Genomic DNA, 57671 nt, shown 5'->3' on the forward strand with positions numbered 1-57671 from the left:
GCCCAGAACCAGGCCGTCGGGCAGGCCTGGGCAGGCCAGCGTATCGCCCTGAATATTGTTGGCGATGCGCAAAAAGAGGCGCTGAATCGCGGCGACTGGCTGCTCTCGGTGCGGCCGCCGGAGGCTTCTGAACGGGTGATCGTTGAGTTGCAGTGCCACACGCCGTTGACGCAATGGCAATCTTTGCATATCCATCATGCCGCCAGCCATATTACCGGACGCGTATCGCTGCTGGAGGGGGATCTCGCCGAACTGGTACTCGATACTCCGCTGTGGCTGGCAGATAACGACCGCCTGGTGCTGCGCGATATCTCCGCTCGCGTTACCCTGGCGGGTGCCCGCGTGGTGACGCTAAATCCGCCGCGGCGCGGCAAGCGTAAGCCTGAATATTTACAATGGCTGGCGGCGTTAGCCGCGTCGCAGGGGGATGATGCTCAGGCGCTGGATATTCATCTGCAACGCGATGCCGTCCGTCTTGATGATTTTGCCTGGGCGCGCCAGCTCAGCGATGAAGGCCTGAACGTGTTGATTAACCGCCCGGATTACCTGCAGGCGGGCAACAGTCTGCTCAGCGCCCCGCTGGCGGCGCGCTGGCAGCGCAAGCTGCTTGATGCCCTGGCGCGCTATCACGATCAGCATCGCGATGAGCCGGGTCCGGGCCGCGAGCGTTTGCGACGTATTGCGCTGCCGATGGAGGACGAAGCGCTGGTACTGCTGCTGATTGAGCAGATGCGCGCCAGCGGGACTATCGATAGCCATCACGGATGGTTACATCTGCCGGAACACAAAGCGGGCTTTACCGAAGAACAGCAGAGCATCTGGCTGCGGGTTGCCGACCTGTTTGCCGACGAGCCCTGGTGGGTACGTGACCTGGCGAAAGAGGCGGGCGTTGAAGAGGCGCTGATGCGCGCGGTGCTGCGTCAGGCGGCGCAGCAGGGGATGATTACCGCGATCGTCAAAGATCGTTATTACCGCAACGATCGGATCGTGGCCTTTGCCAGAATGATCCGCGATTTGGATCAGCGGCGCGGTTCAACCTGCGCCGCAGACTTCCGCGACACGCTGAATGTCGGGCGCAAGCTGGCGATTCAGATTCTTGAATATTTCGACCGGATTGGCTTTACCCGCCGACGTGGCAACGACCATATCCTGCGTGATAAGGCACTGTTCCTGTAGCCAGGGAAATCCCGGAGGCGGTGCTTGACCCGCCTGTCCGGGCTACCAGACCGACCCGGTAGCCCGCTCAGCGCAGCGCTACCGGGAAATCTGAATCCGCCAGTGGTTCAGCGACAACCTTCGCGCTTATTCCTCTGCTTCTTTTACCCAAATGCGCATCTCGCCTTCGCCACGGTTGGCCCAGCTAAACCACGGAATAAAGGTCAGGGTCTGCGGCTGGCGGGTTGTCGGCGCACGATCATAATGCCATAGCGCCTGCTGGCCGGCGTCTTCCGCTGTCTGCTTATAACCTGGCGCCTGCAGGATCACCTTGTGGGCAAAAATCCCTTTCCCTTCAAAGGCGCTGAACCCGGCGTTGCGCGGCAGCTGCAGGTTATGCAATTGCTCGCCGTTATCCGCCTGCTCCAGGCAGTACACTAGCGGACCGCGCTGGACAGCGACCTGGCCGGCCTGATGACGCACCAGCGGATTACCGTAAAGGCGGCGCACCGGCATCGGCAGCGTTAACAGAAGCGTGTCGCCTTCCTGCCAGCGATGGCTAATATGCAGATACCCCTTGCGTACATCCTGGGCCACTGGCTTGCCGTTGAGCGTCACCTGCGGGTTATCGCACCAGTCCGGCAGGCGCAGCGCCAGGGTGTGATTGATCGGCGTCGGTGAGTCGACAGCTATCTTCACCTGCTCCTGCCACGGATAGTTACCGCTGATCCGCAGGCGCAGGGTTTCATCACCCACCGGGATCTCCGCGCTGTTACCCACGTACAGGTTGATGTACAGCGCATCCTGATGCGGCGTGTAGATATAGTGCCCCAGCGAGGTCAGTACGCGGGCTATGTTTGGCGGGCAGCAGGCGCAGCCAAACCAGCGTTGACGCACCGGCTTCACGTGGTCATAGATATGGTTGAATTTTAACGATGTCGGGTGCACTTCCAGCGGGTTAACGTAAAAGAAGTGTTTACCATCCAGCGCCATCCCGCCCAGCACGGTGTTATACAGCGCACGCTCCATCACATCGGCATACTGGCTGTCGGCTTCCATCTCCAGCATCCGACGGGCAAACATCATCAGTCCGATAGACGCGCAGCTTTCCGCGTAGACCGTGTCGTTTGGTAGGTCATAGTCGCTGCTGAAGGCTTCGCCGCTGCTCTGCGAACCAATGCCGCCGGTAATATACAGCTGGCGCTGAGCCATATTGTTCCACAGGCGCAGGCAGTCCTGACGTTTGCCCTCGTCCTGACTTAAGCGGGCGAGATGGGCGACGCCGGTCATCAGGTAGACAAAACGTACCGCATGGCCGATGGCGACAGGCTGTTCGGAAATCGGCTGGTGCGCCTGGCTGTAGGGCTTATCCATCACCATCCAGGCCGGGCCGTAGGTATTCCAGTAGGAGGTTTTGCCACGCTTTTCATATTCGATATCGTAAAAGTGCGGCTGCGTGCCGCGCTCTTCAACGAAATAGTTCACCAGCGCCAGATAACGCGGCTCCTGGGTAATGTCGTACAGGCGCATTAACGCCAGCTCGATCTCCGGGTGGCCAGGGTAGCCGTGCAGCTGGTTGTCGCCGGGGCCGAACACGTTGTCGATATGATCGGCAAGACGGCAAACGACCTCCAGAAGGCGGCGTTTGCCGGTGGCCTGGAAGAAGGCGACGCCCGCTTCAATCATGTGGCCCGCGCAGTACAGCTCATGACATTCTGCAAGGTTAGTCCAGCGTTCCGCCGGGGCTTTGACCGTGAAGTAGGTGTTCAGGTAGCCATCTTCGCACTGGGCAGCCGCCACCAGTTCAATCACCTCGTCAGCGGTTTTTTCCAGTTCGGCGTCCGGCTTCTGACATAGCGACCAGGCAACGGCTTCCAGCCATTTAGCCACGTCGCTGTCCTGAAAGACCATGCCGTAAAATTCTCCTTCCTGCTGCCCTGCGGCAATCCGGAAGTTTTCGATTGCATGGCTCGGATCCGCCTCGGCAATACGGTCGTTTAGCGCATCCCATTGATACGGGATCACCACATCGCGCACCAGCTGCTGGTACTGGCCGAGGAACGGGTCGTTGATTTTCAGTTTGTGCAGATCGACTTCCATAACAGACATAACGGACTCCTTAAGACTGGACGTGACGCGTGCGCAGGTCGCTGGCAATGCGCGCCATCATAGGATTATTAAGCTTGCAGGCGCGAATGGTGAAGGCCAGCAGCAGGTGGAACAGGGCCGGCAACAGGGTCTCCATGCTGGAGATGCCGGCCAGCGATGATGCGGTTTGGTTTTCCGCGCCCGGCTGATAGGCCACATAGATAAACACCAGGCTGATAATGCCGGCGCTGGAGGCCCATGCCAGCTTGATGAAGAACAGGTTAAAGGCGAAGTTCATGCCGGAAGAGCGCACGCCGGTTTTCCATTCACCGTAATCGTCGGAGAAGGCCATCAGCGAGAAGTGCAGCGGCAGGGTGAAGCCGAGAATGATGCCGTTACTGAGGATCACCACCAGCCATAAGGTCTGGTAGGCCGGGCCGGTCGGTAAAAACCACATCGCGAAGGCGATCGCGGCTAACACCAGGTTGGTGTAGTAATAGAGTTTGACGGTATCAAAGCGGCGCGACAGCAGGTTGATAATCACCGAGCCGCCAATCGAGGCGAAGGTCACCATGGTGAAGAACAGCGAGGTATAGCCGGTCGAGCCGCCCAACACGTAGGTGATGAAGTACATGTAGCCGCCGCCGCGGATATTAAAGACGTTGATCAGCAGGAACGACATCACCAGCATCAGCAGCAGCTGGTCATTCTGGCGCAGTCCGGCGATATGTTCGCGCAGGGTGAATTTCCCCATCATGTCCAACGAGACGCGTTCGCGAACCCAGAAGAAGCAGCACAGGAACATCACCACCGCAATGGCGCAGAGTACGCCGACGCCATACTGATAGCCCTGTGCGGTGTTGCCCTGACCGAGCGCCTTCACCAGCCACGGCAGCCCAACGGATACCAGGAATCCTGCCACGCCGCACAAGACAAAACGCCACGCCTGACACGAGATCACTTCGCTGTGGCGCGTGGTCATAGTGTTAATCAGCGCGCAGTAGGGCACGTTAATCGCGGTATAGCTCACCGACAGCAGCAGATACGTGCCGAAAGCCCAGGCGATTTTTACGCCCATACCGGCATCCGGCACGGTAAAGGTCAGTACGCCGATAATGCCGATGGGCAACGCTATCCATAGCTGCCACGGGCGAAAGCGTCCCCAGCGGCTTTGGGTGCGGTCGGCCAGCACGCCCATGATCGGGTCGGAGATGGCGTCAAACACGCGCAGCGCCAGGAATAGCGTCCCGACCAGCGCCGGCGTCAGTCCAAACACGTCGGTATAGAAGAAAGTTAAAAAGTTCATGATCAGGCAGGTAATGACCGTCCCGCCCGCATCGCCCAGGCCGTAACCGATTTTTTCACGGAGCGTGAGGGAATCGTCCTGAGTGCGTTGTGCTAAATCACTTGTGGTAATCGGAGCCGAAGTCATAAATAACTCCCGGAGATGATGTGCGGAATAATATCCCGCTGAAGTGCGGGCTTTTATTTGTCATTTGCAAAGTACGTTATTTATTCTGCACTAAATACCTGGGCTAACAAGGGAAGGGAAAAGTATAAAAAGGTGACGATTCCGACTTCATGATAAAAGTGTGATTGCGATCCTGAATCATGCTGTTTTATCGTGAATAATCAAAGGGAAAGAGAATATCTGGTGATGCAAATAGCGGGGATTTTCATATCTATGCTTGAATTATCCATGTCTTTACCGATTAAAGTCCAAAATGGCGGGTTATTTATTTCTCGCGGTATTGGTAGCCATCCGGCACGACAGCTTCGTTCCTGGGAAATTATCTTCGTTGAAAAAGGGACATTAACGATTCGCGAAGATAACGAGGTATTTAGCGTGAATGCCGGGGAAAGTTTGCTGCTGTGGCCAGAGCGCTTGCATGTCGGGGTAGGGCAATTTCCGGCGGATTTAAAATTCTACTGGCTGCATTTCGAAGTGGTAGCAGACGAGGCCGCCTCGCCGCCCGAAGCGCTGCTGGCGGTGCCCCAGCACACGCGGGTGAGTGAGCCGCAATATATTATCTCCCTGTTCAGGCAATTCTTGCATGAACAGGAAAATATTCATCGTAGCGTCGCGCTGGAGCTGATCCTGCTGCTGATTTTGCAGAAGATTGCGGCGGCGGCCAGCGAACAGCCTGCCGATAGTCCCGGCACCGCGCTGGCCTGGAAAGCGCAGCAAATCATCCTCACCCGGTTTCATCTGCCCATTTCTGCCTCCACGCTGGCGAAGGAGCTGCACTGCAACGCGGACTACCTCGGGCGCGTCTATCGCCATGCTTTCAGGCTGACGCTAACCGAAGCGCTGCATCGCCAGCGGGTGAGGGCGGCGGAAAAGCTGCTGATCAGCGATTCGCTGTCATTGACCGACGTGGCGTCGAAATGCGGGTTTAATGATGTGGGCTATTTCCGCAAAATTTTCCGCAAGCACACCGGTCTGACCCCGGCGGCATGGAAGCGTCGCTACTGTAAGGAGCACGTGAATTCGGCGTAGGAACGGCCTCCTCCGGGCGGAGAAGGCGCGGTGGTAGGGTGGTCAGTTTTGCCCGTAATAGGCATTGGCGCCGTGTTTACGCAAATAGTGTTTATCGAGCAGTTCAGACTGCATATCAGGCAGTTGCGGGGCCAGCTGGCGCGAGAACAGCCCCATGTAAGCGCACTCCTCCAGCACCACCGCGTTATGCACGGCATCGGCGGCATCTTTGCCCCAGGCAAACGGGCCGTGTGAGTGGACGAGGACCGCCGGAATTTGCGCCGGATCCAGCCCGCGCTCTTCAAAGGTTTTAATGATCACTTCGCCGGTCTGATATTCGTATTCGCCGTTAATTTCGTCCACTGTCATCAGACGGGTACAGGGAATGGCGCCGTAGAAATAGTCGGCATGGGTGGTGCCCCATGCCGGCAGGTCAATGCCCGCCTGCGACCAGATCGTCGCGTGGCGGGAATGGGTGTGCACGATCCCGCCGATCTGCGGATAGCGGCGATAGAGCGCCAGATGGGTCGGGGTATCGGACGACGGTTTTTTGCTGCCTTCAACGACCTTGCCGCTGGCTAACTCCACCACCACCATATCGTCGGCGGTCATTACCGTATATTCGACACCGGAAGGTTTGATGACCATCAGCGTGCGCGTGTCATCGACCGCGCTGACGTTGCCCCAGGTAAACGTCACCAGCTGGTGGGCCGGCAGCGCCAGGTTGGCAGCCAGGACCTTGGCTTTGAGTTGTTCTAACATGTAAATCCTCCTTCCTGCATCCGCGATTCAATCCAGCGACGTGCCTGGATAATTTCCAGCACCGGTTCGCTGGCTTTCTCCGTCCACATTTCAATCAGAAACGATCCGCGATAGTTCAGTTCGTGCAGGGTTTTGAAAATGCCAACAAAATCGACACAACCTTCGCCAAACGGCACGTCACGAAACTGTCCGGGACTGTGCGCGGTGACCGGCTGGGTATCTTTCAGGTGGATGGCGGCGATGCGATCGATACCCAGTTTGAGTTCGGCGGCCACGTCGTTGCCCCAGGCGCTGAGGTTGCCGACGTCCGGATAAACGGTGAACCATGGGGAAGAGAGCATCTCATCCCACGCTTTCCACTTGCTGATGGAGTTCATAAAGGCGGTATCCATGATCTCCACCGCCAGCATCACCTGCGCAGCTGCGGCCTGTTCCACCGCCCACGCCAGCCCTTCGGCAAAGCGCTGGCGGGTGCCTTCATCGTGCTCCTCGTAGTAGACGTCATAGCCCGCCAGTTGAATGGTGCGGATGCCCAGATCGCGCGCCAGACGGATGGCTTTGGTCATGATCTCCCGCGCCCGCTGGCGGATGGACTCATCGCGGCTGCCAAAGGGGAAGCGGCGGTGGGCGGAGAGGCACATCGACGGAATGGCTACTCCGGTCTCCAGCATGGCGGTCACCAGCGAGGCGCGCTGAGCGGGGCTCCAGTCGAGGCGTGACAGGCGTTCGTCAGTCTCATCTACCGACATTTCGACAAAATCAAACCCGCAGCTTTTTGCCAGCACCAGCCGCTCCGGCCAGCTGAGATCTTTGGCCAGCGCTTTCTCATAGATACCTAACGGATGATTACGCATGCTGTTCTCCCCAGATGGCGTCAATCTGTGCGTGGAATTCGGCGGCAACCTGTGCCGGGTGGGCGGCGCCTGATAATGCACGTCCGGCAATAAACGCTTTAACGTTAATATCACGGAACAGCGCCAGGTCAGCGGGGGTGATCCCGCCGGTAATCGACAGTTCGAGGCCAATATCCGACAGCGCCTTCATGCGCGTCAGATCGGCGTCACCCCACTGTTGCCCGCTGGCCTGGGCGTCGCGTCCGCGGTGGTAGATCGCCTGACGAACCCCGGTGCGATACCAGCCACGGGCATCCTCCAGCGTCCAGTTGCCGAACAGCTCCATCTGAATTTCTCCGCCGCAGGCCTGCGCCACGGCGTGGCCTTTCTCTACCGTGGCGAGCGGGGCGGCGCAGATGATAGTCATCCAGTTGGCGCCGGCGTTAAACGCCTGCTGTGCGAGGGTTTCGCCGGCATCGGCCACCTTCCAGTCGGCGACGATAATTTTGTCCGGACACTGGGCGCGCAGGGCGGTCACCGCGCGCAGCCCTTCGGTAAGGCACAGGATCGTGCCGGCTTCGACGATATCGACGTGGTCCTGTAACAGGGCGACATCGTGCTGTGCCGCCTGAAGATGGGTATGGTCGAGCGCCAGTTGCAGTAATGGACGGCTCATAGTGCGTGCTCCTTAATGCGGGCGTGATAGCCCTGCAGTGCCTGAATCAAATGTTGGTATTGCTGGTATTTGTGCTGGTAACGCGCGTACGCGGCCATGTCGGGCTGCAGCGTGCGTACCGGATGTTGTAAATCGTGCTGGGCGTCCTGGAAGGTGCGGTAGACGCCGGTCCCGACGCGTGCGGCAAGCGCCGCGCCGAAGCACCCGGTCTCCTCGACCTGCGGCAATTCGATGCACAGACCGCTGACGTCGGCCAGCATCTGCATCCAGACGTCAGAGTGCGCCGGGCCGCCGGTGACGCGCAGGGCGTGAACATCGGTAAAGCGTTCACGCATGCGGTTCAGGTGGGTCATATGGCTGAAGACCACTCCTTCGTAGACCGCCTGCAGCAGATGGGCGCGGGTGTGCAGCGCCTGCAGGCCGTAAAACCCGCAGGTCATCTCCAGCCCGGCGTTGCTGCCATAGAGAAACGGCAGGAAAAAGAGCTGGCCGTCGGCTTTCGGCAGCCCGGCGACGGCCCGGTTGATCTCATCGAAAGAGAGGTCGCCCCATTGGGCCGTGAACCATTCAAGATTGCCGGAAGAGGTTGGGCTGGCTTCATGAACGATGTACTGCCCGTCATTGACGTAGCGACCGTAGACGTAAGGGTGGGCCTCGTGATTGCGCAGGCCGTGGGTTATTCCACTGGTCACCGCCCAGGTCCCCATTACCGCATTGAGGGTAAACTCATCTTCGATACCCGCGCAGAGTGCGGTGGAAACCACATCAAACAGACCGCCGACGACGGGAGTTCCCGCCGCCAGACCGGTGATAGCGGCTGCCTGAGCGGTGATTTCCCCGCATATTTCTGCTGAACCGACGATGGGCGGTAAGGCGTTATCGATTTCACTGATGCCCAGCCAGCGGGTCAGCTGTGGGTCGTACTGGCCGGTTGCCATGTTGTAGAGGTTGGACTCGGAGATGTTGCTCTCCTCGCAGCCTTTAACGCCGGTTAAGCACCAGCGCAGGTAGTCGTGGCCCATCATGACGCTGCCGATTTGCGCGTAACGCTGAGGTTCATGCTCTTTTACCCAGCGCAGCAGCGAGGCCGGATGCCCGGTCCACAACGTCTGGCGGGTGACCGGATACAGCTGCTCAGGGATGCCGTCCTGCTGCCAGCGCTGGACGATATCCAGCGCCCGGCGATCGGAGGAGAGCATGGCATTGCCCAGTGGCCGATCCTGTTTATCCAGGAGAAACAGCCCCTTGCCCTGCGCCGAAATACCGATCCCGGTAATCTGTTCGCCCACGACGCCGGTGCGTTGTAGTAGCCCGGCAATGGTCGCCACGCACTGTTGCCAGAGCTGGTGCATGTCGCGTTCGGCATAGCCCGGCAGGGGCGACGCCGTCTGCAGCGATTGCCGATGAATGCCATGCTCATGACCTTTGGCGTCATATAAACCGGCTTTCAGATAGGTACCACCGCAGTCGATACCGAGCCAGAAGGTCTTTTTCTCACTCATCTTTGCATTCTCTTTGTTGCCGGGAGGCGCAGACCCCCCGGCAGGGGTTACGCCGCGTGTTTACGTGGGCTCATCGTCTTTACCGGGGCTGCGCCGGTATCGCATTTCGACGGCAGCAGAAGGGCCATCAGCGCAGCCAGCGCCAGGGAGATCGCCAGGCAGTAAACGCCGGCGTCTTTGCTGTAAAGGGTGATCAGTACGCCCACCGCGTAGGGACCGCAGAAGCCACCGAGGTTGCCGAGGGCGTTGATGACGCCACGGGCGCCGCCGGCCATTTCAGCGCTGAACAAGCGGGCCGGAATGGTCCAGAACACCCCCGCCGCGGACTGCAGGAAGAAGCCACAACCCACCAGCGCGGCATAGGCCAGCCAGACGTTGTTTTTCAACGCCACCGACAGGAACATGCACAGGGCAAAGCCAACCAGCGGCAGGCAGACGAACAGTTTGCGTTTTCCGGTACGGTCAGAGAGGGAAGAGAACAGGAACATCCCGGCAATCGCCCCGACGTACGGCAGGATAGCGAGCATCCCAACCTGCCCCATGCTGCTGTGCGTCAGCTCTTTGAGAATGGTGGGGAGCCACAGGGTGTAGCCGTAAATACCGGTCTGATAGAAGAAATTCAGGGCGATCAGTTGCCACATGGTTCTGTCGGCCAGTACAGCGCTGAGAGACGCATTTTTGACGGTGGTTCCGGCGATGGCGCGTTGTTCGGCGGCGAGGGTATCGACCAGGTAGCGCTTTTCGGCTTCAGAAATCCACCGGGCTTCCTGCGGACGGTCGTAGACGGTATAGGCCCACAGGGCTAATACCACCACTGAGAGCAAGCCTTCAATAATGAACAGCCAGCGCCAGTCGAGGATGGTAATGATCCATCCGGAGAGCGGGGCGGTAATAATGCCGGCAATCGGGACAAACATAATCACAATCGCGTTGGCGCGGCCACGTTCAGCATCCGGGAACCAGTTGCTGATCATCGTCAGCACCACGGGCAGCATGCCCCCTTCGGCGACACCCAGTAAGAAACGCAGGACCAGCAGCTGATACTGGTTGGTGATTAACCCGGTCAGGACCGAAATGACCGCCCAGGCGACCAGCGACCAACCAATAAACTTCTTGCCGCTGCCGTGGACCGCGATTTTCCCGCCCGGCACCTGTAAAAACAGATAGCCGATAAAGAATATCCCGCCCGCAAGCCCTGCCATGGTGGCGGAAATACCGAGTTCGGCATCCATCCCGCCGGGCATAGCAAAGGCAATGTTGACCCGGTCCATATAGGAAATAATACACGCGATAAGAATAGGGGGAATAATTCTTAACCAGCGTTGGCGCGGAATATCCGTGGTTGTAGCGTAAGAGGAAGTGTTCATATTAATCTCGTGTTTAAAGTAACTGACGTTGCGATTAAATTGACGCTTTATATTTATTGTTGGGCTATGTTTAACGCGTTAATGCCATCGCGTAATATGGCTATGCGATGATTCGCATCAGCATTCTCATCAATTTCCAGTAACTTAATACCGGCAAACTGTAATTTTGCTGAATCAGCCACATTAAATAATTCTTTGGCGTGCGCCGCCGTTAACAGGCTGTGCGGGCAGAACGGGGCGAACGGTGTGTGCAGGTCAGTCCATTCGCCATACGGCCCTTCGGTCGCGGTGCCAGAGAACATCAGCGCCCCCAGTTTTCCTGCGGCATGTACCGCCTGAGCGTGCGTCAGCGGCAGGGCGGCGTTACGCCCTTCAATCGCCGACCGCGCCCAGTTGATACAGATATCAATGCGGTAACCTGCCAGGACCTCCAGCACGTTTTCCAGCGGCAAAAAGCCTTTGCGTGGCGCCGGCTGGTTCATGGCATCACAATGTTCCAGTACGAGTGAGCATGACCAGTCCCAGGCCGCAATCTCTTTGATTGAGCGGGCGAAAGCATCGGTTGCCTGCTCTACGTTCGCATTGCCTGCAAGCGGCGCCGCCTGCAGTTCCAGGGCGATCACCTTGCCAGCAAAACGTTTGTTTAGCGCATTGATTTTGTTGTGTAAATGACGATGGAATTCGATGCATGCCAGGCGCTGTTCTTCATCGCTGGAGGCCAGGCCGAAAGCCGTGTTGCCGCCGCCACGGCGACGCATGGTTTCCGGGATGGCAGTCACCACCATCTGCCACTCCTGCGGCGTATGCTGGAGCAACCACTCATCGCCATAGGGGTGAAAATTCTCATGGCATGGCTGCTCGAGCCCACGGATGTGGGGCGTGTCCGCGAGTAAGCGCCAGAATTCCGTCTCTTCTTGTTCGCTCTTTTGGTGAAATGAGGGCGCACAAGGATATGCGCCGATGATATAACCGGCGTCATTTCTTTCCATTTTTCACTCCTTTTATTTATCGTCGTGCGACAAATAAATTACGGATTAATCTAAAGCGGAAATAGCAACTTTAACCACTATTTTCCTGATTGCCGTTGCCCGGTGTTTATTACAGGCTGGTCGGTGAACATCCTGCGGGAAAAATATGGCGTAGTTCCCCGGCCTCATTTCTATTAACGATTCATTTTCGCTGTGGTGATAGAAAATAATATCCCGCTGCTCAAGTAATTCTTCACTGACGACATTATTGCCGGTATCGATAGCAACACCGATCTGCTCTTCACCGGAATATAAAAACTGGATATCCAGGTAGCGGCGGTGTACTTCCGGGCGCAATTCATCGTGCGGGCGGGTGGTCAGGTCGAGGATCTGCGCGAAGATCGTGCGCCCCTCGATTTCGACCACCCCGGTCTCCAGCTTGCTGAAGTCCGTGGTGCGCAAAAAATCCAGTGCTTTTTCAATCGCCGCCGGGTACCGGCAGGCGTTGGGTTGGGAAATATGTCCATAAATCATGATGATATTCCTTACAGCGCTTTGATTTTTGCCCACACGCTGTCATCAACGGTGATGCCGTTGCGGCGGTTCTCTTCCAGCAGACGGGAAAACTCATGACCGGGCAGACGGACCGGCACGTTTTCGTCGGCACGTTCGGCGCTGGTGATGTAATCCATGATGCGTTGCAGCTTGGCGTCGCGAGTGGCTCCGTCGATCAGCTTGTCCACTTCGATAGCGATAAAGACTTGCGAAATGTTGAATTCGTCACTGTTGTCTTCAGTTACTGCAGCAACGGAAGCGCCATCGGAGAGCAGGGTGGCGATCATGTCCAGCACAATGGAGAGGCCTGAACCTTTCCAGTAGCCCATCGGCAGAATACGGCGGTTTTTCTCGATGGGTGCCGGGTCTTTGGTCAGGTTGCCTTCGTCATCGAAGCCGCCGTCAACCGGCAGCTGGCGGCCCGCCAGACGGTTCACTTCCAGCATGCCGTAGGAGAACATCGACATTGACATGTCCACCATGGTGATCGGCGTCGACGGAATAGCGACGATCAGTGGGTTCGTCCCGATGCGGCACTCTTTGGCGCCCCACGGCGGCATCACGGCAATGGAGTTGGTCCAGCAGATACCGATGTAGCCTTTTTCCGCCGCCTGCCAGCCGTAGCTGCCGCCGCGCATCCAGTGGTTGGCGTTGCGTACCGCAACCAGACCAATACCGTGGTCAGAAGCCAGTTCAATAGCCCGATCCATCATTTTTTTCGCCGTCAGGTTACCGATTGAACGCTGGGCATCCCACTGCTCAATTGCCCCCAATGAAGCGGTACGTTTTGGCAGGGCCTCCGGGATGATATCGCCGTTTTCCAGCTGCTGAATAAAGCGCGGGAAACGGTTTACGCCGTGTGAATAGACCCCTGACTCGGTGGTGCGAGCGAACATTTCTGCACAGGCATCGGCAGTTTCAGCCGCCACGCCGCGTGCCAGCAGGACACGGGTAAACTCATTTTTAAGGTCAGAAAAACTCAATAACATACGTTTTCTCCATTACATCTTATGTTTCACATAGTGGAATGTGATTCCACTAAATAGTGTCGGGTTGCAAAAACACGCCGGCAGGACCGGTGCGTGTCGGTGTGATTCTGGTTTATCCCTGAAGGCGGGACGGGGTGAAGGTCACCCGGTACAGCGATGTCGTCGCCGTAATAAAAAGCGCATTCCCGTCGGGGCCACCAAAGGTGCAGTTAGAGACGCGCTCGGGGACCGCAATGGTGTCCAGTAATTCGCCTGCGGCGGAGAAAATCAAAATCCCCGTTTCGCAGCTGCAGTAAATATTCCCGTCCTGGTCGACGCAAAATCCGTCCGGAATACCCGGTTTGACCTGGGTTACAACGTGGGAAAATAGCGCGTTATCGCCTTCAAGACGGTAAGCACGAATTTCCCGGCGACCCTGGCTCGGAAAATCAATAACCGACATATCTGCCACGTATAGCCATTTATCATCTGGCGAAAAGGCCAGCCCGTTGGGGCGCTGGGTATCGCTGATGGCAATAGCGACCTGGTGACGCGCTTCATCAAAGCGATAGACGTAGCAGCCAATGACCTGACTTGCGGCGCGATAGCCCTCTTCGTCACCGACGATGCCGTAGGGCGGATCGGTAAACCAAATCGACCCGTCCTGGCGCACCGCGATATCGTTGGGGGAGTTAAAACGCAGCCCATCGACTTTATCCACCAGCAGGGTGTGATTGCCTGCGGCGTCGGTACGGCTGATCCCGCGCCGACCGTGCTCGCAGGTTAACAAGCGCCCTTGTAAGTCCCGCGCGTTGCCGTTGGCAAAGTGGGATTCGGCACGAAACACGCTGACGCCATTTTGCGCATCCCAACGGAACATTCTGTTGCCTTTCACATCGCTGAAAATCAGGCACTGCTGGTCTGCCAGCCACACCGGGCCTTCCGCCCAGATCGCCGGTGAGCACAGGCGTTCAATACTTCCCGTGACGGCTAACATTTCACTTCACGCCCCAGATGGCTTTGTAGCGATCGCGATAATGGTTGTCCGGGTCGAATTCGTTGTTCTGGCCGCCGTCGGCGGCGATGTTCTCTTTGGTTACCAGATGCGCCGGGGTGACATAACCAGACGGCGCTTTGCCCGCGAAGGCGCGGTTAAATTCATCCAGCAGCTGCCAGCCGTGCAGTTTCAACGGTTCTGGTACGGTTGCGATCTGCGCTTTGCCTTCACGTACGCGCTGGTAGGCGGTGACGGAACCGTCGCCAGCGGAGATGTTGTACGGTGGTTTATCTCCGCTGCCTTTGCCCGCGGTTTGCAGGGCAGGGGCCATAAAGTCGAAGTACAGGTCGTTAATCGCCAGCGAGTATTCGAATTTATCGCCATATTTTTGGATCAGGCTGTAGGTCATGCCCGGCATGCGGTTGGAGGTATCGGCCAGCGGGGTATCGATAAACTCCACCACCTGGCAACCGCTGCATTGCTCAATCACCTTCTTCATCGCGTTGGCTTTATCCAGCGCGATTTGGTACAGCGAGTCGGTGAAAATCAGCACTTTGGCGGTGCCGTTGGATTTCGCCACCGCATACAGCGCCGCCATGCGCGAAACGTCATTCGAGTCGGAGGTCACGTTGTAGAAAATGTTGTAAGCCGGAACCGGGCCAGGCGCGGGAACCGCGTGCCATGCGGTCAGCACGATGCCCTCTTTCACGGCTTTTTTCAGCGGAATTTTGGCGACGTTCGGGTTCCAGCCGCCAATGACGATACCGTCCGGTTTACGGGCGATCGCCTGGTTTAGCGCCGCCAGTTGATCTTTCACCGAACCTGCACCATCCAGTACATCCAGCTGCCAGCCTGCGGCTTTCACCGCTTCCTCCAGTCCCTCTTTAACGCCCAGCACGCCGCCGTTTTTCATGTCCGAGGCGATGAAAATGATCTTCTTATTCGGCTGCAGCGCCGGACCTTGGGTTGGGCCGTCCCATGTGGTGACTGGTGCGGTCGCTTTGGCAATCGCCGTTTTCGCTTGCTGAACAAAGGCATCGTCGGCGAGGCTGAAACCACTTGCCATCATCAACCCGGCAGCCAGACAGCATTGAACTATTTTTTTATTCATTTTCAGTTCCTTACGCGAGAGTCATTGGGTAACGGAGGAGCCCGATGCTGGCGATTGTGCCCGCTGCACCAGTTTTTTATTTAATGCCCGACGGCGTTGGGCGTAGCCTGCCAGGGTAATCGACAGCAGCAGCGTCGCGCCGTTAAACAGTGGTTCGACCCAAAACGCGCCGCCGAACTGCTGGATACCCGCAATACCTATCGCCAGCACCGCAATACCGACCACCGTGCCCCAGACGTTCACCCGGCCAGGACGAATGGTAGTGCTGCCAAGGAAGGCACCCACCAGAGCCGGGAGCAGATAATCCATCCCGACGCTGGCCTGGCCCACACCCTGCTCGGCGGCGATGATCACCCCGGTAAAGCCGGTTAAGGTGCTGGAAGTCATAAATGCCCCGATGATGTAACGATTAACGGAAATGCCGTTGAGCGCTGCGGCGACGGGGTTGCCGCCCACCGCATACATGCAGCGACCAATCGGGGTATGTTCGGTGATGATCCACAACACCACGGCGGCAAAAAGGACGTAGAAGGCCACCACCGGAATGCCGAACAGGTCGGAGTGATGCAGGGCGATAAAGGCGTCCGGTAAGTCCCCGACGATCTGCCGACCGCCAGAGTGCCAGAGCGCGATGGCGTACAGCACCGTACCGGAACCCAGGGTCGCAACAAAGCTGTCGATATCCGCCAGCGCCACCAGAATACCGTTCAGCAAACCGTAGAGCGCAGAGAGCACCAGCACGATCGCCACAGCGACGGGCCAGGAGAAACCATATTCAACCTGCAAAGTAATGGCGAGGATGTGCCAGAGCACGATGCCGAAGCCGACGTTCAGGTCGATTTTGCCAACAATCATCGGGATGGTTGCTGCTAGCGCCAGCAGGGCGATTTTCGATTTGCTATCGAGAATGGCCTGCAGCGTCAACAGGGAAGCAAACGAAGGCGTTGTCAGTGAAAAAACGATAACCAGCACCACGCAGATCGCGGGTAAACCGTAACGCGTGGTCAATTGTCCAAGCCAGGTAGCCGCACCGTGTTCATGAAGTGATACGCGTGATTCCAGGGCCGTCGATTTCATTGATGTTTTAGCCATAACGCACTCCGACTTAATGTATGGTGCCGCTGCCTGATGCCAGCTCAAGCAATCTGGCAAAGGTGACATCCTGGTTGAGAAGTTCGCCGACGATCTGCCCGCGGTTAAACACCAATGCCCGGTTACAGATGTGCGCTACCTCTTCCAGGTCGTTGGAGATGACCAGAATGGCAACGCCGTTTTGCAGCGCCTGATTGAGTAAATCGTAAATTTCTGCGCGTGCGCCTACATCAACGCCAGCAGAAGGATCTTCCAGGATGAGCAGCGGGGCATTGAGCGAGAGCCAGCGTGCCATGACTACTTTTTGCTGGTTGCCGCCCGACAGCGCACTGATTTCAATATTTATCTGCGCAGGGCGCACGTCGAACTGGCGGATTTTCTCCCGGCTCAGCGGCGCTTCGCTTTTTTCGTTATAGCGGGAAAACAGCGCATGGCCGTGTTTACAAGGGTTCATAAACAGGTTTTCACGCACCATCATGCCCGGAATCAGGCTTTCATGAAGACGGTCGCCGGCGACAAAAGAGATGCCTGCGGACATCGCTTCCCCTGGTGTTGTCGCCGTAAACGGCACGCCACTTAACGTGATTTGTCCACTCTCCTGCGGCCTGCAGGCAAACAGTAAACGTCCAATCTCTTCCTGACCGGCACCCCGCAGACCGGCGAGTGCCACCATCTCACCGGCACGCAGCTCAAAGGAGACCGGCCCGGTATCGCCCACTTTGACGTTGTCCATTTTCAACAGCACCGGCGCGCTGGCATCGGGTAAGGCCTGACGCCGATCGCCGCCGAGGCTTTCGCCCACAATCAGCTCGACCAGACCACGCAAGCTATAGCGAGCGATATCGCCGCCCCCGGCGTAGCAGCCGTCGCGCATCGCGCAAACGGTATCCGCCATCTCCATCACCTCATCCAGGCGGTGGGTGATGTAAATCATGCCAACCTGCTTCTCGCGCAGGATGTTCATCACGCGGAACAGGTGGCGGACATCGTCGGCAGGCAGTGAGGCTGTCGGTTCATCGAGCACCAGCACCGAGGCGTCAACTGCCACCGCGCGGGCAATCGCCAGCAGGGATTTTTCGGTGCGGGAAAGATCAAACACGCGGTCATCCGGGTCGAGCTGAATGCCGATATCTTCCAGCGCTTTTTGCGCCTGGCGTTTGGTGGCCGCCCAGTCAATCAGGCCGAAGCGACGGGGGAAACCCATCACCAGCGCCATGTTTTCGGCGACGGTCATCCACTCTACCAGGCCTAAGTCCTGATGAATAAAGGCGATAGGCTGTTCGTTACCCTGACGTAACGCGGCGGCGGAATCCACCGGCTGACCGCGAAACAGGATCTCGCCACCATCGCGGGAATAGACGCCCGCCAGCACCTTAATCAGCGTCGATTTACCGGCACCGTTTTCTCCCAGCAGTGCCACAACCTGGCCCGGATAAATATCCAGACTGACGTTATTGACCGCCACATTTCCACCAAAGCGCTTGATAATGTGGCGCATGGATAACAACGGAGACAACACTGCTGCTTCTGCCATTTAAGGTGACCTCCCGCCGTGTGGGAAAGAACGTTTTGCACGCTATAAATTTCACTATGCGAAATCTGATTTCAAATATATCGATCATGATTTCACAAAGCAATCGAAGAGGTTGTTTTTGAAATTCAATAAAATCAGTCAATTACAAAATTTCTGTTCAGATCGTGAAGTGAAACACACTTTGCGCTACCATCAGTGCGGGTCGAAAAGGGGAGCTGACGCGATGGACACAAAAGAGAGAGAAATGACGCAAGACAAAGAAAGGCCTGCGGGAAGCCAGAGCCTGTTCCGCGGGTTGATGCTGATTGAAATCCTCAGTAACTATCCGAACGGTTGCCCGCTGGCGCACCTTTCGGAGCTGGCGGGCCTGAACAAAAGCACCGTCCATCGCCTGTTGCAGGGGCTACAATCCTGCGGCTATGTGACGCCCGCACCCGCAGCCGGTAGCTATCGGCTGACCACCAAGTTCATTGCGGTGGGGCAAAAAGCGCTCTCCTCGCTGAATATCATCCACGTTGCCGCGCCGCATCTCGAGACGTTGAACCTGGTTACCGGCGAAACGGTGAACTTCTCCAGTCGGGAAGATGACCACGCCATTCTGATTTACAAGCTGGAACCCACCACCGGGATGCTGCGCACGCGGGCCTATATCGGCCAGCATATGCCGCTGTACTGCTCGGCGATGGGCAAGATCTACATGGCCTTTGGGCACCCTGACTATGTCGAGAACTACTGGGAAACTCACCAGGATATTATTCAGCCACTGACCCGGAATACCATCACCGGGCTGCCCGCAATGCATGATGAGCTGGCGCAGATCCGCGAGCGCAATATGGCGATGGACCGGGAAGAGAACGAACTAGGCGTCTCCTGTCTGGCGGTCCCGGTGTTTGATATCCATCGTCGGGTGCCTTATGCAATTTCTATCTCCCTGTCGACCTCGCGCCTGAAGCAGGTGGGCGAAAAGAACTTGCTGAAACCGCTGCGCGATACCGCAGAGGCGATTTCACGTGAGCTGGGTTTTGCCGTACGGGAAAGCTAAGGCAGATCCAAATTCCGCTGACGTAACGGAAAAAAACCGCTGACTCCATTCAGGATCAAGGCGCGCAGGAGGATATTTCTGGCACGCTGCCGTTTTATCCCCAATGGAGCAGTGGATGAACCGTTTTATCATCGCGGATGCCCAGAAGTGTATTGGCTGCCGTACCTGTGAAGTGGCCTGCGTGGTCTCCCATCAGCACGACCAAAGTTGTTCGACGGTTTCTGCGACTCAGTTTGCGCCCCGTATCCGGGTGGTGAAAAGCGATGCGCTGTCTACGGCCACCCTGTGCCGGCAATGTGAAGACGCACCCTGCGCCAATGTCTGTCCGGTTGAGGCTATCCAGCGCGACCGTGGGGTCTGGCGCGTCGACCAGCGGCGCTGTATCGGCTGTAAAAGCTGTATGGTGGCCTGCCCGTACGGGGCGATGAGCGTGATGATGACCGGGGAAGGGGTGCAGGCGCTGAAATGCGATTTATGCAGCCACACCGACGAAGGCCCGGCCTGCGTGGCGGCCTGTCCGACCCAAGCGCTGCGCTGCATGGAACCGAGCGAGCTGGAAAGACTTAGCGCCGAGCGTCGCCAGCGCATGGCGCTGGCGATGTAGCGATGATGCTTGCGGCGTGTTCCCCGGAAGCGGCGCTGGCGCGCCTGTCCGGGCTACGGGTTGGCCGATGGCGATGAGCCGGTTACGCGGCGCCCTGTTCACTCCAGGCCCGCTCAATCTCTTCGGCGAGGATTTGCACGCCCGCTTCGATTTTTTGCGGATCCGGCACGTAGTTCATACGCATGCACTGATGCGTGTGCGGCCAGGGTTTATCCAGCCCCGGGAAGAAGTAGTCGCCCGGAACCATCAATACACCGCGTTTTTTCAGCCGCTGGTACAGCAGTTCGGTGGAGATCGGCAGATCTTTAAACCACAGCCAGAGGAAAATCGCCCCTTCAGGTTTATGAATCAGGCAGCGTTCTTCCGGCAGATAGCGACGGATAATGGCGATAGTTTCCTGTACGCGCTGATAGTAGAACGGCTTGATGACCGTTTCCGACAGGCGCAGCAGGTCATGACGTTTGATCATTTCGCACATCATCGCCGGCCCCATTCCGCCCGGCGCAAGGCTGATAATCCCGTTCATGTTGCTGATGGCGGTAATGATTTTCTCATTGGCTATGATGATCCCGCAGCGGCTGCCCGGCAGGCCCAGCTTGGACAGGCTCATACACAGCACAATATTCGGGTTCCAGAGCGGCCTGGCGTCGCTGAAAATAATTCCCGGGAAAGGCACGCCATACGCGTTATCAATCACCAGCGGGACGCCGTGTTGGTGAGCCAGCGCATCCAGTTTGATCAGCTCTTCGTCGGTAATCACGTTACCGGTCGGGTTGGTCGGGCGAGAGACACAAATCATCCCCGTCTCTTCGGTGACCTGCAGATGCTCGAAATCGACGTGGTATTTAAACTGGCCTTCTGGCAGCAGCTCGATATTCGGGCGGGTGGCGACAAACAGATCCTCTTCGAGGCCCGAGTCGGCGTAGCCGATATATTCCGGCGTCAGCGGGAACAGGACTTTGCGGGTAGTGCCATCCGCACGGCACCCGGCAAAGAGGTTAAATAAGTAGAAAAACGCACTCTGACTGCCATTTGTTAGCGCAATATTCTGTGGTTCGATCTCCCAGCCCAGCTCTTCACGCAGCATCTGCGCCAGCACGGTCAGCAGCTCGCTTTTTCCCTGCGGACCGTCGTAATTACAAAGCGCATCAAGGGCTTTGCCGTTGGCGAGCATGTCAGCCAGCAGGTTCTGGAAGTATTCGTTCATTTCCGGGATCTGCGCGGGATTACCGCCGCCCAGCATGATTGCGCCCGGCGTGCGCAGGCCGTCATTGAGGTCTTCCATCAAGCGGGTGATGCCTGAATGACGGGTGAATTTGTCGCCGAAAAGTGAAAATGTCATTGCGGATAATCTATCGGTCTTCCTGGAAAGTGGATAACCATAACGCCAGCCTCGACGCGGTGCAAATCGGCAGGAAAGTCGAAGATTTCATTTTTATGCTGGATTATCGATGGGGATTAGTTTTTTATTCTGCAAAGGCTCCCCAAAGAGATCGGGGAGCCATCAGAAGCGGGGCTATCGTTGGCCTGCCCATACCACCATGACTTTGTCATCGGCGTTTTCACGGACGAAACCGTAACCTTGCGGCATAGAGAGCGTGGTTTGTTTACCCATCCCGATTGCCGGGTGGCGGGCGCGGAACTGGCCGAGTTTCTGCCAGTGGGTGACGCTGAGCGCGGCTTTACCCTCGACGTCCTGCCAGTTCATATCCGAACGTGTCCCCTGCAACGGATCTGAGCCGGTAGGTCCGAATGGCCGCGCGGACTCATCGCCATAGAAGAGCTGTACCGCGCCTGGTGCGAGCAGCAGCAGTTCTGCCGCAGTGCTGCCGCCTTCGCGGAACAGGCGCGTGTCGTGGGAGGAGAGGTAGCTCAGAACGTTAAACGTCTGCAGTTTATCCGCCATCTGCTGCCAGGTCAGGTCAATACTGGAGAGACAGCCTGACGCTTTCGCCGCCTGATCCTGGTAGTCGAAGTTAATCATCGCATCAAAACCGTGGCGGTAGTAATCGCTCTGCATTACCCCATGACCCCAGGCTTCACCGGTCATCCAGAAAGGCGCGTTATCCAGCGCTTTATCCGGATTGGCCTTTTTCCATTCCGCCAGCGCCGCAGTGGCCTGGGTTTTCAACTGCTGCCAGGCAGCCTGCTCGACGTGTTTGGCGGTATCGACGCGGAAGCCGTCAATGCCGTAATCACGTACCCACTGACTCAACCAGTGGGTCAGATAATCGCGCGGCGTATAGCCTGGAATCACTTTTGCCGCCGTATCAGGCTTTTGTTGATAGAAATTCGGCAGCCCGGAAGGGGCGGTTGATTCGGTTTTCAGATCCGGCAGAAAAGCCAGGGACATGGTCAGATCGTCAAAGCCTGGGTTGTCGTAGTCGCCGATATCGGTACGAATCCATTTTTTCCCCCACCATTTTTCCCAGCCGGCTTTATCGCTGAAGTTGATGTAGTCGTTGAAGCTGTGCCAGGTCTGTCCCGGGCCGGGTTTCCAGTTGGTCCAGTGTTCCCCGAGCGTTTTTTTCAGTTCGTCGCCCTGCAGATACAGCGAGCCGAATTTGAACGTCTGCATATCGGCGAGGGTGGCGTAGCCGGTGTGGTTCATCACCACATCGAACAGGATGCGAATACCGCGCTTGTGCGCCTCATCGACAAGGCGACGCAAATCCTCCTCAGTACCCATATTGGCATCCAGCTTTGTCCAGTCCTGGGCGTAGTAGCCGTGGTAGGCGTAATGCGGGAAATCGCCCTTGGTTCCGCCGCCGACCCAGCCGTGAATTTGTTCCAGCGGCGAGCTTATCCACAGTGCGTTAACGCCCAACGCTTTCAGGTAGTCGAGTTTGCTGGTCAGCCCTTGCAGGTCGCCGCCGTGGAAGGTGCCGATTTCCTGCATACCGTCTTTGTGGCGTCCATAGCTGTTGTCGTTGGCCGGGTTACCGTTGACGAAACGGTCGGTCAGCACGAAATAGACGGTGGCGTTATGCCAGTTGAAAGGCGCGTCGGCGGTGGTTTCCGCACTTTCAAGCAGCAATAAACCATTGCTGTTGGGGGCCGGCTGCAGCGTAATTTTCCCGGCGCTGACCGTGGCGACATTGCCGCTGTAGAAATCACGGACTTTGCTGCCCTCGGCAAAGGTCTTGCTGACATCCAGCGTCAGCGGCTTACCATCCCATTTTGGACACTGACGCAGCTGCGGCGCGGAAGCTGTCGCCGCCTCTTTTTCCTCCAGAGAAAGCATCAGCGTCGGCGTACCGGAGCGAGTATCGACTTCAAGCGTGTAGCGACCTTCGCGGAAGACCCGCCACTGTGCAGGGGTGCCGCGGCAGGGTTCCATGGAGAGCATCTGGTTGAGTTTGATGGCGCCGACGGGCTGCCAGCACTGTTGGTCAAAATTAATTTGTAGCGGACGTGTACCCTTCGCCACCTCGTTTTGACTGATAAACCTGCCGGTGCCCTCTTCGGTAAAGGCCGGAAAATCGGCGGTGGTCCAGGCGGCGAAGGCCATTCCTGGCAACAAGAGCGACGCTAGCGCAGCGAGTTTCATTCTGGAGTCCTGTGAGCGGTTTTTTGTTCAGTTTGCCCGGCAAAGCGGGTAATGAACTCATCCCATCTGCGCTTTTGCAGGGATGACAAAAAGGGGTGAGTGACAGCGGTCAAAAAACAGGCAAAAAATGAGACGGCGCTAGCATTTTTGCCCCCTGATGACGGCGCGGAAACCGATTTCAGATGACAGCTTTTAGGAATTGGACTATTTCTGTTAGTGCTCTCACTGGGTATTTTTGATACTATTCGCGACTCAATTAACGTTTTTTTGCGTAAAACAAGGTGTTGGAATGATTAAATCCGACCAGGAGACCTAATGATATCGATTCCCATGCGACGATATGGGGCTGCGATACTCATGTTACTTACCTGCATATTTTCAGGTAGTGTGTTGGCAACAACCCACACAGCAACAACGAGTCATAAAGCCTCACAAGTAAAGAAAAGTAGTCAAGTTAAGGTAAGCAGTAAACAAGAGTATTCTCGCAATAGTGTAAAGAGTAGTTCACTTCCTGATTTGCGAAAATACCCTTCCGGAACCCCAAGGAAAAAAGCGTTTCTCCGGACAGTAATGCCTTATATTACTAAACAGAATCAGGTGATTACCGCCGATCGTAACTGGCTTGTTGCCAAGCAATACGACTCGCGCTGGTCACCGACAGAGCGCACGCGTCTGAAGGATATTACGGCACGCTATAAGGTGAAATGGTCTGGTAATACGCGCCATATTCCCTGGAACACGCTGATGGAACGCGTTGACATCATTCCGAACAGTATGGTGGCGACCATGGCGGCGGCGGAAAGCGGCTGGGGGACGTCCAAACTGGCGCGGATGAACAACAATCTGTTTGGTATGAAATGCGGCGGCGGAAACTGCCGCGGTGCGATGAAAGGCTACTCCCAGTTTGATTCCGTGGAGGAGTCTGTACAGGCTTATGTGACGAACCTGAACACGCATCCGGCATACAAGTCCTTCCGTAAATCCCGCGCGCAGCTGCGTAAAACGGATCAGGAAGTGACGGCCAGCACCATGATTCATAAGCTGAAGGGCTATTCGACGAAAGGGTCGAGCTACAACAACTATCTCTTCGCGATGTATCAGGACAACCAGCGGCTGATCGCTGCCCATATGTAATAGCGAATGCCCGGAGCGTAAGCCCCGGGCATTTTCTTTTCATCTCACCGGCCCTACATCATCACTTCACTGTGCCGATCCCGGTACTCCTTCGGCGTCACGTCGTACTCTTTCTTAAATACCGAATAGAAATATTGCAGCGACGGATAGCCGCACATTTGCGAAATTTCATTAATCGATAGCGTGGTGGAGACCAGCAGGCTGCGGGCCTTTTCGAGTTTCTCTCTGTGAATGATGGAGTGAATGGTGTCGCCGACCTCCTCCTTGAAGCGCTTCTCGAGGTTAGAGCGGGAGATACCGACGGCATCCAGCACCTGCTCGACCTTGATGCCTTTGCAGGCGTTATTGCGGATGTAGTGCATCGCCTGAATCACCGACGGGTCGGTGAGCGAACGATAGTCCGTAGAGCGTCGTTCAACGACGCGCATCGGTGGCACCAGCCGGCGCTGCAGCGGCAGCGGCTCTTTATCCAGCAGTCGATGCAGCAGCTTGGCCGCCTGGTAACCCATCTGCCGGGTTCCCTGCGCGACGGAGGAGAGCGCCACGCGCGACAGGTAGCGGGTCAGCTCTTCATTATCAATACCGATGACGCACAGCTTTTCCGGCACCGGAATATGCAGCAGCTCGCAGGCCTGAAGCACGTGGCGAGCGCGGGCATCGGTCACGGCGATGATTCCGGTTTGCGGGGGGAGCGTTTGCAGCCAGTCCGCGAGACGGTTCTGCGCGTGTTGCCAGTTTTCCGGCGCGGTCTCCAGCCCCTGGTAAACCACGCCGCGATATTTCTCCTTCGCGACCAGCTGGCAAAACGCGTGTTCGCGCTCGACAGCCCAGCGTTTTCCGCTGGAAGTGGGCAGCCCGTAAAAGGCGAAGCGCTGGACGCCCTTTTCTTTCAGATGCAGGAAGGCGCTTTCGACCAGCGCGGCGTTATCCGTCGCAATATAGTGCACCGGGGGATAGCATTCGGGGCGATGGTAGGAGCCGCCGACGCCGACAATCGGGACCTCGACGTCGGCCAGCAGTCTTTCGATTTCCGGGTCGTCATAATCAGCAATCACGCCGTCGCCCAGCCACTCCCTGATATTCTCGATACGCGCCCGAAAATCCTCTTCGATGAAGATATCCCATTCCTGTTGCGATGCCTGTAAATATTCTCCTACCCCCTCGACCACCTGTCGGTCGTAGGCTTTGTTGGCATTGAATAGCAGCGTAATACGGTGGCGCTTTGCAAACATAGTCTCTTTTCCTGGTCTCTCTTTCTGGCCATACAATACCGGCCAATGCCCGAATCATGACAAGCGTCTTATGCGTAAATCTGGTGGTAGCGCATAGAATTCGGGCATTCTTCCATTAAGCGGGCTTACGTTCTGCGCTTTGTCGCCGAATCCATCCATACCGCCAGCAGTAAAATGGCACCTTTGACGATGTACTGCCAGAAGGTGGCGACGTCCATCATGCTCATACCATTATCCAGCGCCGACATGATAAATGCCCCCATGACGGCGCCGGCGACGCTGCCTACCCCGCCGGCGAGGCTGGTGCCGCCGATAACGCAGGCGGCGATAGCATCCAGCTCGGCGATGTTACCGGCTGAAGGCGAACCGGCACCGAGACGCGAACTGAGGATCAGACCGGCGATGGCCACCATCAGACCATTGATGGCGAAAACGGCCAGCTTGGTTCGTTCAACGCTAATCCCCGACAGGCGTGCCGCTTCCAGGTTACCGCCAATGGCATAAATTCGCCGGCCAAAGGCCGTTCGGGTGGCCATAAACATCCCCGCCAGCAGCAGAGCTGCCAGGATGAGAACCGGCGTCGGGACGCCGCGATAATCGTTTAATAGCCAGATGGCGCCGAGCACGATAACCGCGGTAATGCTCTGGCGTGCCACCGTCGAGGTTGGCGCTGATGTGGTTAATCCCAGGGATTGACGACGCAGGCGACCGCGCCATTGCCAGACAATAAAGGCCGCCATACCAATGACGCCGATACCGAAACCCAGGCCGTCAGGCAGATAGCTTTGTCCAATTTGCGACATGGCCGGGCTGGTGGGGGAGACGGTGGTGCCGTTGGTTATCCCGATCAGAATACCGCGGAACGCCAGCATTCCGGCGAGGGTGACGATAAACGACGGGACTTTACGGTAGGCGACCCACCAGCCGTTCCAGGCGCCGAGTACCAGCCCCATCACCAGGGTGACCGCAATGGTCAGCGGCAGCGGCCAGCCGAGCCAGACGTCAAAAATTGCCGCCGCGCCGCCGAGCAACCCCATCATCGAGCCCACGGAAAGATCGATTTCGGCGGAAATAATGACGAACACCATCCCGACCGCCAGGATGCCGGTGATCGCCGTCTGCCGCAGCAGGTTAGAAATGTTTCGCGCGCTTAAATAGGCGCCTTCGGTGGCCCAGGTGAAGAACAGCATAATCACCACAATCGCGGCGATCATCACAAAAACCTGAAGGTTCAGCCCTTTGAATCCAGACAGACCGGCAGGGGCGGGCGGGATGATTTTTATCTCAGACGACGTGTTTTTCGACATGGTGTTCGCTCCTCAACGCGGCTTCCATCACCTGCTCCTGGGTCAGATGATGATTGACTAAATTGGCTTTCAGCTTGCCTTCATGCATGACCAGCACCCGATCGCTTAACCCGAGAACTTCCGGCAGCTCTGATGAGATGACGATGACGGCGATCCCCTGCTGCACCAGCTGATTAATCAATTTGTAGATTTCGTATTTCGCACCGATATCGATACCGCGAGTGGGTTCATCGAGAATCAGGATGCGCGGATTCAGCAACAGGCAGCGGGCCAGAATCGCTTTCTGTTGATTGCCGCCGCTCAGGCGGCCAATGGCCAGCTCTGGCGATGACGTTTTGATTTTCAGCCGCTGGATAGATTGCTGGATACAGTGCTGCTCCCCGGCGTCATCCAGGCTGCTCAGCGGGCCGGTAAACTGACTTAACGCCGCCAGAGTGATGTTCTTACCTACCGCCATCACCGGCACGATCCCGTCTTTCTTACGGTCCTCAGGGACCATGGCAATACCGTGGGCGATAGCCTGCTGGCAGTGGTGGATAGCCACCGGTTGACCGTCAATAAACACTTTCCCTTCCCAGCGTCCCGGCCAGACGCCAAACAGGCACTGTACGGCCTCGGTACGCCCGGCGCCGACCAGTCCGGCAATGCCGAGGATTTCACCGCGACGCAGTGAAAAAGAGATATCGTTGACCCGCTTAATGTGCCGGTTGACCGGGTGCCAGGCGGTCAAATGCTCGACGCGTAGAATTTCGTCGCCGCAGGCGTGCGGCTCGTTCGGGTAGAGGGCGGTGAGTTCGCGGCCAACCATCATGGTTATCACATCATCTTCATTCATGCCGCTGGCGTCGCGGGTGCCGATATGCTGGCCGTCGCGAATGACGCAGATGGTGTCTGAGATGGCTTTCACCTCATTCAACTTGTGGGAAATATAAATACAGGCGATGCCGTGGGCCTGCAGATCGCGAATGATATCCAGCAGAATGGCCGTTTCCTGCTCGGTTAATGAGGCGGTGGGTTCATCAAGTATTAATAAACGCACCTGCTTATTGAGCGCTTTGGCAATTTCAACCAGCTGTTGCTGCCCCAGCCCGAGATCGCCGACGCGGGTATCGGGTGAAATCGTTAAATTCACCTGCGCCAGCAGCTTCTGGCAGCGCAGGGTCATGGTTTCATAATCAAGGAGACCATAGCGGGAGATTTCCGCGCCAAGAAAAATATTCTCCAGAACGCTCAGGTGCTTAACCAGCGCGAGCTCCTGGTGAATAATGGCGATACCTTTGCGTTCGGTGTCGCGAATATGATTGGGCTTAAGCGTTTCACCGGCGAAAATAATTTCACCGTCATAGCTGCCGTGCGGATAAATTCCGCACAGGACTTTCATGAGCGTGGATTTACCAGAACCGTTTTCGCCGCAAAGTGAGACAACTTCTCCGGCGTTAAGCCGCAGGCTGATATTGTCTACCGCCTTCACGGTCCCGAAGGTTTTGGTGATATTTTTCATTTCTAGTAACCAGGACATAGATGCTCCGCATAAGCGATATCCGGCTGGACGAGAATGACGCCCCGGCGAGGGGCGTCAGGAATTATAATTCGCTCTTTTTGTGGAAACCGTCTTTGATGACCGTCTGTTCAATATTGTCTTTATTCACTTCGATCGGGGTGAGCAGGCGGGACGGGACATCTTTAAGTCCGTTATTCAACGAGGTATCAGCATGCGGCGCTTTATCATTGCCGAGCTCGACAGCAATTTCAGCGGCGGTGGTGGCAAGGGTGGTAATCGGTTTATAGACGGTCATGGTCTGCGTGCCGGAAATAATGCGCTTCACGCCAGCAAGGTCGGCATCCTGGCCGGAAATGGCGACTTTCCCCGCCAGACCCTGCGCGCTTAATGCCTGAATCGCGCCGCCGGCGGTAGCATCGTTGGAAGCGACAACCGCATCGATTTTGTTATTGTTAGCGGTGAGGGCGTTCTCCATAATTTTTAATGCATTTTCCGGCAGCCAGCCGTCAACCCACTGGTCGCCAACGATCTTAATTTTACCTTCGTCAATATAAGGCTTGAGGACTTTCATTTGTCCGGCACGGAACAGCTTGGCGTTATTATCCACCGGAGAACCACCCATCAGAAAGTAATTTCCCTGAGGGGTTTTATCCACCAGGCTTTGGGCCTGCATTTCGCCCACTTTTTCATTATCAAAGGAAATGTAGAAATCAATATCTGCGTTGTTTATCATACGGTCGTAGGCCAGAACTTTAATACCTTCCTGTTTCGCTTCTTTAATCACATTGCTTAAGACCTGACCGTTGTAGGGAATAATAACCAGAACATCAACGCCGCGGTTTATCATATTTTCAATTTGCGACATTTGTGTTTCTTCATTACCATTGGCGGACTGAACAAATACTTTCGCGCCTAATGATTCGGCTTTGTTGACAAATATATCGCGGTCTTTCTGCCAGCGCTCAAGGCGGAGATCGTCAATGGCCATACCAATCTTAACTTCTTTCGCAATCCCCGCCATACTGGTCAGCAGGAGCGAAGCACAGAGCGTGAGGCAAAGGTTCTTTATCTTCATAATAATCAGCCTTTTTTGTAAAGTGCAGGATAAGACGAACGGGGTAAAGAAACGGCCTGATACGTAGTAGATTCTTAACAGTGAACGGAGGACTGGCAATTATCTGTGCTTATTTTGGGATTACGAAATTTAGTTTGTTTTCTGATTTATGACCGCGATCTGGTTTTTAAAAATAAATAAAACAGCTATATCGTTGATATGTCATTGAAAGGATGGTGGAGAGGGCGTTGATAATATTCAGTTGTGCGATCTGGCGCACGTTTGTGGATTCTCTCAATCGCGGTGTGAAATAACGTAATTGAGGAAAGTAAAACATGAATTCTATATTGGCTTATGACTTGTTACCCGCCGCATTCCCTGAATATGGAGTTCATTATGCAAACCTATTTCGATCAACTCGATCGCGTTCGTTATGAAGGCCCAAAAACCACCAACCCGCTCGCGTTCCGTCACTATAACCCGGACGAGATGGTGCTGGGCAAGCGCATGGAAGAGCATCTGCGGTTTGCCGCCTGCTACTGGCATACCTTCTGCTGGAACGGGGCAGATATGTTTGGCGTGGGCTCCTTCAATCGTCCGTGGCAGCAGCCGGGCGAGGCGCTGGAAATGGCGAAACGTAAAGCCGACGTCGCCTTTGAGTTTTTCCATAAGCTTAATGTGCCGTACTACTGCTTCCATGATGTGGATGTCTCTCCGGAAGGGGCGTCGTTGAAGGAGTATCTGGACAATTTTGCCCGGATGGTCGATGTCCTGGCGGCGAAGCAAGAACAGAGCGGCGTGAAGCTGCTGTGGGGGACGGCAAACTGCTTTACCAACCCGCGTTACGGCGCTGGAGCGGCAACCAACCCGGATCCAGAGGTTTTCAGCTGGGCGGCGACTCAGGTGGTGACCGCCATGAATGCCACACACAAACTGGGCGGGGAAAACTATGTTCTGTGGGGCGGCCGCGAAGGCTACGAAACCCTGCTCAATACCGATCTGCGCCAGGAGCGCGAGCAAATTGGTCGCTTTATGCAGCTGGTGGTGGAACACAAACATAAAATCGGCTTCCAGGGCACGCTGCTGATTGAGCCAAAACCGCAGGAACCGACCAAACATCAGTACGATTATGATGCCTCTACCGTCTACGGTTTCCTCAAGCAGTTTGGCCTCGAAAAAGAGATCAAACTGAATATCGAAGCGAACCATGCGACCCTGGCCGGACACTCCTTCCACCATGAGATTGCGACCGCTATTGCGCTGGGTCTGTTCGGCTCCGTGGATGCCAACCGCGGCGATCCGCAGCTGGGCTGGGATACCGATCAGTTCCCGAACAGCGTGGAAGAGAATGCCCTGGTGATGTATGAAATTCTTAAAGCCGGTGGCTTTACCACCGGCGGCCTGAATTTTGATGCCAAAGTTCGTCGTCAGAGCACCGATAAATACGATCTGTTCTATGGTCATATTGGGGCGATGGATACGATGGCGCTGTCTCTGAAAGTGGCGGCCCGTATGATCGAAGAGGGCGAGCTGGATAAGCGGGTCGCGAAACGCTATGCCGGCTGGAATGGCGACCTGGGTCAGCAAATCCTGAAAGGGCAGATGACGCTGACGGAGATTGCGCAGTACGCGGCGCAGCATAATCTGGCTCCCCAGCATCAGAGCGGCCATCAGGAGCAGCTGGAAAACCTGGTTAACCATTATCTCTTTGATAAGTAATAAGGATACCCGGCGTTGCCGGGTATGAGTGAGAGCACGCTTTCTTGCGCCACGGTTAGCCGTGGCGCACTGTTAAGGAGAGACCGTATGTACATCGGGATTGATTTGGGCACCTCGGGCGTCAAGGCCATTTTGCTCAATGAGCAAGGTGAGGTGCTGGCTTCGCACACTGCGCCCCTCACCGTATCGCGCCCACACCCGCTATGGTCCGAGCAAGACCCGGAGCACTGGTGGCAGGCGACGGACCGCGCAATGAAAGCGTTGGGTGAACAGCACGCTCTGCGCGATGTAAAAGCGGTAGGGATCGCCGGGCAGATGCACGGCGCAACGCTGCTGGATAAACATCAGCGGGTGCTGCGCCCGGCTATTTTGTGGAATGACGGCCGCAGCGGCGACGAGTGTGTCCAGCTGGAAAAAGCGGTAAGCCGCTCGCGGCAAATTGCCGGTAACCTGATGATGCCGGGGTTTACGGCGCCAAAATTACTTTGGGTGCAGCACCATGAACCCGATATCTTCCGCCAGGTCGATAAGGTGCTGTTGCCGAAAGATTATCTCCGCCTGCGCATGACCGGTGAGTTTGCCAGCGATATGTCGGACGCCGCCGGGACGATGTGGCTGGATGTGGCCAAACGCGACTGGAGCGATGAGCTGCTCGCCGCCTGCGGCCTGAGCCGCGATAATATGCCGGCGTTATTTGAAGGCTGTGAAGTGACGGGAACACTGCGCCCCGCTATCGCCCAGGCGTGGAATATGCCGCAGGCGCTGGTGGTCGCTGGCGGCGGCGATAATGCTGCCGGTGCGGTAGGCGTCGGCATGGCGGATGCCGGACAGGCGATGTTGTCCCTGGGAACCTCCGGGGTCTATTTTGCCGTCAGCAATGGTTTTCTCAGCAAACCTGAAAGCGCCGTACACAGCTTTTGCCACGCCCTGCCGGGACGCTGGCATTTGATGTCGGTGATGTTGAGCGCCGCTTCCTGCCTCGACTGGGCGGCAAAACTGACCGGTCTCGGTACGGTGCCTGCGCTGCTGGCGGCGGCGGAATCGGCGAGTGAAAATGCCGATCCCATCTGGTTTTTGCCCTATCTTTCCGGCGAGCGCACGCCGCATAACAACCCTCATGCTAAAGGCGTGTTTTTTGGCCTGACGCATCAGCACGGCCCGGCAGAACTGGCGCGTGCGGTACTGGAAGGGGTGGGTTACGCATTAGCAGATGGGATGGATGTGGTGCATGCCTGCGGCGTGACCCCGCAGAGCATCACTCTGATTGGCGGCGGCGCCCGCAGCGCCTGGTGGCGGCAGATGCTGGCTGATATCAGCGGCCAGCAGCTGGATTACCGTACCGGCGGCGACGTTGGACCTGCGCTTGGGGCCGCCCGGTTAGCGCAGCTGGCGCAGCACAAAGAGGCGGCTTTTTCAGATCTGCTGCCGCAGCTGCCGCTGGAACAGGCTCATCGACCGGATGCCGGGCGTGTTGCTCGCTATGCGCCGCGCCGCGAAACGTTCCGGCAGATTTATCAGCAGCTGCTGCCTCTGATGTCGTCATAAACGTCCGCCCCGGATGGGGCGGGTTAACGTTTACGCCGCGCTAGCTGACCAGGCGTCGGCTATCCAGGCGCTGTACCAGCATCGACAGCAGCAGGCTGCCCCCCAACGCTGCGCCGAAAATCCAGAAGATATCCAGCAGCGGCCAGCGCGTCAGCTCCAGCCCGCTGGCGCGTAACGCATGAATAATCAGGGCATGAAATCCGTAGATCCCCAGCGAATGGCGCGCAATCAGCGCCAGGGCAGGAAGCGGACGTGTATTAAGGGTATTCTTCACCAGCGTGAGCAGGGTTATCGCGCAGACAAAAACCGCCGGCCCGCAATACAAGTACCAGGTATCGCCGAAGTCGCCGCGCCACTTCAGCTCATGCAGTGTCCCGCGGGAAATGACCCACACCGCGGTAGCGAAAAGCGCGGCGCACAGCAGCGTGAGCCACTTTTTATCGGTATCTATCATGCCGATCGCCCGCCCCAGCACGCCATACAGAACATAGTAAAACGTATCGCCGTTGATATAGAGATTGAGCGGTAGCCATTCGATGCCGCCAGCCTTAACCGACACCATGTTGGGGTTTGCCAGAAGACCAATTACCAGCATCAGAATCAGCAGCATCTTGCCGCTGACCTGCTTAACCTGCAGCAACGGTGAGAGCAGGTAAATGACGATAATCGCGAAGAAAAACCACAGATGGTAGAACACCGGCTTTTGCAGCAAATGCTTCAGCGACAGCACCACGTTGATATGGGTGAACAGCGTGATGTAGAGCAGGGACAGGGCGCTGTAAAACACCACGCACAGTACGATCCGCAGAAAATGTCGCGGTTGGGCGCTGCGCTCACCGAAAAACAGATAGCCGGAGATCATGAAAAACAGCGGAACGCTGACGCGGGAAGCCGAATTAAGCAGGTTGGCGATGTCCCAGTTCAGCAAGCTGATGGCATGAGGGTGAGTGATATACCAGGTTGTGCTGTGAATCATCACCACCATCAGGCATGCGATGCCGCGCAAACTTGTTATCCAGTTTATTTTTTCCTGCATCGGTACCTCAGTTGCTCCTTCTTAAAGAGGGTCTGACTCCTCCAGGCCGGCCACGTCGCAATGGAAAATTCCGAGTTTGCCGCGACGCTCTTGTAGAGATGCGGAGAGATTCGCACAATGCCCCGGTAATTTCACGTAACCTGCACGATAACAATTTGCTAACAAGGCGGTTGAGGAAAATAGTGATGAAATATTTCTTTTCTGGACTGTTATTGCTCCTGCTGGCGGGCTGCAGCCAACAGCCGCCTCAGCCGGTGCAGAAAGCGCAACGTGCGCGGATTACGCCGCAAATTACCCTGAACATGGAGCAACTTTGCAAGGATCAGGCGGCAAAACGCTACAGCACGGGGCCCCGCATGGTCGACGTTAGCCGCTTCGAGCAGTTCCAGGGGAGCTACGAGCTATCGGGGCTGACATCGCAGAATGAGCACTTTATCTGTTCTTTCGATCCAGACGGGCAGTTTTTACATCTTTCTATGCGCTAAATCGGCCCCTGATGCCGCGTGATGGCGTTAATTTCCGCAATTTTATTTAAACAGCGCCGTTTCGTACTGTATATCTCGCAGCCAGCGGGTATACTGATCCCTTCCTTTAAATCCACACGTATCCAGCACGAAATAATATGCAAAAGTTTGATACCAGGACCTTCCAGGGCCTGATCCTGACCTTACAGGATTACTGGGCTCGTCAGGGCTGCACCATTGTTCAACCACTGGACATGGAAGTTGGCGCCGGCACCTCTCATCCAATGACCTGTCTGCGTGCGCTGGGGCCAGAGCCGATGGCGACTGCCTATGTGCAGCCTTCCCGTCGCCCGACCGACGGCCGCTACGGCGAAAACCCGAACCGCTTACAGCACTACTATCAGTTCCAGGTGGTCATTAAGCCCTCGCCGGACAACATTCAGGAGCTGTACCTCGGGTCTTTGAAAGAGCTGGGTATGGATCCGACCATTCACGACATCCGCTTCGTGGAAGACAACTGGGAAAACCCGACGCTGGGTGCCTGGGGTCTCGGCTGGGAAGTGTGGCTGAACGGGATGGAAGTGACGCAGTTCACCTACTTCCAGCAGGTCGGTGGCCTGGAGTGTAAGCCGGTGACCGGCGAGATCACCTACGGTCTGGAACGTCTGGCGATGTACATTCAGGGCGTTGACAGCGTTTACGACCTGGTCTGGAGCGACGGTCCGCTGGGTAAAACCACCTACGGCGACGTGTTCCATCAGAACGAAGTGGAGCAGTCCACCTACAACTTTGAATACGCAGACGTCGACTTCCTGTTCTCCTGCTTCGAGCAGTATGAGAAAGAAGCGCAGCAGCTGCTGGCGCTGGAAAACCCGCTGCCGCTGCCTGCCTACGAGCGCATTCTGAAAGCCGCCCACAGCTTCAATCTGCTGGACGCGCGTAAAGCCATCTCCGTCACCGAGCGTCAGCGCTATATTCTGCGCATTCGCACTCTGACCAAAGCCGTGGCAGAAGCGTATTACGCTTCCCGTGAAGCCCTGGGCTTCCCGATGTGCAACAAGAATAAATAAGAGGCGGCCATGTCTGAAAAAACTTTCCTGGTGGAAATCGGCACCGAAGAGCTGCCACCAAAAGCCCTGCGCAGCCTGGCGGAATCTTTTGCTGCGAACTTTACCGCGGAGCTGGATAACGCTGGCCTCGCTCACGGCAACGTCGAGTGGTTCGCTGCTCCTCGCCGTCTGGCGCTGAAAGTCGCTGGCCTGGCGGCGGCTCAGCCCGATCGCGAAGTCGAAAAACGCGGCCCGGCGGTTTCTGCTGCGTTCGACGCGGAAGGCAAACCGAGCAAAGCGGCCGAAGGCTGGGCGCGTGGCTGCGGTATCACCGTTGACCAGGCCGAGCGCATGGTCACCGACAAAGGTGAATGGCTGCTGTATCGTGCGCATGTGAAGGGCGAAAGCGCGGAAGCGCTGCTGCCGAACATGGTGGCGACGTCGCTGGCAAAACTGCCGATCCCGAAACTGATGCGCTGGGGCGCGTCCGACGTGCAGTTCGTGCGTCCGGTTCACACCGTGACCCTGCTGCTGGGCGACAAAGTCGTTCCGGCAACCATTCTGGGCATTGCCTCCGATCGCGTGATTCGCGGCCATCGCTTTATGGGCGAACCGGAATTCACCATCGACAATGCCGATCAATACCCGCAAATTCTGGTTGAACGCGGCAAAGTCATTGCTGACTACGAGCAGCGTAAAGCCAAAATTAAAGCCGATGCCGAAGAAGCGGCGCGCAAAATTGGCGGCAACGCCGATCTGAGCGAAAGCCTGCTGGAAGAAGTGGCCTCTCTGGTGGAATGGCCGGTGGTGCTGACCGCGAAATTCGAAGAGAAATTCCTCGCGGTACCGGCAGAAGCGCTGGTTTACACCATGAAAGGCGACCAGAAGTACTTCCCGGTTTATGGCAATGACGGCAAACTGCTGCCGAACTTTATTTTCGTCACCAACATCGAGTCGAAAGATCCGCTGCAGATTATCTCCGGGAACGAAAAAGTGGTTCGTCCGCGTCTGGCGGATGCCGAGTTCTTCTTCAACACCGACCGTAAAAAGCGTCTGGAAGATCATCTGCCGCGTCTGCAAACCGTGCTGTTCCAACAGCAGCTGGGTACGCTGCGCGACAAGACTGACCGCATTCAGGCCCTGGCGGGCTGGATTGCGGGCCAAATTGGCGCAGACGTGAACCACGCCACGCGTGCGGGCCTGCTCTCCAAGTGTGACCTGATGACCAACATGGTGTTCGAGTTTACCGACACCCAGGGCATCATGGGCATGCACTACGCGCGTCACGATGGTGAAGCCGAAGATGTGGCGGTGGCGCTGAACGAGCAGTATCAGCCGCGCTTTGCCGGTGATGACCTGCCGTCTAACCCTGTCGCCTGCGCCGTGGCGATCGCCGATAAAATGGATACCCTCGCGGGCATCTTCGGCATCGGCCAGCATCCGAAGGGCGATAAAGACCCGTTTGCGCTGCGTCGTGCCGCGCTCGGCGTGCTGCGTATCATCGTTGAGAAGAACCTGAACCTGGACCTGCAAACGCTGACCGAAGAAGCGGCGCGTCTGTACGGTGATAAGCTGACGAACGCCAACGTAGTCGATGACGTCATTGACTTCATGCTGGGTCGTTTCCGCGCCTGGTACCAGGATGAAGGCTACACGGTCGACACCATCCAGGCGGTACTGGCACGTCGTCCGACTCGTCCGGCTGATTTCGACGCGCGCATGAAAGCGGTGTCTCACTTCCGTACGCTGGAAGAAGCGGCCGCGCTGGCAGCAGCCAACAAGCGCGTGTCCAACATCCTTGCGAAATCCGAAGAGACGCTGAACGACGCCGTCCACGCTTCCGTGCTGAAAGAAGCCGCAGAGATCAAGCTGGCGACCCATCTGGTGGTACTGCGCGACAAACTGCAGCCGTTCTTCGCCGAAGGCCGTTATCAGGAAGCGCTGATCGAACTGGCTTCCCTGCGTGAACCGGTAGATGAGTTCTTCGAAAACGTGATGGTCAATGCGGAAGACAAAGAGGTCCGTATCAACCGTCTGACGCTGCTGTCGAAACTGCGTGACCTGTTCCTGCAGGTGGCGGATATTTCCCTGCTGCAATAATCGCCTGTTTTGCATAACAAAAAACCTGCCCTGGGGCAGGTTTTTTTATGCCGGTAAGCGACTCTCTCGCCCACCCGGACGCCTTTCGGCGGCCAGATTTACTGCAAATTCCCCGCGGTCAGACTCTCTTTATCAAAAGCGTGGCTGACGTTAATACGGTTCTGATGCACTGAGGTATCCATGTTGGACCCGGCTTCCGGCTGCGCGGGGCGATGCTCTGCGGCGATGGCACCGGATGACAATGAAGCGGCCAGAAACAGGGCAGCGATCGCGCTGAGATTTTTCATTTTATCTTCCTTTTCATCGTGCTGTCGTTGTCGCCTGTCTGGTTAACCTTCGGCGGCCCGGCAGAGCAGATTGCGTTATTTGGTCAGTTCTGCGGTCATGTGCACGCGGTTATTGAACTGGGCGCTGGTAATTTTATAAGAGGCACCTTGTTCTGCGGCCTGGGCGGCAATTTTTGCTTCAGCGCGATCCAGCGTGGAGGCGGTGGAGCTGACGCTCTGTGCGAAAGCACCGAAAGACATCAGAGAAAGAGCAGAAACTGCAACGAAAGTTTTGATGGATTTCATGGTCGTATTCCTTAAGTGATTTTGTTTGATATAGAGCGTTGTTGCTCTGATGTGATAAATAATAGAACGATTATCGATCGATTAAAATTGGAACAATTTGCGCATCTCATTCAAAAAAATAGAATGAAAAGTAAGCGTGTAAAACGGGGTGATTTCGAGGTCGTTTGACGTTCCTGCTGCGGGAGAACCGCTCAGCCCGAACGCGTTTGCTGAAAAATTCATCTTGAAATGAAGGGGCGAGTATGGCTATCCTGTGCCCCGACGAACCCCTCGTCTCACAGAGAGCACACTGAAAATGGATAAACACACCTGCTGAATTCGGTCCTTGCTGGCGCACTGCGTCTGTAGGGGAAGTATGAATTTCATTCAGGAGTGCTTATGGCCCATTGTGCCCAATCCCCCTCTTTTATTTTGCATCAGGTCACCTGTCAGTTTGCGACGGGAGAAACGCTTTTTGGCCCGTTGAATGTCTCGCTGGAAAATTCCCTCTGTGGCCTGGTCGGGCGTAATGGCGTCGGGAAAACCCGCCTTCTGCGCCTGCTGGCCGGTATCGATACGCCTTCTGGCGGACATATTGAACGGCCCGTTTCTCTGGCCTGTGTTGCTCAGCAGCACACGATAACCCCGCAGACCACGTTAGCCGCACTGCTGGGCTACGGACCACACTTTGCTGCCTTGCAGCGCCTCGGGCGCGGTGAGGCCCTGGCTGACGATGTCGATTGCCTCGAAGGTTTCTGGGATCTCCCGGATCGCCTGAGTGCAGGTTTCCGCCAGGCCGGTTTAGCGGATTTCGATCCTGACCGACCCGCATCATCATTGAGCGGCGGGGAGCGGGTGAAAGCTCTGCTGTGCGGCGCCTTTCTCTCCGCGGCCGATTACCTGCTGCTGGATGAGCCAACCAATCACCTGGACAGGCAGGGGCGCGACTGGCTGTATTACCAGCTTGAATGCTGGCCTGGCGGGGCGTTGATAGCCAGTCACGATCGCGCGCTGTTGGCCCGCATGTCGCGCATACTCGAACTGACGCCCGGTGCGTTGCGAAGCTACGGCGGTAACTATGCCGATTATCAACTGCAGCGCGATGCGGAGCAGCAGGCGGCGCGCGCGGCGCTAGACCATGCCGCCACCGAGCGTCGTCGCACGCGCGCGCGGATGCAAAAAGAACACGATGCCAGCCAGAGGCGTTCTGCTCAGACGCTGCGCGTGGTGGATACGTTGAATATCGCCTCTTTTGAACGGGTAAAATATAAAGGGGCGGCGAAGGAGCGGCCTGGCACACTGCATCGCCAGCACCGGGAGCAAAATAGCGCGCTGAATGCCGCGGTTGTCCAGGCCCGTGAGCGGGTGGAGGAGGACGCCGCGGTGATGTTCACTCTGCCGGGAAGCCAGGTTGCCGCTGGCAAACAGGTGTTGGTCCTGGAAGCTTTGCAGCTGGCATTCTCTGCCATGCCACCACTCGACTGGCGTCTTGACGGGCCGCTGCGCGTGGCGTTACGTGGCCCCAATGGCTGCGGGAAAACCACGCTGCTGAAAACGTTGGTCGGTCTGGAATCACCGCTATCCGGCGAGTGCCGGGTGTCGGTGCAGGCGGCCTGGCTGGATCAGCATCTCACGCAGCTGGACCTGTCGCTGTCGGTAATGGCGCACCTTAATCTTGATGATACACCGCTGGAGGCGGGTGTATTACGCAGCCGCCTTGCCCGGCTGCAGCTGGGCGCGGATAAAATTAATCTGCCGCTGTCGGCTTTAAGCGGCGGCGAACGGCTCAAAGCCGCGCTGGCCTGCGTGCTGTGGCGGCGTGAAGCGGCGCAGCTTCTGCTGCTGGATGAGCCGACAAACCATCTTGATTTGGCTTCCGTTCGGGCTATTGAGTCGGCTTTAGCCACCTTTCCTGGCGCGATGATTGTCGTCTCTCATGATGAGGATTTTTTGCGCGGCCTGCGGCTGACCCACTCTCTGGCGTGGCAGGAGGATGGCTGGCATTTCTCAGCGCTTTAAAGACAAAAAACCGCCCTCTGATGAGCGGCGGTTTTTTATTAGCAGATAAAAAAAATCCCCGCCGCGAGGCAGGGATCTTAAATTCTGAGCTTAATTTAAGCTTACAGGCTGGTTACGTTACCAGCTGCCGGGCCTTTAGCGCCGCTTTCGATGGTGAAGGAAACTTTCTGACCTTCATCCAGAGATTTGTAGCCATCGTTCATGATAGCGGAGAAGTGTACGAATACATCTTTAGAACCGTCATCAGGAGTGATGAAGCCGAAGCCTTTGTCAGCGTTGAACCATTTTACGATACCAGTCATTTTACCGGACATAGCGAAATACCTTTAAATAATAAATGAACCTTTCGGCGATACGGTCTGGACTACAGATTTGAAGCTATAAAGGGAAAGTTCACTACCGGGGTATCTATGATAACCGCTCAAGGACTACTCTATACTAATGCTCTGTGGTCTGTACATCAAACCTGCGAGCATTAACTCATTTTTGCGGTGCGATAGCAAACCTTTTTTCACAGAAATAAAAACGGTCCCGATATAAGGACCGTAACCAGACCTGATTCTTATTATAGAACTTTAGTCAATAAGCTGCCTTGAAAGCTGCGGGTTTGCCTGAATCAGGCGCATTAATTTGAGTTCCGTGGGTGAGGGCTTCACCCGTCTTGACTCCCACTCTTGTACCATCGCCACGCTGACGCCCATGGCATTGGCAAAATCATCAATTTTCAGGCCAGTGCCTTTGCGAAGCTGTTCAAACTCGCTACATGCGGTCTGCTTACGAGGCTGGGCGATCGTTTGCGAAATATCTTTAAAAACAATTTGTTCCAGGCTGCTAAGCAGTTCAAACACGGGATCTTTATATTCCATTGAGAACTCCTTCTGTCACACAGCAAAAGAGATATTTAGTGAAGCCTATTAAGAATAGTCAGAAAAAACGCAAAAAATAGTCACGGGGGTGATTATGTGCAGACAGCCTATCGTCTGAACGGGTATTCGGGGATGAAAACGGCAGATAAGGTGATGATTAATCATCAGACGTGTCGCAAGAGAAAATTTTTGTAAACAGAGAAGAAATCTGCAAGGCCAGCGGTTGCCCGCTGGCCTGAGGGTCAGGCTTTTTGCATATTGTCGGCTTTCGCCTGCGCAGATATCGGCTGGCTCTTGCTGGTCTTATATTTCACCAGCAGCGCGATGGCGGATAAAAACGCCGGAATCGACAGCAAGGTAAAGATGGTCACGAAGGAGAGCTGCGCCTGCATCAGGAAGGCGCCGCTGAAGGCACCAAGGATCCCGCCAAACCGGCCGATGCCCAGCATCCAGGCGACGCCGGTCGCCCGGCCCTGGGTGGGATAAAATCCGGCGGCCAGGGCCGGCATTGATGATTGCGCGCCGTTCATAATGCTGCCGGCAATAAAGACCATCACGCCCATTAGCACCAGACTGTTGGTTGAGAAGCCGACCAGAAAGACGAAAACGCCGGTCAGCAGCCAGCCTACGGCGACCACTTTATTGGGGTTAATCTTGTCCATCAGGGCGCCGAGGATCAGCACCCCGATGCCGCCGCCCAGCGGGAACAGCGCGGTGATAATCGAAGCCTGGCTCATTGACGCGCCGGTTTCGCGAATCAGCAGCGGAAGCCAGCTGGTCAATAAATAGAAAATCAGCAGCCCCAAAAAGTAGGTCATGCACAGCATCAGGGTACCGACGAGATAACGGGGGGAGAAAATAACCGCAAGGGCCGATTTGTCTTTCACCTGGCCGGCTTCGCGCAGCTCGAATTCAACCTGGTCAGGCAGCGGGGCAATACGGCGCAGAATGGCGGCAATGCGCTGCGATGGCTGGCGCTTGACCACCAGATAGCGCGCCGATTCCGGCAGTAAGAACACCAGCGCGACGGCAAGCAGCAGAGGCATCACGCCGCCCAGTATCAGCACGCTTTGCCAGCCGTAATGCGGAATCATCCAGGCCGAGAGGAATCCACCCAGCGAAGATCCCATCGGGAACCCGACGAACATCAGATTGACCAGCAACGCGCGACGGCGTTCCGGCGCATACTCGCTCATCAGCGTTGCCGCGTTTGGCATGGCGGCACCCAGCCCGAGGCCGGTCAGAAAGCGCAACAGCGTCAGTTGATTCAGGCTGGTGGCGAAGGCAGTTAACAGACTAAAGCTACCGAAAACCACAATCGACATAAGCAGCACTTTTTTTCGGCCAATGCGGTCGGCCAAGGGGCCTGCGGTCAGCGCGCCCACCGCCAGACCGACGAGCGCAGCGCTCATCACCGGGCCTAACGCGGATTTTTCCACGCCCCATTCCTGCACGAGGTCAGAGGCAATAAAACCGATGATGGCGGTATCAAACCCGTCCATCGCGACGGTGATAAAACACAGGGCCAGAATCATCCACTGGTACTTCGTAAACGGATGTTCGTTGATAAAAGCCTGAATATCGATGGTTGTTTTATGCATACAGCATTCCTGGCAGCCAGAGCGGGGGACGGAGCCGGGCGATTATCGCCTCCCTCGCTGTCGTTAATGTGATGTGTGCGATAATCGAACGTATCGCCGTTAATCGCTCATTTATCAAATCACTGAACCTGGCTTCAGGCAACGCAGTCGGCCCAGGAAGCGTGCGATTATCGTTCGCTTTCACGGGTTAGGTCCGCAATAATGATTTTATTTATAATGAAATCAATTTGTTGCTGGTCATTTTTCTCGGGCGAGTTATGGCGTTAATTGTGATGGGCTTAACAGACGCCCGCGTTCACCCGTCAAACGCCGCGAACGGTACTTTTCCTGCGTAAGATTGTCAGGAAAGAGTATCCTGCAAGGCCGACCTGGACTATCCTTGTCAGCGTCTGGCACGTGTGTGTCTGTGTGCGCTTTTTTTGGCTGAAAGGAGTAAAAAAATGGCGACAGGAAAGTCCTGCTCTCGCTGGTTTGCGGCTATTGCGGCCTTATTAATGGTGGTTAGCCTGAGTGGGTGTTTTGATAAAGAAGGCGATCAGCGCAAAGCGTTTATCGACTTCCTGCAAAATACGGCAATGCGTAGCGGCGAACGTCTGCCGACGCTGACAGCCGATCAGAAAAAACAGTTCGGTCCTTTTGTTTCCGATTACGCGGTGATTTACGGCTACTCACAGCAGGTAAGTCAGGCGATGGATGCGGGTCTGCGTCCGGTCGTAGACAGCGTGAATGCGATTCGCGTTCCGCAGGATTATGTGACTCAGCGTGAACCGCTGCGCCAGGCAAACGGCGCGCTGGGCGTGCTGAGCCAGCAGCTGGAAAATGCGAAAATGCAGGCCGATGGCGCACATAGCGCGCTGAAGCAGAGTGACGATCTGAAACCGGTCTTTGACCAGGTTTACAATAAAGTCGTGACCGCACCGGCAAACGCGCTGCAGCCGCTGATTCCAGCCGCGCAGGTCTTTACTCAGCAGCTGGTGCAGGTGGGTGATTTTATCGCTCAGCAAAATACTCAGGTGAGCTTCGTGGCAAACGGGATTCAGTTCCCGACCTCGCAGCAGGCCAGCCAGTATAACGCTCTGATTGGCCCGCTGGCTGCTCAGCATCAGGCTTTCAACCAGGCGTGGACGGCGGCAGTTAACGCAACGCGTTAACCGGTTCGTCAACCCGGGTCAGGTATTGACCTCGACCCGGGTGACTTCAGCTTACCTTCACTTCACCTGCGGATTGACGCAGTTCTTCTCGACCTGACCATTCAGCGCATCAATCAAATTATCGACCGCACACGCCGCCATATTGTAGCGGGTCTCATGAGTGGCCGAACCGATATGCGGCAGCGCGACGACGTTCGGTAGCGTGAGCAGCGGCGACTCTTTCGCCAGTGGCTCCTGCTCGAAAACGTCCAGACCGGCCGCGTGGATTTGGCCCTTTTGCAAGGCCGAGATCAGCGCCTTTTCGTCGACAACCGGGCCGCGGCCCGCATTAATAAAGATGGCGGAGGGCTTCATTTTCGCGAATTTTTCCGCGTTGAACAGGTGATGAGTCTCGGCGGTCAGCGGCAGGATCAGACAGACAAAGTCGGCTTCCTGCAGCAGCGTATCCAGATCGCAGTAACGCGCGTTAAAGCGTTCTTCCGCCTGCGGGTGACGGCTGCGGGCGTTATACAGAATCGGCATGCCAAAACCGGCGTGCGCGCGCTGCGCCAGGGCCATCCCGATACGGCCCATGCCCACGATCCCCAGCGTTTTATGGTGCACATCGCTGCCGAACCAGTCCGGGCCGATGCTTTTCGTCCACTCCCCGGCTTTCACCCGGTTGGCGACTTCCACCACCCGACGGGATGTGCTGAGCACCAGCGCCATCACCGTATCGGCTACGGTTTCAGTCAGCACGGTCGGCGTATGCATCAGCAGCACTTTGCGTGCATTCAGCGCCTCTACATCGAAGTTGTCATAGCCGACGGAAATCGTGGAGGTCGCACGAAGCCTGGGCATTTTCTCCAGTAACGCGGCATCAACTTTTTCGCTCGACCCCAGCAGACCTTCCGCCTGGGCAAAGGCTTCCGCGTGCTGCTGGACGGTGTCAGGGCTCAGGTTTTTCACCTGAGTGACGGTAAAGTGTTTTTCCAGACGTTGCTGCAGGTCGTCGGGAAGCGTTTTATAGAGAATAACGGACGGCTTCATGCGGATCTCCGTAAGTTGTAAAAGTCAGGCGTGACGAGCGCCGATGGGGAGCTTTTGATTGTTAGCAGGCTTAACAATTAAAGTAAGCCATACCGAGGCGAAAAGCGCCACTCCCATGAAAATGTATGAGGCTGACGGGCTGCCGGTGGTGCCGTTCAGGTAGCCCACGAACCACGAACCAAAGAATGACCCTAATGCCCCCATGCTGTTGATGAGCGCCATTGCGCCGCCGGCGACGTTACGCGGCAGCATTTCCGGAATAATGGCGAAGAACGGGCCGTAAGGGGCATACATTGCCGCACCGGCAATCACCAGCAGGGTATAAGAGGCCCAGAAATGGTTAGCGCCGACGGCCCAGGAGCCAATAAAAGCCAGTCCGCCAATCAGCAGCAGCGGCCAGACGAACAGTTTACGGTTCTGCATTTTATCGGAAGCCCAGGAGACGACGATCATCGCAATAGTCGCGGCCAGATAAGGCACCGAAGAGAGCCAGCCGACTTCCACCATCCCCATATTGACGCCGCCGCTGCGGATAATGGACGGCAGCCACAGAACAAAACCGTACACGCCGATGCTCCAGGCAAAATATTGCATGCACAGCAGAATGACGTTGCGTGAGCGGAAGGCTTCGCCGTAGTTACGCACGGCTTTAATACCCTGCTGCTCGCTCTCCAGCTGCGCCTGCAGCGCGGCTTTTTCGTTTTCCGACAGCCAGTTCACCTGCGACGGTTTATCTTTGACCAGCACCCACCAGCAGAAAGCCCAGAGGACGGCCGGCACGCCTTCAATAATAAACATTTCACGCCAGCCGAAGGACTGAATCAGGTAGCCGGAGACCACCGACATCCACAGTACCGTGACCGGGTTACCGAGGATTAAGAAGGTGTTGGCGCGTGAACGTTCTGATTTGGTAAACCAGTTACTGATGTAAATCAGCATTGCTGGCATAACGGCCGCTTCAACGACGCCGAGAATAAAACGGATCGCCGCCAGCGCGGGGATATTGTGCACCATCCCGGTCAGCGAGGCGCAGGCGCCCCACAGGATCAGGCAGATGAAAATCAACTTACGTACACTACGGCGTTCAGCATAAATCGCCCCCGGGATCTGGAAGAAGAAATAGCCGAGGAAGAAAAGGGCGCCAAGGAGCGACGAGATGCCTTTGGTAATGCCTAAATCTTCCGTAATGCCCGCTGCCGAAGCAAAGCTAAAGTTTGCGCGGTCGAGATACGCCAGGCTATACGTGATAAACACGATAGGCATGATGTACCACCAGCGTTTCGTTGCATTGGTAGAGCTGTTCATAGGCTTGCCTCTAAAGTTGAGGTTCATGACGCCGCCGCCGTATGTAGGGTACAGAGGAGGCCGTTATTATGACGCGGGTCCGGGCTATTCGCCCAGCGCCTCGCGTGTGGGTAATCCTTCGCTGTCGCCCTGGACCTGAATGGCCAGCGAACCAATTTTATTGCCGCGCCGTATCGCCTGCTGCAGCGTTCTGCCCTCGAGCAGAGCGCTAATCACGCCGACGGCAAAACCATCGCCGGCGCCCACGGTATCCACGACGTTATCGACTTTGATGGCTGCGACTGCGCCCTGTTCGCCCGCGGCGGTTTTGTACCAGGCGCCGTCGCAGCCGGTTTTAATGATCACGGCCTGAACGCCGCGCGTGAGATAGAAATCGGCAATCCCCTCCGGGGTCCGTTGGCCGGTGAGGATCATGCCCTCTTTGATACCCGGCAGAACCCAGTCGGCCTGAAACGCCAGCTGATTAAGTTTTTCCACCATTTCGGCTTCGCTTTTCCACAGCACCGGGCGCAGATTCGGATCGAACGAGATGGTCTTCCCCTGGGCCTTCATCGTGGTGGCCGCCTGCTCCAGCAGGGCGTATGAACTCTCCGACAGCGCAGCGGCCACGCCGCTAAGGTGCAGGTGGCGAGCGCTGGCGAAGTATTCGGCGCGAAAGTCTTCGGGCGACAGATGGCTGGCGGCAGAACCTTTGCGGAAGTATTCCACAATGGGATCGGTTCCATTTTCAACTTTAGATTTCATCTGGAAGCCGGTTGCATAGCGGCTGTCTTCGCTGACGCCGCGCGCATCAATCCCTTCTTTGGCCAGCGAATGAAGCACAAAACGGCCGAAGCTGTCTTTACCCACGCGGCTAACCCAGCCGACTTTCAGCCCCAGACGAGCCAGGCCGGTGGCGACATTCAGCTCTGCGCCGGCTACGCGTTTCATAAAGTGTTCTACTGCGGCCAGATCGCCGGTTTCCGTCGCGACAAACATCGCCATCGCTTCTCCGATGGTGATGACATCTAATGCGTTTTCCATGGCTTACTCCTCGCGTAACAAATTCACATAGCGACGGGTTACGGCCGTCAGATCGTGACCCACCAGCGGAAATTCGATACCGCGCGGGGCATCGGCGGGCAGGTTGTCGAGCAGCGCCAGCCAGCGTGCCGGAGCTTCATCGGGCGGGACGGCGCGAAAGTGCGCATGATGCGGCTCTGCGGCTTTGACATGGATATAGCTGACGGCGGGAGCCAGATGCCGTGCGGCCTCTTCCGGCGAATCGCCGACCCACAGCCAGTTACCCATATCGAAAGTTAAGGTAACCGGCAGCTGATTCACCCGACAGGAGGCTTTAAAGCGCTGCATCGGCGCCAGCTGGCCGCAGTCGGTCTGGTCGTTTTCCACCACCAGCGCCATGCCGCTCTCCTGCAGGATGCGGCGCAGCGATTCGAGTTCGTTGTTATGGATAAAATGGCCGAGCGACAGTTTTAACCACAGGGCGTTGAGGGTCTGCGCTTCGCGCAACAGCGCCGGCAGGCGCGGGTTAAGGGCGCCATCCGCTTCAAACAGGGCTTCCGGCGCAGAGTAGCAGGCCAGCAGGTTGTGGCGCTCGATGGTGGCGGCCAGCGCCGGCAGCTGGTTGAGCTCGTCAGCGCTGAATAACTCACGGCGGATTTCCACGCCGTCGGCGCCGGAGCCGGCGATAAACGGCAGTACGGCGGACTGCCCGCCAAGTTCTTTAATGCAATCATGACCATAGGCGGCGGTCACGACAATAATTTTTCTGGCCATCTGACAAACTCCCGGTAGCGCTGTAGCAAATCACTCTATTACGCTAGATGGTACCGGTTCCAAAGGAAAGGAGAGGATGTCTGATTTATGATCACCATCACGAAGGAGAGTTATCGGGAGGTCGATCCGCGCACGATCAGTTCACCGGAGAAGACCCGCTCGCAGATGGGGTCGTTAGTGCCTTCAATTCGGCGCACCACCTGCTCAACCGCGGCATAGCCAATCTGCCACGTGGGCTGTTTGAGCGTAGTAATCCCCACGCCCGCCAGCTCCGCCCACTCCAGTTCGTCGAAGCCGAGCAGGCCGATGTCGCTGCCCCAAACCAGGTCGATTCGCTTGAGCGCGCGCGCAACCTGTAGCGTCAGGGCGCCGTTGGCGGAAATCAGCGCCTTGCGCATGCCGCGGTGGCGGGAGTGAAACTGGCGCAGCACCGTATCGAGCATAGCGCCGTCGTTAAGCGGAACTTCCGCGTTTTCCGCGACGATGCCGGCGTAGCGCTGGAGGGTGGCGCGAAACGCGCTCAGACGTTCGCGACGGGTGTTCACCGAACCGAGCGGCTCGCTGAGGAACAGCAGGGCTTCAAACCCTTTCTCCACCAGATGTTCTGTGGCGGTCGTCGCGGCCTGGGTGTTGTCCAGACCGACGACATCGCAGGCGAAGTCCGGAATCTTGCGGTCAATGAGCACCATCGGCAGCGCCGACTGCTGCAGGCGATTCAGCCCCTCTTCGCGCATCCCGACGGCGTTGACCACGATCCCCTCAACCTGGTAGCTGCGCAGCAGGTCGAGATAGTGCAGCTCCTGGTCGAGCTCGTTATTGGTATTACACACCAGCAGAGTAAAGCCCTTTTCGCGACAGGCCGCTTCGATGCCGCTGAGGACATTGACCGAGTAGGGGTTGGTGATATCGGCGATGATCAGACCAATCAGCCGGGTACGGCCATGTTTCAGGCCACGGGCCATCAGGCTGGGGCGGTAGTTAAGTTCGGCAATCGCTTTTTCAATGCGCGCCAGCAGGTCGTCGGAAAGCAGGTGCTTTTCGCCATTGAGGTAGCGTGAAATGCTGGTTTTTCCGGTCTTTGCGGCTTTCGCCACATCGCTAATGGTTGCTCGCGCCGCTTTCGCCATGATGGCTTCCTTTGCTGAAATCTGGAGAACACCTTAGCGCGAAAATCTGCTATATCAAGCATTTTGCCCGGCAAGCGGCGCTTACCGGGCGAAGGATGCGGTGGTCGGGGTCGACCGCCGGACTTACTGGAGCGGGCTCAGGGTGATCTCTACGCGACGGTTTTGCGCTTTCCCTTCCGCCGTGGTGTTGCTGGCGATGGGGTTCGCCGGGCCCATGCCGCTGGTGCGAATACGGTTTGCCGCCACGCCCTGGGTGATGAGGGCGCTGGCAACGCTGTCGGCGCGCTGCTGCGACAGGCGCATATTCAGATCCTGACCGCCGGTGCTGTCGGTGTAACCCACGACGTTAACCGCGGTTTTCTCATACTCTTTCAGCACGATGGCCACGCCGGTCAGGGTGTTCGCCCCGGCCGGTTTCAGGTTGGCGCTGCTGCTGTCAAAGGTGACGTTATTTGGCATGTTCAGCACGATGTTATCGCCATTTCGCGTCACGCTGACGCCCGTTCCCTGCATTTTCTCGCGCAGTTTTGCTTCCTGCACATCCATGTAATAACCGATGCCGCCGCCCAGCGCCGCCCCGGCCGCTGCGCCAATCAGCGCGCCTTTGCCGCGATCTTTTTTCGACGAGGAGAGTGCGCCGACGCCCGCGCCGACCAGCGAGCCGATCCCGGCGCCGATGCCGGATTTCCCCGCTTCGCGTTCGCCGGTATACGGATTGGTGGTACAGCCAGAAATCGCCAGGGTGCCGCTAACCACAGCCGCAATCATGAGTACGCGTTTTTTCATGTTATTTCCTTAATCCTTTTTATTCTTTGTCACAGCGCGCGTGACGGTTGATTATGACGCCCAATTACGTAGAAAATTCCCCGGACCGGCTCTCTTTTTGTAAATAACATTGAACGGTCGTGTCACTGACCGTCACAACACCTGCATTCGCTGACCAGGAGCTCGCTTTGCCAACCTCATCTGCAACCAAAACCATCTTAACCGCGGCTCACTGGGGGCCTATGCTGGTTGAAACGGATGGTGAAAATGTCCTCTCTTCCCGCGGTGCGCTGGAGACCTCTTTCGCCAACTCCTTGCAAACCGCGGTGCGCGAGCAGGTACACAGCAAAACCCGCGTCCGCTATCCGATGGTACGTAAAGGTTTCCTTGCTTCGCCGGATAGTCCGCAGGGCGTGCGTGGCCAGGACGAGTTTGTGCGGGTGAGCTGGCAGGAGGCATTGGATCTTATCCACGCACAGCATCGGCGGATTCGGGAAAGCTACGGCCCGGCATCGATTTTTGCCGGCTCCTACGGCTGGCGTTCTAACGGCGTACTCCACAAGGCGGCGACGTTGCTGCAGCGCTACATGAGCCTGGCTGGCGGATATACCGGACATCTGGGGGATTATTCCACCGGCGCGGCACAGGCGATCATGCCCTATGTGGTTGGCGGCAATGAGGTTTATCAGCAGCAGACCAGCTGGCCGATGGTACTGGAACATAGCGATGTGGTGGTACTCTGGAGCGCCAACCCGCTGAATACGCTAAAAATTGCCTGGAACGCTTCCGATGAGCAGGGGATCCCATGGTTCGATCGGTTGCGCAAAAGCGGGAAGCGGGTGATCTGCATCGATCCGATGCGATCGGAAACGGCGGAATTCTTTGGCGAGGCGGGCGAATGGATCGCTCCGCATATGGGTACGGATGTCGCGATGATGCTCGGCATTGCCCATACGCTGGTGGAAAACGGCTGGCAGGATGAGGCGTTTCTCGCCCGCTGTACCAGCGGCTATGACGTTTTTGCCCGCTATCTGACCGGTGAAAGCGATGGCACGCCGAAAACCGCAGAGTGGGCGGCGGAGATTTGCGGCGTCAGCGCGGATAAGCTCCGCGAGCTGGCAGCGCTATTCCATGACAATACCACCATGCTGATGTCTGGTTGGGGGATGCAGCGCCAGCAGTTTGGCGAGCAGAAGCACTGGATGCTGGTGACCCTTGCCGCGATGCTGGGGCAGATTGGTACCCCCGGCGGCGGTTTTGGCCTTTCCTACCACTTCGCCAACGGCGGCAACCCGACCCGCCGGGCGGCGGTGCTGGCTTCGATGCAAGGCTGCGTGGCGGGCGGTACCGAGGCGGTCGAAAAAATACCGGTGGCGCGTATTGTGGAAGCGCTGGAAAACCCCGGCGCGCCGTATCAACACAGCGGAATGGACCGGCATTTTCCGGATATTCGCTTCGTCTGGTGGTGCGGCGGCGCGAACTTTACCCACCATCAGGATACTAACCGCTTGATTCGGGCCTGGCAGAAGCCGGAGCTTATCGTCATTTCGGAGTGCTTCTGGACCGCCGCCGCCCGCCATGCCGATATTGTCCTGCCGGCGACAACCTCGTTTGAACGTCACGATATGACCATGACCGGCGATTACAGTAACCAGCACCTGGTGCCGATGAAGCGCGTGGTAGCGCCGCGCGATGAAGCCCGGGATGATTTTGACGTTTTTGCCGATCTCAGCGAGCGCTGGGAAGAGGGAGGGCGCGCGCGTTTTACCGAAGGGAAAACCGATCTACAGTGGCTGGAGACCTTCTATCAGATTGCCGCGCAACGCGGGGCGAGCCAGCAGGTGACGCTACCGCCATTTGACCAGTTCTGGCAGGCTAACCAGCTGATAGAAATGCCGGAAAATCCGGAAAATGCCCGTTTTGCCCGTTTCGCGGCATTTCGTGCCGATCCGCAGGCCAGTCCGCTGAAAACCGCGAGCGGCAAAATTGAAATTCACTCTCCAACGATTGCCGGCTTTGCCTACCCGGACTGTCCACCGAATCCAATGTGGCTGGAACCGGACGAGTGGCACGGCAATGCTCAGCCCGGCCAGCTGCAGGTGCTGTCCGCTCATCCGGCGCATCGTCTGCACAGCCAGCTGAACCATACGTCGCTGCGAGAAAAGTACGCAGTTGCCGGTCGTGAGCCATTAACCCTTCATCCGCTGGACGCACAGGCGCGCAATATTGCTGACGGCGATGTCGTGCGGGTGTGGAATGCCCGCGGCCAGGTGCTGGCCGGTGCCGTGGTGACGGAAGGTATTCGTCCAGGGGTTATCTGTTTACACGAAGGGGCCTGGCCTGATATCGACCCGCAGGCCGGTATCTGCAAAAACGGCGCGGTGAATGTTCTGACCAAAGATATTCCGACTTCGCGGCTGGGCAACGGCTGCGCCGGGAATACGGCGCTGGCGTGGCTGGAAAAATATGACGGCCCTGCGCTGACGCTTACGGCGTTTGATCCGCCGGCCAATGCATAATCCAGGTCGGCTGTAGCGTATCGTCCTGCCATGCGCAGTCTTCTATCCGGAAGCCTTGCGCATGGTAGAAATTCACCGCCTGAACGTTTTTCTGGTAAACCTCGAGACTGAGCCAGCGGTAATGCTGTTTGACCTCGTCCAGCAGCGCGCTGCCGATGCCGCGGCGAATTGCGTCCGGCGCGACAAACAGCGCACCGATAAAGCGGGACTCCATCACGCTGACAAAACCTTTTATCGTCGCGTTCTCTTCCCACACCCAGGTGCTGGCTGCAGGCAGGTAGACATCGCGTACAACGGCGACACTCTCGTGCCAGTACGTTTCGTTGATAAAGGGATGGGCATGAATCGTGCTTTCCAGCCACAGCGTGAGCAGCGGCCGGGTCTCTTTAGCGTCCCACTTGCGGATCATCATCGCCTCCCGGGTGACAGAAGCAGCTCGTCAGGTGATCGTTGACCAGCCCGCAGGCCTGCATAAAGGAGTAGCAGATGGTGGAACCAACAAACTTAAAACCGCGCTTTTTCAGCGCCTTTGAGAGGGCGTCGGAGGCCGGTGTGGTGGTGGGTATCTCCGCCAGGGTGGCGGCATGGGAGATCTGTGGCTGATTCTCGACGAAAGACCAGACAAAGTCGCTAAACGATTCGCCGCTCTCTTCCATGGTCAGGAAGGCGCGGGCGTTGCCAATAATGGCCTGAATTTTCCCGCGATGGCGAATAATTCCCGCGTCCTGGAGCAGGCGCTCGATATCTGCCTCATTCATGGCGGCGACGCGAACCGGATCGAACTGATGAAAGGCCTGGCGATAATTTTCACGCTTTTTCAACACCGTAATCCACGACAGACCGGCCTGCTGGCCCTCAAGGCAGATCATTTCGAACAGTTTGTGGGCATCTCTTTGCGCAACGCCCCACTCGTTATCATGGTACTGGATGTAAAGCGGGTCCTGGCTTACCCAACCGCAGCGCTGCATGTCACTCTCCCTTTAGCAATAAAACTTACGCGTTCGCCTTGACGGCTGAAAGATAAAGATAATAGTTAATACAGGGATACCACTCTCAAATATACCCGCCATTATTCAGGTTGCATGTGCATTGGCTGCATTCGTTCGCCCAATCACATAATTCAGGGTATTCAGGGAAGCCCGTCCCATAAAAACACAGCAATAATGCCGGTTTGGCTCTTTTCTGGAGTCGCATTAATGATAATAAAGAAATGCAATGGCCTTCGGGGGATTATGCTCCCGGCGTGCGCAGTTGTCTGGGTCTCGTTTATCAGTGGCGCGAATGCCTGGCAACAGGAATATATCGCTATCGATACCAAAAGTAATACCCCTGAACGCTATACGTGGGATAGCGATCACCAACCCCGCTATGAAGATATTCTGGCGGAGCGGATGAATGCGTCCGGCGATCTTCCCGGTATTGCGCTGAATCAGGCGGTGGCGCCGCCGGATAGCGGCCGCGGGATGAGCGTGGGATGGAATTTTACCCTGGCCAACGGCGTCACTTCCGGCCCGGTGGCGAGTTTGCGTAGCGAAGTGATATCGACCGCACCCGCGCGCCGCGCGCCAGACAACCCCTACGTGAATACGCTTGGCTGGCGTATGGATTATCAGGCGCTATGGGGCGTCCATCCGTGGGCGCAGGTGAGCTACAACCAGCCGCTCTCTTCGGATCTGATTGGCCCTAATCGCGGTCAGGATGGCGCCTGGCGCGATGTCACCTTCGGGGCGGATATGGCCCTCAATTCACACCTTGCGGCCTGGGCGGCATTATCGCAGGCGGAGAATACGACAACGGGCGCCAACTATCTCTATGTGATGGGGGTGAGCGCTAACTTTTAGCCTTTATTTAGCATGCGTGAAACGTTCTTGTTACCTAAAAAACACAGTAATGGCGCATTGTTGTAAGATAGTGGTCACTAACTTATTTCTGCTGCGGTCATGCGCCTGCCTTTTTCAATGTCATTCATTCCGGCTCACATGCATTTCATTCCTTGCTGATGGCATTTCATGCCTTTTTTACCCTGGCGTTCAGGTGACTTCGCTATTGTGGCGGCAGTTAATTATTCAGGATATCTGCTATGAACGCTGCAAACAGTCAATATACCCGCTGGCTTACGCTTGCCGGCACGATCGTCACACAATTCGCGCTGGGATCGGTTTATACATGGAGTTTGTTCAACAGTTCCCTTTCCGCAAAACTGGACGAACCGGTAAGCCAGGTGGCTTTCTCCTTCGGTCTGTTAAGCCTCGGTCTGGCGCTATCCTCTTCTGTCGCCGGTAAACTGCAGGAACGCTTTGGCGTCAGACGCGTCACGATGGCATCCGGTGTTCTGCTGGGGCTCGGCTTTTTCCTGACCGCTCACGCCAACAGCCTGATGATGCTCTGGCTCAGCGCAGGCCTGTTGGTGGGCCTGGCGGACGGCGCGGGCTATCTACTGACGCTCTCCAACTGCGTGAAGTGGTTCCCGGAGCGTAAAGGGCTGATTTCCGCCTTTTCCATCGGTTCCTATGGCCTCGGTAGCCTCGGGTTCAAATTTATCGATAGCCACCTGCTGGCCACCGTCGGGCTGGAGAAAACCTTTATTATCTGGGGCGCCATTGTCCTGGTGATGATTGTCTTCGGCGCCACCTTAATGAAAGATGCGCCGAATCATACCGCCGCCTCGCATAATGGCGTGGTGGAGAATGACTTCACGCTGGCCGAGTCGATGCGTAAACCGCAGTACTGGATGCTCGCCGTGATGTTCCTGACGGCCTGCATGAGCGGTCTGTATGTTATTGGCGTCGCGAAAGATATCGCGCAAGGGATGGTGCATCTGGATGTCGCGACGGCGGCGAATGCGGTCACCGTTATCTCTATCGCCAACCTGAGCGGACGTCTGGTTCTGGGGATTCTGTCGGATAAAATTTCCCGTATCCGCGTCATTACTATCGGTCAGGTGGTTTCCCTGGTCGGCATGGCTGCGCTGCTGTTCGCGCCGCTGAACGCCACAACCTTCTTTGCCGCGATTGCCTGCGTCGCCTTTAACTTCGGTGGAACGATTACCGTGTTCCCGTCGCTGGTCAGTGAATTTTTCGGTCTGAATAATCTGGCAAAAAACTACGGCGTCATCTATCTGGGCTTTGGTATCGGCAGCATCTGCGGATCGCTGATTGCCTCGCTGTTCGGTGGGTTCTACGTGACCTTCTGCGTTATCTTTGCCCTGCTGATTCTCTCCCTGGCGCTCTCGACGACGATTCGCCAGCCGAAAGGTGAAGTTTACAGCGAAGCCCACGCCTGATACGCCCTCTTCGCGGCGTCATACCGATATTCCTGAGCTATTTGTGCCTGTCCAACCAAATGTTTTGTAAATGTTTGGTTGGATCACACTCCCACCTGGTACTTTTTCCTTTCTCTGTGGTCTACTTAGCGCGCTTTGTAGAGGTTTCTTATACTCTCCGTCCTTCAAACTGCCTTATTGTTGACTGCGCTCGTTCGCCTCAGTCACTTACTTGAGTAAGCTCCAGAGGATTCACGAGCCCGTCGCCTCAAGGCATCTCGAATGGGTTTGAGTAGTTAATCAACCTGAACGCACCCTATTAACCTGCCCGCTTATATCGCGTAAGTCAGGTGGTTTTATCTCTTCTTTTTCCAGGTTTCATGCATGAATTATATTAGAACGATGACACAGCAGAAAGTCAGCCTTTGGCTGGCGCTGTACATCGGCTGGTTTATGAACGTTGCTGTGCTTTTCCGTCGCCTTGATGGTTATGCGCAGGAATTTACCCTCTGGAAAGGGCTTTCCGGGATTGTGGAACTGGTTGCCACCGTGCTGGTGACGTTTTTCCTGCTACGTGTTCTGTCGCTGCTGGGGCGGCGCGTCTGGCGAATACTCGCCACGCTGGTGGTGATTTTCTCCGCTGCCGCCAGCTATTACATGACCTTCCTGAACGTGGTGATTGGCTACGGCATCATTGCGTCGGTGATGACCACGGATATCGACCTCTCTCAGGAGGTGGTGGGTTGGTATTTGATTCTGTGGCTGGCGCTGGTCAGCGCTCCGCCGCTGCTGCTTATCTGGAGTAACCGCTGCCAGCATACTCTGCTGCGGCAAATTCGGACGCCGGGCCAGCGGGTAAAAAATATCGCCATCGTTGCTCTCGCCGGGTTAATGGTCTGGGGACCGATTCGCCTGCTCGAACTGCGGCAGAAGGATGTTGAGCGTAGCTCTGAAGTCGATATGCCGAGCTACGGCGGGGTGATTGCCAACTCGTATCTGCCATCGAACTGGCTTTCCGCGCTGGGGCTGTACGCCTGGGCGCAGGTGGATGAGTCCTCAGATAACAAGTCGTTGATAAACCCTGCCAAAAAATTCACCTATGTCGAGCCGCAGGGCCTGGATGATACCTACGTGGTGTTCATTATCGGTGAAACCACCCGCTGGGACCATATGGGGATCCTGGGTTATAACCGCAATACCACGCCGAAGCTGGCTCAGGAGAAAAACCTGGTGGCCTTCCGCGGCTACTCCTGCGATACCGCGACCAAACTCTCTCTGCGCTGCATGTTTGTGCGTGAGGGTGGGGCGGAAGACAACCCGCAGCGAACGCTGAAAGAGCAAAACGTCTTTGCTGTCTTGCACCAGCTCGGCTTTACCGGCGACCTGTATGCGATGCAGAGCGAGATGTGGTTCTACAGCAATACCATGGCGAACAGCATTGCCTATCGTGAGCAGATTGGCGCTGAACCGCGTAACCGCGGCAAAAGCGTGGACGACATGCTGCTGGTGGATGAGGTTAAGCGCTCTTTGATGAAGAATGACCATGGTAAACACCTGATTATTCTCCATACCAAAGGTTCGCACTTTAACTATACCCAGCGTTACCCGCGCAGCTTTGCGCAGTGGCAGCCGGAGTGTGTGGGCGTGGACAGCAAATGCTCGAAAGCGGAGCTGATCAACTCTTACGATAATAGCGTGACCTATGTCGATCACTTTATCGTGAGCGTGCTGGACCAGCTGCGTGATAAGAAGGCGATTGTGTTCTATGCCGCCGATCACGGGGAGTCAATCAACGAGCATGAACACCTGCACGGTACGCCACGTAAGATGGCGCCGCCGGAACAGTTCCGTGTGCCGATGATGGTGTGGATGTCGGATAAATATCTGGCCGCGCCGGATCATGCTGCTTCGTTTGCCCGCCTCAAAGAGCAGGCGGCGATGAAAGTCCCGCGTCGTCATGTTGAGCTGTATGACACCATCATGGGTTGTCTGGGCTACACCTCGCCGGACGGTGGAATTAATGAGCATAACAACTGGTGCCGCGTTGCCGATGCGGGGAAAACCGTGGCGAAATAGCGGGAGTGGCGAGTTTCTCGCCGCTTGAGCTATTTTTTCCAAATAAGGCATTGACGGGTGTGAGTCTCAGCAGTAAGATGCGCCCGCATTCGGTGATTGGCGCAGCCTGGTAGCGCACTTCGTTCGGGACGAAGGGGTCGGAGGTTCGAATCCTCTATCACCGACCAAATTTAAAAGCCTGCTCAATGAGCAGGCTTTTT

At 56.6% G+C, this 57671-nt stretch carries 50 protein-coding genes and 1 tRNA gene (1 of these 51 cut by a window edge); 17 read left to right on the forward strand and 34 right to left on the reverse strand.

Translation table 11 applies throughout. The annotated features are described in order from the left end of the window. On the forward strand, window positions 1-1176 hold the 3' portion of the coding sequence (selB, locus tag Q1L34_RS00810) for a selenocysteine-specific translation elongation factor (RefSeq protein WP_097357968.1). It extends 666 nt beyond the left edge of the window; the window shows 1176 of its 1842 coding nt (coding positions 667-1842); its start codon lies off the left edge, out of view; its stop codon occupies window positions 1174-1176. Between the two features lie 126 nt (window positions 1177-1302). On the opposite strand, the gene Q1L34_RS00815 is transcribed toward selB, so the two are convergent. Continuing rightward, complete coding sequence (locus Q1L34_RS00815) at window positions 1303-3264, reverse strand: glycoside hydrolase family 127 protein (RefSeq protein WP_004868869.1); 1962 nt, start codon at window positions 3262-3264, stop codon at window positions 1303-1305. Window positions 3265-3274: 10 nt separating this feature from the next. Continuing rightward, the gene (locus tag Q1L34_RS00820) at window positions 3275-4675 is read right to left on the reverse strand and encodes an MFS transporter (protein WP_004868866.1); all 1401 of its coding nucleotides are present in this window, start codon (window positions 4673-4675) and stop codon (window positions 3275-3277) included. 252 nt (window positions 4676-4927) lie between these two features. Between Q1L34_RS00820 and Q1L34_RS00825 the strand changes: the two genes are divergently transcribed. Next, window positions 4928-5743: a helix-turn-helix domain-containing protein gene (locus Q1L34_RS00825; RefSeq protein ID WP_004868865.1), complete on the forward strand. Its 816-nt coding sequence runs from the start codon at window positions 4928-4930 to the stop codon at window positions 5741-5743. A gap of 42 nt (window positions 5744-5785) precedes the next feature. Here Q1L34_RS00825 and araD read toward each other — a convergent pair whose 3' ends face one another. From araD to Q1L34_RS00885, 12 genes are all read right to left on the reverse strand, one after another. After that, on the reverse strand, window positions 5786-6484 hold the full coding sequence (gene araD, locus Q1L34_RS00830; RefSeq protein WP_104897011.1) for an L-ribulose-5-phosphate 4-epimerase: 699 nt from the start codon (window positions 6482-6484) through the stop codon (window positions 5786-5788). Next, a complete protein-coding gene (locus tag Q1L34_RS00835) occupies window positions 6478-7338 on the reverse strand; it encodes an L-ribulose-5-phosphate 3-epimerase (protein ID WP_004868862.1) in 861 nt (286 codons plus the stop codon). The genes araD and Q1L34_RS00835 overlap by 7 nt, the downstream gene beginning before the upstream one ends. Beyond that, window positions 7331-7993, reverse strand: coding sequence for a 3-keto-L-gulonate-6-phosphate decarboxylase UlaD (gene ulaD / locus Q1L34_RS00840; RefSeq protein ID WP_064356581.1), 663 nt, complete (start codon window positions 7991-7993; stop codon window positions 7331-7333). The genes Q1L34_RS00835 and ulaD overlap by 8 nt, the downstream gene beginning before the upstream one ends. Further along, window positions 7990-9495 (reverse strand): FGGY-family carbohydrate kinase, encoded by a 1506-nt coding sequence (locus tag Q1L34_RS00845; protein ID WP_268651008.1) that lies wholly within the window; start codon window positions 9493-9495, stop codon window positions 7990-7992. The genes ulaD and Q1L34_RS00845 overlap by 4 nt, the downstream gene beginning before the upstream one ends. 47 nt (window positions 9496-9542) lie before the next feature. Then, window positions 9543-10862, reverse strand: a complete 1320-nt coding sequence (locus Q1L34_RS00850; RefSeq protein WP_099844445.1) for an MFS transporter — start codon at window positions 10860-10862, stop codon at window positions 9543-9545. A gap of 53 nt (window positions 10863-10915) precedes the next feature. Further along, window positions 10916-11851 carry a DUF4862 family protein gene (locus Q1L34_RS00855; RefSeq protein WP_044350498.1) on the reverse strand — a complete coding sequence of 312 codons (936 nt, stop codon included), beginning with the start codon at window positions 11849-11851 and terminating at the stop codon, window positions 10916-10918. 45 nt (window positions 11852-11896) lie between these two features. Continuing rightward, a complete protein-coding gene (locus tag Q1L34_RS00860; protein ID WP_004868849.1) occupies window positions 11897-12364 on the reverse strand; it encodes a NanQ anomerase/TabA/YiaL family protein in 468 nt (155 codons plus the stop codon). A gap of 11 nt (window positions 12365-12375) precedes the next feature. Then, window positions 12376-13374 (reverse strand): 3-dehydro-L-gulonate 2-dehydrogenase, encoded by a 999-nt coding sequence (yiaK, locus tag Q1L34_RS00865; RefSeq protein WP_004868847.1) that lies wholly within the window; start codon window positions 13372-13374, stop codon window positions 12376-12378. A 112-nt stretch (window positions 13375-13486) separates the two neighbouring features. Continuing rightward, the gene (locus tag Q1L34_RS00870; RefSeq protein ID WP_004868844.1) at window positions 13487-14350 is read right to left on the reverse strand and encodes an SMP-30/gluconolactonase/LRE family protein; all 864 of its coding nucleotides are present in this window, start codon (window positions 14348-14350) and stop codon (window positions 13487-13489) included. Window position 14351: 1 nt separating this feature from the next. Beyond that, window positions 14352-15419 carry an ABC transporter substrate-binding protein gene (locus Q1L34_RS00875; RefSeq protein ID WP_225612327.1) on the reverse strand — a complete coding sequence of 356 codons (1068 nt, stop codon included), beginning with the start codon at window positions 15417-15419 and terminating at the stop codon, window positions 14352-14354. Between the two features lie 63 nt (window positions 15420-15482). Further along, a complete protein-coding gene (locus Q1L34_RS00880; RefSeq protein ID WP_044023579.1) occupies window positions 15483-16553 on the reverse strand; it encodes an ABC transporter permease in 1071 nt (356 codons plus the stop codon). A gap of 13 nt (window positions 16554-16566) precedes the next feature. Then, window positions 16567-18087 (reverse strand): sugar ABC transporter ATP-binding protein, encoded by a 1521-nt coding sequence (locus tag Q1L34_RS00885; RefSeq protein WP_004868839.1) that lies wholly within the window; start codon window positions 18085-18087, stop codon window positions 16567-16569. 223 nt (window positions 18088-18310) lie between these two features. On the opposite strand from Q1L34_RS00885, the gene yiaJ reads away from it, so the two are divergent. Further along, on the forward strand, window positions 18311-19129 hold the full coding sequence (gene yiaJ / locus Q1L34_RS00890; protein WP_004868836.1) for an IclR family transcriptional regulator YiaJ: 819 nt from the start codon (window positions 18311-18313) through the stop codon (window positions 19127-19129). Window positions 19130-19244: 115 nt separating this feature from the next. Further along, on the forward strand, window positions 19245-19733 hold the full coding sequence (locus Q1L34_RS00895; RefSeq protein WP_004868835.1) for a 4Fe-4S binding protein: 489 nt from the start codon (window positions 19245-19247) through the stop codon (window positions 19731-19733). A gap of 82 nt (window positions 19734-19815) precedes the next feature. Here the strand turns inward: Q1L34_RS00895 and avtA are convergent, their stop codons facing one another. Then, entirely contained in the window at window positions 19816-21075 is a 1260-nt protein-coding gene (gene avtA, locus Q1L34_RS00900; RefSeq protein WP_327204331.1) for a valine--pyruvate transaminase, read from the reverse strand. Window positions 21076-21249: 174 nt separating this feature from the next. Further along, the gene (locus Q1L34_RS00905) at window positions 21250-23283 is read right to left on the reverse strand and encodes an alpha-amylase (RefSeq protein ID WP_004868828.1); all 2034 of its coding nucleotides are present in this window, start codon (window positions 23281-23283) and stop codon (window positions 21250-21252) included. Window positions 23284-23598: 315 nt separating this feature from the next. Here Q1L34_RS00905 and Q1L34_RS00910 point away from each other — a divergent pair, with 315 nt between their 5' ends. After that, a complete protein-coding gene (locus Q1L34_RS00910) occupies window positions 23599-24417 on the forward strand; it encodes a protein bax (protein WP_071824661.1) in 819 nt (272 codons plus the stop codon). Between the two features lie 53 nt (window positions 24418-24470). Here Q1L34_RS00910 and xylR read toward each other — a convergent pair whose 3' ends face one another. From xylR to xylF, 4 genes are all read right to left on the reverse strand, one after another. Beyond that, entirely contained in the window at window positions 24471-25649 is a 1179-nt protein-coding gene (xylR, locus tag Q1L34_RS00915) for a D-xylose utilization transcriptional activator XylR (RefSeq protein ID WP_004868824.1), read from the reverse strand. 125 nt (window positions 25650-25774) lie between these two features. Then, window positions 25775-26956: a xylose ABC transporter permease XylH gene (gene xylH, locus Q1L34_RS00920; RefSeq protein ID WP_004868822.1), complete on the reverse strand. Its 1182-nt coding sequence runs from the start codon at window positions 26954-26956 to the stop codon at window positions 25775-25777. Continuing rightward, the gene (locus tag Q1L34_RS00925) at window positions 26934-28475 is read right to left on the reverse strand and encodes a xylose ABC transporter ATP-binding protein (RefSeq protein WP_004868819.1); all 1542 of its coding nucleotides are present in this window, start codon (window positions 28473-28475) and stop codon (window positions 26934-26936) included. The genes xylH and Q1L34_RS00925 overlap by 23 nt, the downstream gene beginning before the upstream one ends. Before the next feature lie 64 nt (window positions 28476-28539). Continuing rightward, window positions 28540-29532 (reverse strand): D-xylose ABC transporter substrate-binding protein, encoded by a 993-nt coding sequence (xylF, locus tag Q1L34_RS00930; protein WP_004868818.1) that lies wholly within the window; start codon window positions 29530-29532, stop codon window positions 28540-28542. 375 nt (window positions 29533-29907) lie between these two features. On the opposite strand from xylF, the gene xylA reads away from it, so the two are divergent. Together xylA and xylB are read left to right on the forward strand one after the other, a co-directional pair. Further along, the gene (xylA, locus tag Q1L34_RS00935; RefSeq protein WP_004868817.1) at window positions 29908-31230 is read left to right on the forward strand and encodes a xylose isomerase; all 1323 of its coding nucleotides are present in this window, start codon (window positions 29908-29910) and stop codon (window positions 31228-31230) included. Between the two features lie 87 nt (window positions 31231-31317). After that, the gene (gene xylB / locus Q1L34_RS00940) at window positions 31318-32775 is read left to right on the forward strand and encodes a xylulokinase (RefSeq protein ID WP_004868816.1); all 1458 of its coding nucleotides are present in this window, start codon (window positions 31318-31320) and stop codon (window positions 32773-32775) included. 40 nt (window positions 32776-32815) lie between these two features. Here the strand turns inward: xylB and Q1L34_RS00945 are convergent, their stop codons facing one another. Beyond that, window positions 32816-33811, reverse strand: a complete 996-nt coding sequence (locus Q1L34_RS00945) for an acyltransferase (protein WP_015585539.1) — start codon at window positions 33809-33811, stop codon at window positions 32816-32818. A 185-nt stretch (window positions 33812-33996) separates the two neighbouring features. On the opposite strand from Q1L34_RS00945, the gene Q1L34_RS00950 reads away from it, so the two are divergent. The 3 genes from Q1L34_RS00950 (at window position 33997) to glyS (ending at window position 37424) form a co-directional block, all read left to right on the forward strand. Next, the gene (locus tag Q1L34_RS00950) at window positions 33997-34296 is read left to right on the forward strand and encodes a YsaB family lipoprotein (protein ID WP_004868812.1); all 300 of its coding nucleotides are present in this window, start codon (window positions 33997-33999) and stop codon (window positions 34294-34296) included. A 137-nt stretch (window positions 34297-34433) separates the two neighbouring features. Next, window positions 34434-35345 carry a glycine--tRNA ligase subunit alpha gene (gene glyQ, locus Q1L34_RS00955; protein ID WP_004126458.1) on the forward strand — a complete coding sequence of 304 codons (912 nt, stop codon included), beginning with the start codon at window positions 34434-34436 and terminating at the stop codon, window positions 35343-35345. Between the two features lie 9 nt (window positions 35346-35354). Beyond that, window positions 35355-37424, forward strand: a complete 2070-nt coding sequence (glyS, locus tag Q1L34_RS00960; RefSeq protein ID WP_004868810.1) for a glycine--tRNA ligase subunit beta — start codon at window positions 35355-35357, stop codon at window positions 37422-37424. 98 nt (window positions 37425-37522) lie between these two features. Here glyS and Q1L34_RS00965 read toward each other — a convergent pair whose 3' ends face one another. Both Q1L34_RS00965 and Q1L34_RS00970 read right to left on the reverse strand, forming a co-directional pair. After that, window positions 37523-37711 (reverse strand): hypothetical protein, encoded by a 189-nt coding sequence (locus Q1L34_RS00965; protein ID WP_004868809.1) that lies wholly within the window; start codon window positions 37709-37711, stop codon window positions 37523-37525. 75 nt (window positions 37712-37786) lie between these two features. Further along, a complete protein-coding gene (locus tag Q1L34_RS00970; protein ID WP_004868808.1) occupies window positions 37787-37996 on the reverse strand; it encodes a YdgH/BhsA/McbA-like domain containing protein in 210 nt (69 codons plus the stop codon). A 378-nt stretch (window positions 37997-38374) separates the two neighbouring features. Here Q1L34_RS00970 and Q1L34_RS00975 point away from each other — a divergent pair, with 378 nt between their 5' ends. After that, on the forward strand, window positions 38375-39994 hold the full coding sequence (locus tag Q1L34_RS00975) for an ABC-F family ATP-binding cassette domain-containing protein (RefSeq protein ID WP_015585541.1): 1620 nt from the start codon (window positions 38375-38377) through the stop codon (window positions 39992-39994). 101 nt (window positions 39995-40095) lie between these two features. On the opposite strand, the gene cspE is transcribed toward Q1L34_RS00975, so the two are convergent. The 3 genes from cspE to Q1L34_RS00990 form a co-directional block, all read right to left on the reverse strand. After that, the gene (gene cspE, locus Q1L34_RS00980) at window positions 40096-40308 is read right to left on the reverse strand and encodes a transcription antiterminator/RNA stability regulator CspE (RefSeq protein WP_004868803.1); all 213 of its coding nucleotides are present in this window, start codon (window positions 40306-40308) and stop codon (window positions 40096-40098) included. Window positions 40309-40569: 261 nt separating this feature from the next. After that, a complete protein-coding gene (locus Q1L34_RS00985; protein ID WP_004868797.1) occupies window positions 40570-40860 on the reverse strand; it encodes an HTH-type transcriptional regulator in 291 nt (96 codons plus the stop codon). 242 nt (window positions 40861-41102) lie between these two features. Next, on the reverse strand, window positions 41103-42461 hold the full coding sequence (locus tag Q1L34_RS00990; RefSeq protein WP_004868795.1) for an MFS transporter: 1359 nt from the start codon (window positions 42459-42461) through the stop codon (window positions 41103-41105). Between the two features lie 440 nt (window positions 42462-42901). Between Q1L34_RS00990 and Q1L34_RS00995 the strand changes: the two genes are divergently transcribed. After that, the gene (locus tag Q1L34_RS00995; RefSeq protein WP_004868792.1) at window positions 42902-43612 is read left to right on the forward strand and encodes a DUF3053 domain-containing protein; all 711 of its coding nucleotides are present in this window, start codon (window positions 42902-42904) and stop codon (window positions 43610-43612) included. Between the two features lie 57 nt (window positions 43613-43669). Here Q1L34_RS00995 and ghrB read toward each other — a convergent pair whose 3' ends face one another. From ghrB to Q1L34_RS01025, 6 genes are all read right to left on the reverse strand, one after another. Further along, window positions 43670-44641 (reverse strand): glyoxylate/hydroxypyruvate reductase GhrB, encoded by a 972-nt coding sequence (ghrB, locus tag Q1L34_RS01000; RefSeq protein WP_004868790.1) that lies wholly within the window; start codon window positions 44639-44641, stop codon window positions 43670-43672. Between the two features lie 24 nt (window positions 44642-44665). Further along, window positions 44666-45946: an MFS transporter gene (locus Q1L34_RS01005; RefSeq protein ID WP_004868788.1), complete on the reverse strand. Its 1281-nt coding sequence runs from the start codon at window positions 45944-45946 to the stop codon at window positions 44666-44668. Between the two features lie 84 nt (window positions 45947-46030). Next, entirely contained in the window at window positions 46031-46969 is a 939-nt protein-coding gene (locus Q1L34_RS01010) for a sugar kinase (protein WP_004868786.1), read from the reverse strand. 3 nt (window positions 46970-46972) lie between these two features. Further along, window positions 46973-47722 (reverse strand): sugar phosphate isomerase/epimerase family protein, encoded by a 750-nt coding sequence (locus tag Q1L34_RS01015; protein ID WP_004868783.1) that lies wholly within the window; start codon window positions 47720-47722, stop codon window positions 46973-46975. Window positions 47723-47832: 110 nt separating this feature from the next. Continuing rightward, window positions 47833-48849: a LacI family DNA-binding transcriptional regulator gene (locus Q1L34_RS01020; RefSeq protein ID WP_004868782.1), complete on the reverse strand. Its 1017-nt coding sequence runs from the start codon at window positions 48847-48849 to the stop codon at window positions 47833-47835. A gap of 123 nt (window positions 48850-48972) precedes the next feature. Next, window positions 48973-49635: an OmpA family lipoprotein gene (locus Q1L34_RS01025; protein ID WP_325993424.1), complete on the reverse strand. Its 663-nt coding sequence runs from the start codon at window positions 49633-49635 to the stop codon at window positions 48973-48975. Between the two features lie 167 nt (window positions 49636-49802). On the opposite strand from Q1L34_RS01025, the gene Q1L34_RS01030 reads away from it, so the two are divergent. Further along, complete coding sequence (locus tag Q1L34_RS01030) at window positions 49803-52133, forward strand: molybdopterin guanine dinucleotide-containing S/N-oxide reductase (protein WP_327204332.1); 2331 nt, start codon at window positions 49803-49805, stop codon at window positions 52131-52133. On the opposite strand, the gene Q1L34_RS01035 is transcribed toward Q1L34_RS01030, so the two are convergent. Beyond that, window positions 52102-52542: an N-acetyltransferase gene (locus tag Q1L34_RS01035; protein WP_004868776.1), complete on the reverse strand. Its 441-nt coding sequence runs from the start codon at window positions 52540-52542 to the stop codon at window positions 52102-52104. The two genes, Q1L34_RS01030 and Q1L34_RS01035, sit on opposite strands and share 32 nt — an antisense overlap. Continuing rightward, window positions 52520-53101 (reverse strand): DNA-3-methyladenine glycosylase I, encoded by a 582-nt coding sequence (tag, locus tag Q1L34_RS01040; RefSeq protein ID WP_327204333.1) that lies wholly within the window; start codon window positions 53099-53101, stop codon window positions 52520-52522. The genes Q1L34_RS01035 and tag overlap by 23 nt, the downstream gene beginning before the upstream one ends. A 264-nt stretch (window positions 53102-53365) precedes the next feature. On the opposite strand from tag, the gene Q1L34_RS01045 reads away from it, so the two are divergent. The 4 genes from Q1L34_RS01045 (at window position 53366) to Q1L34_RS01060 (ending at window position 57638) form a co-directional block, all read left to right on the forward strand. Beyond that, window positions 53366-53974: a lipase gene (locus tag Q1L34_RS01045; protein ID WP_015585545.1), complete on the forward strand. Its 609-nt coding sequence runs from the start codon at window positions 53366-53368 to the stop codon at window positions 53972-53974. 239 nt (window positions 53975-54213) lie between these two features. Further along, window positions 54214-55416: an L-lactate MFS transporter gene (locus Q1L34_RS01050; protein WP_015585546.1), complete on the forward strand. Its 1203-nt coding sequence runs from the start codon at window positions 54214-54216 to the stop codon at window positions 55414-55416. Window positions 55417-55779: 363 nt separating this feature from the next. Continuing rightward, entirely contained in the window at window positions 55780-57471 is a 1692-nt protein-coding gene (gene eptB, locus Q1L34_RS01055; protein ID WP_004868768.1) for a kdo(2)-lipid A phosphoethanolamine 7''-transferase, read from the forward strand. 90 nt (window positions 57472-57561) lie between these two features. Continuing rightward, window positions 57562-57638: transfer RNA gene (locus tag Q1L34_RS01060), tRNA-Pro, on the forward strand. Window positions 57639-57671: the final 33 nt, after the last annotated feature.

The organism is Klebsiella ornithinolytica, assembly GCF_030505655.1.
Classification (GTDB): Bacteria; Pseudomonadota; Gammaproteobacteria; order Enterobacterales; family Enterobacteriaceae; genus Klebsiella; species Klebsiella ornithinolytica.

Excerpts from the sequence above, each read along its gene's own strand:
- Q1L34_RS00835 (WP_004868862.1), bottom strand. The coding sequence starts at position 7,338 with ATGCGTAATCATCCGTTAGGTATCTATGAGAAAGCGCTGGCCAAAGAT.
- Q1L34_RS00895 (WP_004868835.1), top strand. The coding sequence starts at position 19,245 with ATGAACCGTTTTATCATCGCGGATGCCCAGAAGTGTATTGGCTGCCGT.
- avtA (WP_327204331.1), bottom strand. The coding sequence starts at position 21,075 with ATGACATTTTCACTTTTCGGCGACAAATTCACCCGTCATTCAGGCATC.
- Q1L34_RS00870 (WP_004868844.1), bottom strand. The coding sequence starts at position 14,350 with ATGTTAGCCGTCACGGGAAGTATTGAACGCCTGTGCTCACCGGCGATC.
- Q1L34_RS00860 (WP_004868849.1), bottom strand. The coding sequence starts at position 12,364 with ATGATTTATGGACATATTTCCCAACCCAACGCCTGCCGGTACCCGGCG.
- glyQ (WP_004126458.1), top strand. The coding sequence starts at position 34,434 with ATGCAAAAGTTTGATACCAGGACCTTCCAGGGCCTGATCCTGACCTTA.
- Q1L34_RS00845 (WP_268651008.1), bottom strand. The coding sequence starts at position 9,495 with ATGAGTGAGAAAAAGACCTTCTGGCTCGGTATCGACTGCGGTGGTACC.
- Q1L34_RS00880 (WP_044023579.1), bottom strand. The coding sequence starts at position 16,553 with ATGGCTAAAACATCAATGAAATCGACGGCCCTGGAATCACGCGTATCA.
- xylF (WP_004868818.1), bottom strand. The coding sequence starts at position 29,532 with ATGAAGATAAAGAACCTTTGCCTCACGCTCTGTGCTTCGCTCCTGCTG.
- eptB (WP_004868768.1), top strand. The coding sequence starts at position 55,780 with ATGAATTATATTAGAACGATGACACAGCAGAAAGTCAGCCTTTGGCTG.
- Q1L34_RS00995 (WP_004868792.1), top strand. The coding sequence starts at position 42,902 with ATGGCGACAGGAAAGTCCTGCTCTCGCTGGTTTGCGGCTATTGCGGCC.
- ghrB (WP_004868790.1), bottom strand. The coding sequence starts at position 44,641 with ATGAAGCCGTCCGTTATTCTCTATAAAACGCTTCCCGACGACCTGCAG.
- Q1L34_RS00990 (WP_004868795.1), bottom strand. The coding sequence starts at position 42,461 with ATGCATAAAACAACCATCGATATTCAGGCTTTTATCAACGAACATCCG.
- yiaJ (WP_004868836.1), top strand. The coding sequence starts at position 18,311 with ATGGACACAAAAGAGAGAGAAATGACGCAAGACAAAGAAAGGCCTGCG.
- xylH (WP_004868822.1), bottom strand. The coding sequence starts at position 26,956 with ATGTCGAAAAACACGTCGTCTGAGATAAAAATCATCCCGCCCGCCCCT.
- Q1L34_RS01010 (WP_004868786.1), bottom strand. The coding sequence starts at position 46,969 with ATGGAAAACGCATTAGATGTCATCACCATCGGAGAAGCGATGGCGATG.
- Q1L34_RS00985 (WP_004868797.1), bottom strand. The coding sequence starts at position 40,860 with ATGGAATATAAAGATCCCGTGTTTGAACTGCTTAGCAGCCTGGAACAA.
- Q1L34_RS00850 (WP_099844445.1), bottom strand. The coding sequence starts at position 10,862 with ATGAACACTTCCTCTTACGCTACAACCACGGATATTCCGCGCCAACGC.
- Q1L34_RS01045 (WP_015585545.1), top strand. The coding sequence starts at position 53,366 with ATGCTCCCGGCGTGCGCAGTTGTCTGGGTCTCGTTTATCAGTGGCGCG.
- tag (WP_327204333.1), bottom strand. The coding sequence starts at position 53,101 with ATGCAGCGCTGCGGTTGGGTAAGCCAGGACCCGCTTTACATCCAGTAC.
- araD (WP_104897011.1), bottom strand. The coding sequence starts at position 6,484 with ATGTTAGAACAACTCAAAGCCAAGGTCCTGGCTGCCAACCTGGCGCTG.
- Q1L34_RS00825 (WP_004868865.1), top strand. The coding sequence starts at position 4,928 with ATGCTTGAATTATCCATGTCTTTACCGATTAAAGTCCAAAATGGCGGG.
- yiaK (WP_004868847.1), bottom strand. The coding sequence starts at position 13,374 with ATGTTATTGAGTTTTTCTGACCTTAAAAATGAGTTTACCCGTGTCCTG.
- ulaD (WP_064356581.1), bottom strand. The coding sequence starts at position 7,993 with ATGAGCCGTCCATTACTGCAACTGGCGCTCGACCATACCCATCTTCAG.
- Q1L34_RS00965 (WP_004868809.1), bottom strand. The coding sequence starts at position 37,711 with ATGAAAAATCTCAGCGCGATCGCTGCCCTGTTTCTGGCCGCTTCATTG.
- Q1L34_RS00905 (WP_004868828.1), bottom strand. The coding sequence starts at position 23,283 with ATGAAACTCGCTGCGCTAGCGTCGCTCTTGTTGCCAGGAATGGCCTTC.
- Q1L34_RS01035 (WP_004868776.1), bottom strand. The coding sequence starts at position 52,542 with ATGATCCGCAAGTGGGACGCTAAAGAGACCCGGCCGCTGCTCACGCTG.
- Q1L34_RS00925 (WP_004868819.1), bottom strand. The coding sequence starts at position 28,475 with ATGTCCTGGTTACTAGAAATGAAAAATATCACCAAAACCTTCGGGACC.
- xylR (WP_004868824.1), bottom strand. The coding sequence starts at position 25,649 with ATGTTTGCAAAGCGCCACCGTATTACGCTGCTATTCAATGCCAACAAA.
- cspE (WP_004868803.1), bottom strand. The coding sequence starts at position 40,308 with ATGTCCGGTAAAATGACTGGTATCGTAAAATGGTTCAACGCTGACAAA.
- Q1L34_RS00875 (WP_225612327.1), bottom strand. The coding sequence starts at position 15,419 with ATGATGGCAAGTGGTTTCAGCCTCGCCGACGATGCCTTTGTTCAGCAA.
- Q1L34_RS00910 (WP_071824661.1), top strand. The coding sequence starts at position 23,599 with ATGATATCGATTCCCATGCGACGATATGGGGCTGCGATACTCATGTTA.
- Q1L34_RS00945 (WP_015585539.1), bottom strand. The coding sequence starts at position 33,811 with ATGCAGGAAAAAATAAACTGGATAACAAGTTTGCGCGGCATCGCATGC.
- Q1L34_RS01005 (WP_004868788.1), bottom strand. The coding sequence starts at position 45,946 with ATGAACAGCTCTACCAATGCAACGAAACGCTGGTGGTACATCATGCCT.
- Q1L34_RS01020 (WP_004868782.1), bottom strand. The coding sequence starts at position 48,849 with ATGGCGAAAGCGGCGCGAGCAACCATTAGCGATGTGGCGAAAGCCGCA.
- Q1L34_RS00855 (WP_044350498.1), bottom strand. The coding sequence starts at position 11,851 with ATGGAAAGAAATGACGCCGGTTATATCATCGGCGCATATCCTTGTGCG.
- Q1L34_RS00820 (WP_004868866.1), bottom strand. The coding sequence starts at position 4,675 with ATGACTTCGGCTCCGATTACCACAAGTGATTTAGCACAACGCACTCAG.
- xylB (WP_004868816.1), top strand. The coding sequence starts at position 31,318 with ATGTACATCGGGATTGATTTGGGCACCTCGGGCGTCAAGGCCATTTTG.
- Q1L34_RS00815 (WP_004868869.1), bottom strand. The coding sequence starts at position 3,264 with ATGTCTGTTATGGAAGTCGATCTGCACAAACTGAAAATCAACGACCCG.
- Q1L34_RS00885 (WP_004868839.1), bottom strand. The coding sequence starts at position 18,087 with ATGGCAGAAGCAGCAGTGTTGTCTCCGTTGTTATCCATGCGCCACATT.
- Q1L34_RS00950 (WP_004868812.1), top strand. The coding sequence starts at position 33,997 with ATGAAATATTTCTTTTCTGGACTGTTATTGCTCCTGCTGGCGGGCTGC.
- Q1L34_RS00970 (WP_004868808.1), bottom strand. The coding sequence starts at position 37,996 with ATGAAATCCATCAAAACTTTCGTTGCAGTTTCTGCTCTTTCTCTGATG.
- Q1L34_RS00975 (WP_015585541.1), top strand. The coding sequence starts at position 38,375 with ATGGCCCATTGTGCCCAATCCCCCTCTTTTATTTTGCATCAGGTCACC.
- glyS (WP_004868810.1), top strand. The coding sequence starts at position 35,355 with ATGTCTGAAAAAACTTTCCTGGTGGAAATCGGCACCGAAGAGCTGCCA.
- Q1L34_RS01025 (WP_325993424.1), bottom strand. The coding sequence starts at position 49,635 with ATGAAAAAACGCGTACTCATGATTGCGGCTGTGGTTAGCGGCACCCTG.
- xylA (WP_004868817.1), top strand. The coding sequence starts at position 29,908 with ATGCAAACCTATTTCGATCAACTCGATCGCGTTCGTTATGAAGGCCCA.
- Q1L34_RS01050 (WP_015585546.1), top strand. The coding sequence starts at position 54,214 with ATGAACGCTGCAAACAGTCAATATACCCGCTGGCTTACGCTTGCCGGC.
- Q1L34_RS01015 (WP_004868783.1), bottom strand. The coding sequence starts at position 47,722 with ATGGCCAGAAAAATTATTGTCGTGACCGCCGCCTATGGTCATGATTGC.